At 65.7% G+C, this 41582-nt stretch carries 40 protein-coding genes; 23 read left to right on the top strand and 17 right to left on the bottom strand.

Annotation, left to right across the window (positions count from 1 at the left end; all coding sequences use genetic code 11):
* Positions 1 to 43 precede the first annotated feature (43 nt).
* The gene (locus VNW74_RS20480) at positions 44 to 226 is read left to right on the top strand and encodes a ferredoxin (RefSeq protein ID WP_325680151.1); all 183 of its coding nucleotides are present in this window, start codon (positions 44 to 46) and stop codon (positions 224 to 226) included.
* A 17-nt stretch (positions 227 to 243) separates the two neighbouring features.
* On the opposite strand, the gene VNW74_RS20475 is transcribed toward VNW74_RS20480, so the two are convergent.
* On the bottom strand, positions 244 to 1413 hold the full coding sequence (locus tag VNW74_RS20475) for a CaiB/BaiF CoA-transferase family protein (RefSeq protein ID WP_325680149.1): 1170 nt from the start codon (positions 1411 to 1413) through the stop codon (positions 244 to 246).
* Positions 1414 to 1570: 157 nt separating this feature from the next.
* On the opposite strand from VNW74_RS20475, the gene VNW74_RS20470 reads away from it, so the two are divergent.
* The 7 genes from VNW74_RS20470 to VNW74_RS20440 all read left to right on the top strand — a co-directional run bounded on the left by VNW74_RS20470 (position 1571) and on the right by VNW74_RS20440 (position 9307).
* Complete coding sequence (locus tag VNW74_RS20470) at positions 1571 to 2671, top strand: homogentisate 1,2-dioxygenase (RefSeq protein WP_325680147.1); 1101 nt, start codon at positions 1571 to 1573, stop codon at positions 2669 to 2671.
* Between the two features lie 129 nt (positions 2672 to 2800).
* Entirely contained in the window at positions 2801 to 3994 is a 1194-nt protein-coding gene (locus tag VNW74_RS20465) for a cytochrome P450 (RefSeq protein WP_325680145.1), read from the top strand.
* A gap of 37 nt (positions 3995 to 4031) precedes the next feature.
* The gene (locus VNW74_RS20460) at positions 4032 to 4865 is read left to right on the top strand and encodes a mycofactocin-coupled SDR family oxidoreductase (RefSeq protein ID WP_325680143.1); all 834 of its coding nucleotides are present in this window, start codon (positions 4032 to 4034) and stop codon (positions 4863 to 4865) included.
* A 111-nt stretch (positions 4866 to 4976) separates the two neighbouring features.
* Entirely contained in the window at positions 4977 to 6326 is a 1350-nt protein-coding gene (locus tag VNW74_RS20455; RefSeq protein ID WP_325680141.1) for an FAD-dependent oxidoreductase, read from the top strand.
* Positions 6327 to 6358: 32 nt separating this feature from the next.
* Positions 6359 to 7489, top strand: coding sequence for an NAD-dependent epimerase/dehydratase family protein (locus VNW74_RS20450; RefSeq protein WP_325680139.1), 1131 nt, complete (start codon positions 6359 to 6361; stop codon positions 7487 to 7489).
* Positions 7490 to 7520: 31 nt separating this feature from the next.
* Positions 7521 to 8546: a nitronate monooxygenase family protein gene (locus VNW74_RS20445; RefSeq protein WP_325680154.1), complete on the top strand. Its 1026-nt coding sequence runs from the start codon at positions 7521 to 7523 to the stop codon at positions 8544 to 8546.
* Positions 8537 to 9307 (top strand): enoyl-CoA hydratase-related protein, encoded by a 771-nt coding sequence (locus VNW74_RS20440; RefSeq protein WP_325680137.1) that lies wholly within the window; start codon positions 8537 to 8539, stop codon positions 9305 to 9307. The genes VNW74_RS20445 and VNW74_RS20440 overlap by 10 nt, the downstream gene beginning before the upstream one ends.
* Before the next feature lie 11 nt (positions 9308 to 9318).
* On the opposite strand, the gene VNW74_RS20435 is transcribed toward VNW74_RS20440, so the two are convergent.
* On the bottom strand, positions 9319 to 10572 hold the full coding sequence (locus tag VNW74_RS20435) for a cytochrome P450 (RefSeq protein ID WP_325680135.1): 1254 nt from the start codon (positions 10570 to 10572) through the stop codon (positions 9319 to 9321).
* A 245-nt stretch (positions 10573 to 10817) separates the two neighbouring features.
* Between VNW74_RS20435 and VNW74_RS20430 the strand changes: the two genes are divergently transcribed.
* Positions 10818 to 12374, top strand: a complete 1557-nt coding sequence (locus tag VNW74_RS20430; protein WP_325680131.1) for an AMP-binding protein — start codon at positions 10818 to 10820, stop codon at positions 12372 to 12374.
* A 67-nt stretch (positions 12375 to 12441) separates the two neighbouring features.
* Positions 12442 to 13113: a TetR/AcrR family transcriptional regulator gene (locus tag VNW74_RS20425; protein WP_325680129.1), complete on the top strand. Its 672-nt coding sequence runs from the start codon at positions 12442 to 12444 to the stop codon at positions 13111 to 13113.
* Here the strand turns inward: VNW74_RS20425 and VNW74_RS20420 are convergent.
* The 7 genes from VNW74_RS20420 to VNW74_RS20390 all read right to left on the bottom strand — a co-directional run bounded on the left by VNW74_RS20420 (position 13110) and on the right by VNW74_RS20390 (position 19395).
* Complete coding sequence (locus VNW74_RS20420; RefSeq protein WP_325680127.1) at positions 13110 to 13895, bottom strand: enoyl-CoA hydratase/isomerase family protein; 786 nt, start codon at positions 13893 to 13895, stop codon at positions 13110 to 13112. The genes VNW74_RS20425 and VNW74_RS20420 overlap by 4 nt on opposite strands.
* 284 nt (positions 13896 to 14179) lie before the next feature.
* Complete coding sequence (locus tag VNW74_RS20415) at positions 14180 to 15079, bottom strand: LLM class F420-dependent oxidoreductase (protein ID WP_325680125.1); 900 nt, start codon at positions 15077 to 15079, stop codon at positions 14180 to 14182.
* Positions 15076 to 15480: a nuclear transport factor 2 family protein gene (locus tag VNW74_RS20410; protein WP_325680123.1), complete on the bottom strand. Its 405-nt coding sequence runs from the start codon at positions 15478 to 15480 to the stop codon at positions 15076 to 15078. Before VNW74_RS20410 ends, VNW74_RS20415 begins: the two co-directional genes overlap by 4 nt.
* Positions 15477 to 15887 carry a nuclear transport factor 2 family protein gene (locus tag VNW74_RS20405; protein WP_325680121.1) on the bottom strand — a complete coding sequence of 137 codons (411 nt, stop codon included), beginning with the start codon at positions 15885 to 15887 and terminating at the stop codon, positions 15477 to 15479. The genes VNW74_RS20410 and VNW74_RS20405 overlap by 4 nt, the downstream gene beginning before the upstream one ends.
* Positions 15884 to 16903, bottom strand: coding sequence for a hypothetical protein (locus tag VNW74_RS20400; RefSeq protein WP_325680119.1), 1020 nt, complete (start codon positions 16901 to 16903; stop codon positions 15884 to 15886). The genes VNW74_RS20405 and VNW74_RS20400 overlap by 4 nt, the downstream gene beginning before the upstream one ends.
* Complete coding sequence (locus tag VNW74_RS20395; RefSeq protein WP_325680117.1) at positions 16900 to 18531, bottom strand: PEP-utilizing enzyme; 1632 nt, start codon at positions 18529 to 18531, stop codon at positions 16900 to 16902. The genes VNW74_RS20400 and VNW74_RS20395 overlap by 4 nt, the downstream gene beginning before the upstream one ends.
* 9 nt (positions 18532 to 18540) lie before the next feature.
* On the bottom strand, positions 18541 to 19395 hold the full coding sequence (locus tag VNW74_RS20390) for an SDR family oxidoreductase (RefSeq protein WP_325680115.1): 855 nt from the start codon (positions 19393 to 19395) through the stop codon (positions 18541 to 18543).
* An 87-nt stretch (positions 19396 to 19482) separates the two neighbouring features.
* On the opposite strand from VNW74_RS20390, the gene VNW74_RS20385 reads away from it, so the two are divergent.
* Positions 19483 to 20163, top strand: coding sequence for a helix-turn-helix domain-containing protein (locus VNW74_RS20385; RefSeq protein ID WP_325680113.1), 681 nt, complete (start codon positions 19483 to 19485; stop codon positions 20161 to 20163).
* Between the two features lie 238 nt (positions 20164 to 20401).
* Here VNW74_RS20385 and VNW74_RS20380 read toward each other — a convergent pair whose 3' ends face one another.
* A complete protein-coding gene (locus tag VNW74_RS20380) occupies positions 20402 to 21187 on the bottom strand; it encodes an SDR family NAD(P)-dependent oxidoreductase (RefSeq protein WP_325680111.1) in 786 nt (261 codons plus the stop codon).
* 231 nt (positions 21188 to 21418) lie between these two features.
* Between VNW74_RS20380 and VNW74_RS20375 the strand changes: the two genes are divergently transcribed.
* From VNW74_RS20375 to VNW74_RS20365, 3 genes are all read left to right on the top strand, one after another.
* On the top strand, positions 21419 to 22525 hold the full coding sequence (locus VNW74_RS20375) for an acyl-CoA dehydrogenase family protein (protein ID WP_325680109.1): 1107 nt from the start codon (positions 21419 to 21421) through the stop codon (positions 22523 to 22525).
* On the top strand, positions 22522 to 23511 hold the full coding sequence (locus VNW74_RS20370; protein WP_325680107.1) for an acyl-CoA dehydrogenase family protein: 990 nt from the start codon (positions 22522 to 22524) through the stop codon (positions 23509 to 23511). The genes VNW74_RS20375 and VNW74_RS20370 overlap by 4 nt, the downstream gene beginning before the upstream one ends.
* A 75-nt stretch (positions 23512 to 23586) precedes the next feature.
* Positions 23587 to 24312: a crotonase/enoyl-CoA hydratase family protein gene (locus VNW74_RS20365; protein WP_414686732.1), complete on the top strand. Its 726-nt coding sequence runs from the start codon at positions 23587 to 23589 to the stop codon at positions 24310 to 24312.
* A gap of 68 nt (positions 24313 to 24380) precedes the next feature.
* Here the strand turns inward: VNW74_RS20365 and VNW74_RS20360 are convergent, their stop codons facing one another.
* From VNW74_RS20360 to VNW74_RS20340, 5 genes are all read right to left on the bottom strand, one after another.
* The gene (locus tag VNW74_RS20360) at positions 24381 to 24668 is read right to left on the bottom strand and encodes a hypothetical protein (RefSeq protein WP_325680103.1); all 288 of its coding nucleotides are present in this window, start codon (positions 24666 to 24668) and stop codon (positions 24381 to 24383) included.
* Positions 24669 to 24793: 125 nt separating this feature from the next.
* Positions 24794 to 25546, bottom strand: coding sequence for a hypothetical protein (locus VNW74_RS20355; RefSeq protein ID WP_325680101.1), 753 nt, complete (start codon positions 25544 to 25546; stop codon positions 24794 to 24796).
* 1 nt (position 25547) lies between these two features.
* Positions 25548 to 26666, bottom strand: a complete 1119-nt coding sequence (locus VNW74_RS20350) for a phosphotransferase family protein (protein ID WP_325680099.1) — start codon at positions 26664 to 26666, stop codon at positions 25548 to 25550.
* 53 nt (positions 26667 to 26719) lie between these two features.
* Positions 26720 to 27766: a tyrosine protein kinase gene (locus tag VNW74_RS20345; RefSeq protein ID WP_325680097.1), complete on the bottom strand. Its 1047-nt coding sequence runs from the start codon at positions 27764 to 27766 to the stop codon at positions 26720 to 26722.
* Positions 27767 to 27774: 8 nt separating this feature from the next.
* Positions 27775 to 28644 (bottom strand): hypothetical protein, encoded by an 870-nt coding sequence (locus VNW74_RS20340; RefSeq protein WP_325680096.1) that lies wholly within the window; start codon positions 28642 to 28644, stop codon positions 27775 to 27777.
* A 76-nt stretch (positions 28645 to 28720) separates the two neighbouring features.
* On the opposite strand from VNW74_RS20340, the gene VNW74_RS20335 reads away from it, so the two are divergent.
* Positions 28721 to 29401 (top strand): TetR/AcrR family transcriptional regulator, encoded by a 681-nt coding sequence (locus VNW74_RS20335; protein WP_325680094.1) that lies wholly within the window; start codon positions 28721 to 28723, stop codon positions 29399 to 29401.
* Positions 29402 to 29428: 27 nt separating this feature from the next.
* On the opposite strand, the gene VNW74_RS20330 is transcribed toward VNW74_RS20335, so the two are convergent.
* On the bottom strand, positions 29429 to 31042 hold the full coding sequence (locus tag VNW74_RS20330) for an NAD(P)/FAD-dependent oxidoreductase (RefSeq protein ID WP_325680093.1): 1614 nt from the start codon (positions 31040 to 31042) through the stop codon (positions 29429 to 29431).
* A 76-nt stretch (positions 31043 to 31118) separates the two neighbouring features.
* Between VNW74_RS20330 and VNW74_RS20325 the strand changes: the two genes are divergently transcribed.
* The 8 genes from VNW74_RS20325 (at position 31119) to VNW74_RS20290 (ending at position 40184) form a co-directional block, all read left to right on the top strand.
* Entirely contained in the window at positions 31119 to 31724 is a 606-nt protein-coding gene (locus VNW74_RS20325) for a TetR/AcrR family transcriptional regulator (protein ID WP_325680091.1), read from the top strand.
* Positions 31725 to 31860: 136 nt separating this feature from the next.
* Positions 31861 to 33351, top strand: a complete 1491-nt coding sequence (locus VNW74_RS20320) for a wax ester/triacylglycerol synthase family O-acyltransferase (RefSeq protein ID WP_325680089.1) — start codon at positions 31861 to 31863, stop codon at positions 33349 to 33351.
* Entirely contained in the window at positions 33348 to 34901 is a 1554-nt protein-coding gene (locus VNW74_RS20315; RefSeq protein ID WP_325680087.1) for an AMP-binding protein, read from the top strand. Before VNW74_RS20320 ends, VNW74_RS20315 begins: the two co-directional genes overlap by 4 nt.
* A gap of 29 nt (positions 34902 to 34930) precedes the next feature.
* Positions 34931 to 36220, top strand: coding sequence for an alpha/beta hydrolase (locus VNW74_RS20310; RefSeq protein WP_325680153.1), 1290 nt, complete (start codon positions 34931 to 34933; stop codon positions 36218 to 36220).
* Positions 36217 to 37632, top strand: a complete 1416-nt coding sequence (locus tag VNW74_RS20305) for a wax ester/triacylglycerol synthase family O-acyltransferase (RefSeq protein ID WP_325680085.1) — start codon at positions 36217 to 36219, stop codon at positions 37630 to 37632. The genes VNW74_RS20310 and VNW74_RS20305 overlap by 4 nt, the downstream gene beginning before the upstream one ends.
* A gap of 23 nt (positions 37633 to 37655) precedes the next feature.
* Entirely contained in the window at positions 37656 to 37841 is a 186-nt protein-coding gene (locus VNW74_RS20300) for an acyl-CoA dehydrogenase family protein (RefSeq protein ID WP_325680083.1), read from the top strand.
* A gap of 131 nt (positions 37842 to 37972) precedes the next feature.
* A complete protein-coding gene (locus VNW74_RS20295; RefSeq protein WP_325680081.1) occupies positions 37973 to 39025 on the top strand; it encodes a saccharopine dehydrogenase family protein in 1053 nt (350 codons plus the stop codon).
* Between the two features lie 244 nt (positions 39026 to 39269).
* Entirely contained in the window at positions 39270 to 40184 is a 915-nt protein-coding gene (locus tag VNW74_RS20290; RefSeq protein ID WP_325680079.1) for an LLM class F420-dependent oxidoreductase, read from the top strand.
* Positions 40185 to 40197: 13 nt separating this feature from the next.
* Here VNW74_RS20290 and VNW74_RS20285 read toward each other — a convergent pair.
* The coding region (locus tag VNW74_RS20285; RefSeq protein ID WP_325680077.1) for a phosphotransferase at positions 40198 to 41582 on the bottom strand (1385 nt) is incomplete at its 5' end.

The following is a 41582-nucleotide window of genomic DNA, read 5'->3' as shown; positions in this document are numbered from 1 at the left end:
CCGCAAAGGCGAGAATTGCGAGGGGTGAAATACGTTGCCTCGTGTGGCCATCGACTCAGCTAAGTGCCAGGGGCACGGCCGGTGCGTGCTCATCGCGCCGACGTACTTCGACATGGACGACACCGGTTTCGGAGTGGTGCTGCGTGATCGTGTCGATGACGCGGATAGGGCCGATATCGACGAGGCAGTGCTGAGCTGCCCGGAGCACGCCATCGCCGTCGAGTGAAGGCGACGGTCGCGGTGTCACTCGGCCGACGCGACTGTCGCGTCGGCGATCAAGGAACTGACTTCGTCGTCGGCGAAACCCCACTCGCGCAGTACAACCCGGGTATCGGCACCGATCGCGCTCGGCACCGGGCCGATACGGCCCGGGGTGCGGGATAGCCGCGGCGCAGGGCTGGCGGTCACCGAGCCGTCCGGTTCGGTGACGAGCGTGGAGCGTGCCCGCAAATGCGGGTCGTCCGCGAGTTCATCGAGTTCGAGAACCGGTGCACCGCAACCGTCGACATCGGCGAACGCCGCGGTCCAGTGCGCGCGCGGTTTGGTTGCGAAAACGGCCGCGATCCTCTCGCGCAATTCGGGCCAGTGCGCCGGGTTGAGCTGCTCGGAGATGTCGACGTCTTCGATGCCGAGAGCGCCGAGGAAGTCGGCGTAGAACTTCGGTTCGATGGCGCCGACGGCGAAGAACCGACCGTCGGCGCACGCGTAGGGACCGTAGAACGGCGCGTTGCCAGACAGGATGTGCCGGCCGCGGCCGGCCCAGATCCCTGCGTTGAACTCGGCGAGGTTGGTGAGGTTGAGCAGCGCCGAGCCGTCGGCGATCGCCGCATCGATCACTTGGCCCCGGCCCGTGACGGTGCGTTCGTAGAGCGCCATCACTATGCCCAGCGCCGCGAAGAGCGAGCCACCCGCCAGGTCGCCCAGCATTGCCAATGGGGGTACTGGCCGTTCGTCGCCGATCACGCCGAGTGTGCCCGCGATCGCGGCGTAGTTGATGTCGTGTCCGGCTCTGTCGCGGTAAGGCCCGTCTTGCCCCCAGCCGGTCAGCCGCGTGTAGATCAGCTTCGGATTGCGCACGCACAACACGTCCGGGCCCAGCCCACGGCGTTCCATCGTGCCGGGACGATTGCTCTCCAGCAGGACATCGGCGGTGTCGGCGAGCCGGGCGATAACCTCGGGACCGCGCGGCGCGCGCATGTCCACTACGGCCGAGCGTTTACCCCGTGCCAGGGACCCGGCCGGATCGAAGGGGTGCGCGGCGCCGGGCCGCACGACCGCCAGCACCTCGGCGCCGAAATCGGCAAGCAGCATCGAACAGAACGGGCCGGGACCCAATGCGCTCAGGTCCAGCACGCGCACCCCGGTCAATGGCGGCAGACCGGTCCGTGGGGTGCCTGCTGGAAGCTCGACCACCCGGTCAAGATACCAAACAAAGTTTGTTTGCGGGCACGCCGCCATCGCAGCATCGGAAGGTATCGGCGCCCCGACGAGGAGACTCGCGTGGCTTGACCCGCCAAGATTAAACCAAATGACGATCGTCAAATGCTTGACGATGTCATATGCTGACGCCATGACTATGCGTACCTTGATCCAGTTCAACAAGGGCACGACGAGCAGGCAGGCCCATCGCGATCTGCCCAGCGCCGGCACCAACGGCGAGCTCCTCAAGGACGACGAACTCACCCGGCGGGGCTTCGACGGCCGCGAGGCCGTGTTGTACCGCTCTCATGACCCGACGATTTTCCGCACCGAGGGCCGGTTCAGGTCGACCAGCGTGATGCTTGATGACATCAAACCGGGGGACCTGACCGATCCGCGCGGAGACGCGCAACGGCTTTACTACAACGCCGACGTCACCATCTGGTTGTCACGGCGTGCCGAGCCGATGCCGTTCTACCGCCGCAACGTCGACGGCGACGAATGTTGGTTCGTCCATGACGGATCCGGCACAGTCGAGACGGAATTCGGCCCGATCAGCTACGGGAGAGGCGACTACGTCGTCATCCCCAAGGCAATCACGCACCGCTTCGTGGTCGACAGCGGTGTGACCACGCTGTTCGGTATCGAGACGGTCGGTGAACTGCGGGCACCTACCTATGTGGGGCTGGGCCGCCAGGCCCCCTTCGACCCCGACGTCATCCGCGTGCCCGAGCCTGCCGCCATGCCTTCTCCTCAAGACGAATACGAGATCAGGGTCAAGTACGACAACGAGTACTCATCGATCTACGTCGACCATCACCCCTGCGACGTCCAGGGCTGGAAAGGTGATTACTTTCCTTTTGCGTTCAACATCCGCGACTGGAACGTGATCATGTCCGACAGCCTGCACCTGCCGCCGTCGATGCATTGCTTCCTGGTCGCCGAGGGCATCAACATCATCAATCTGCTCCCGCGTCCGTTCGAGTCAATCAAAGGCGTCGAGCGCATCCCGTGGTTCCACCGCAACGCCGACTACGACGAGATCGCGCTGATCCACGGCGGAAAATCGCTGGGTCGCTCGCTGAAAGCCGGCCTGGTCAGCCACGATCCGCAGGGCATCCACCATGGCTTTCCGGATCGCGCTCGCATCAAGTCTCGCCGCGAATGGGAAGAACACCCGCGACTCGAGTGGGAGATCATCATGGTCGAGGCCGCTCGACCGCTCAAGTTGGACCCCGTCATGCAGGGCTGACGACGACGGCGCTAACCCTCGGGGCAGGTCGCGTCCCTAGTTGAACGTGATGCGCTTCATATGGCATGCTGGCCAATTAAATATCGAACGCCGTTTGAATTCGGTTGCTCAAGGTACGGAGCCGTATCGATGACCTCTTCCGCCATTGATCGCCATCTCGCCGCGCTGCTTCCCACGTTCGACCTGTTCGACGCCGAACACGAGAACTGGAAGTACGACGCTTTCGCCTACGCCCGCGAGCACTGCCCGGTGGTGCGCACCGAGGCCGAACTGACCGGTCCGATGTGGATGGTCACCCGCTACGCCGACGCTCGAAGAGTGCTCGAGGATCCGGAAACGTTCTCGTCGCAGGGAGGCTCACCCGCACCCACCCCAGTCGGCCTCGGTCCGCTGGACTCCGATCCGCCGCTGCACACCGGGTTTCGCCAGCTGCTCAACCCGTTTCTGTCGCGCAAATACTCGCTGACGTTCGAAGACGAGATGCGCGGCATCGCGCGCGAACTCATCGACGGGTTCGTCGACAACGGGAAGGTTGAACTCCTCGGTGAGTTCGCCGGACCGTTCGTGTCCCGGGTGCTGGCCTCTGTGGTGTTCAAGGAAACCGACATGGCCAAGATGGAGCGGGCCAAAGAGGTCGTCTTCGCCGTCACCGAAGACGGCACCGAAGAAAACTTCATGAAGCTCGGGATGCTGGCCGCCGAATACCTGGCCGCGGCCACCGCGAATCCGCCGGAGGAAGAGGGCATCCTGCGGTCCCTGGTCACCGGCACCGTTGACGGCAAGCCGCTCGATCCGCAGCAAGCGCTCGGCGCCATCTGTGTGCTGTTTCTCGGCGGGCTCGACACCACTCGCTCGGCGATCGGCACCATCGCCATGAACATTGCCTTGCGGCCCGAGCTCGAAGCCCGCGTGCGAGATCCGCGCTGGGTGCGCAACGACATGGACGAGTTCATCCGGCACGTATCCCCGGTAGCCACATTCGGCCGCACGGTTACCCGCGACACCGAGGTCGGCGGGTGCCCAATGCGCAAGGGCGACCGGGTAATGGTGCGTTTCGACTCGGCTAACCGCGACGAAGAGAAGTTTCCCAACGCCGACCAGCTGCAGTTCGACCCACCACGCGGCGGCAACGCCGGCTTCGGTCTGGGCATCCACCGCTGCGTGGGCATGCACCTGGCCCGCGTGGAGATCACCATCGCGTTCGAAGAGCTGCTGGCCCGGATTACCAATCTGAAATTCGACGGAGATCCGACCGAACTCAAGTGGGCGCCGGGGCTTGCCAACTGCCCCGACCGCGTCCCGCTGACTTTCGAAAAAGCCTAAATACCAACTGCTTTCGTTCCATCGATGGGAGACGCGCATGACCGGACGGGTAGCAGGCAAGGTCGCGTTGATCACTGGTGCCGCGCGCGGCCAGGGTCGCAGCCATGCGCTGCGGCTTGCCGAGGAGGGCGCCGACATCATTGCGCTCGACATCTGCCGTCAGATCGAGTCGGTGCCTTATCCGCTGTCGACTCCCGAGGATCTCGAGGAAACCGCCCGCCAGGTCAAGGAGCTCGGTCAGAGCGTCATGACTCGCGAGGTCGACGTCCGCGACGGTGAGGCACTCGTTTCCGCGGTTAACGACGGGGTGGCTCAGCTTGGACGACTCGACATCGTGATAGCCAACGCCGGAATCCTTTCGGTGGGTGCATCCTTCGAGCTCTCCGAGCAAGCCTGGTCGCAGATTATCGACGTCAATCTGTCCGGGGTGTGGCGCACCACGAAAGCCGCGGTACCGCACCTGATCGCCGGGGGCAATGGCGGATCGATCGTACTCACCAGCAGCGTCGCGGGGCTCATCGGTCAGCCGGGGATTGGGCACTACGTCGCCGCCAAGCACGGGGTAGTCGGGTTGATGAAGACGCTGGCCCTCGAGTTGGCACCGCTGAACATCCGAGTCAACAGCATCCACCCGACGAACGTCGACACACCGATGATCATGAATGAGGCGACCTATCGCGTGTTCCTGCCGGACGATCCGCATCCGACCAGAGAGATGTTCGCGGTGCCCGCCGGGGAGATGAACGCGCTGCCGGTGTCATGGATCGAACCCGGCGATGTGAGCAATGCGGTGTTGTTCCTGGCCAGCGACGAGGCCCGCTACGTCACCGGGATCTCGCTGCCGATCGACGCGGGCGCGGCGATCAAGTGACGGTAAATTCCACTCCCGAAGCCCTTGGTGCCCAACACATCACATGCCTTATGCCGAATTCGACGGCGCTGGACGTTGATCGATCCGATTTCAAAGTATTTGGGGGTCAGGGTGTCTCAAACCGGTGACGAGATGTTCGACGTATTGGTGATCGGTGCGGGTGCCGGTGGCATGGCCGCGGCAGCGCGCCTGAACCACCTCGGATACCGGACGTTGCTCGCGGAAAGCCGCGATCGCGTCGGCGGACGCGCCTCGACGGTCGAGATCGACGGATTCCGGGTCAACACCGGTGCGTTGATCATCGAGACCGGTGGCGAGAACGGCAGGCTCTTCGACGATCTGGGCATATCGATGGGGACCAGGTTGCCCGCGCGACCGCTGGTGCTGCGCTTGGGCAAGCGCGACGTGCCGGTGATGAACGGGGTGATCGGCGCGGTATTGAAAACATCGGTAGCGCTGCTGGGGATCACCGCTCGGCGGTTTCCCGGGCTGCGGCCTTCGCCGGAACGAACGCTCGCCGACGTGACCATGCACCGCGGACCCTTCGTGCGTGGCCTGCTGCGCAACCTGACCAGCGCCCTCTTCGCGGCGGAGCCCGCTGACGTGGAAGCCGCATTGCTGTTCGACTACCTCACCAAACCGAAGGCGCTGGACACCTATGCCATGCATCCCGAGGGCAGCATTGGGCCGTGGCGGGCGCTGGCCGACCAGTTCGAGCGCACCGGTGGCGTGCTGTGGCTGAATAGCGAGGTCGTCCGGCTGACATTCGACGACGGCGGTCGCGTCGAGGGCGCGATCGTGCGCCGAGACGGCCGGGATGTGTCCGTTCGGGTAGGCGTCGTGGTCAGCAACGCCGGACCGGTATCGACCGTGCGAATGTGCGGCGAGGAGCACCTGCCCGCAGGCTATGCCGAACGGATCCGGGCACAATCGGCACCGAGCACACTGATCACGGTGAACTTTGCCAGCAGGTGGCCGCTGACCACGGTGCCGGGAGTGGTGTTCTTCGGTCCGACCCGCCGACTGGCCTACGCAGCCAATCTGACCGAGACGTGCCCCGAGATGGCACCAGCGGGATGGCATCTGTACGCCGGCGCCAGTACGCCGCACCCGGCTACTGGCCCATTCGATGAGGTCACCGAGATCGAGATGCTGAAAGCCGATCTGGCCGAGCACTTTCCAGGTTTCGAGACGGCAAAGATCTTGTCGGTGCAAGTCTGTGCCGGTGAGGACTGGCCGGCCCAGCGGGCAATCGCGGGCCGCGACCTTCCGCAGACCACACCGATTCCGAACCTCTTCAACGTCGGCGACGGAGTGCGCGAATGGGCAACGGCTGGGCAGAGCGGTTGCGTGGAATCGGCCCGGTTGGTCGTCGAACGCATTGGGACGCGGTTCCCCGCGGTGACGGCCACGCGGCGGCCGATCGGTCCGCTGGCTGAGCGGGCCCATGATGTGGTTTGATAGCGAGAACCAATTACTGTTTGGTTAATTGGATGGCGAGTGGTGAGGCGATGAAGACGCTGGTCATCGGTGGCAGCGGATCGACGGGTGTGCCGGTGCTGGAGGGCCTGCTGCTCCGGGGGCACGACGTGACGATGCTGCATCGCGGCGTGCACGAGCCAGACGGCTTGCCCGACGTCCCACACATCCACGCCGACCCGCACTTCCCGGACCCCCTGACCGAGGCGATCGGGGACAACCAGTACGACCTGGTGCTGGCGATGTACGGTCGGGTCGCCACCATAGCCGAGGTGTTCGCGGGGCGGTGCGGGCACCTGATCAGCATCGGTGGCGTGCCCGCCTACCGCGGTTGCCTGCAGGCGGCCACGGTCCACCCCTTCGGGATGGCGATCAACGCCCGCGAAGACGGGCCGCTGTCCGACGGCACTGAGCCGGTGCCCAAGTTCGCCAGGCTGATTCGAGCCGCGGAGCGCGCGGTGCTCGACCGGGCCGCAGCCGGTGCTTACCGGGGGACGGTGATCCGTTACCCGGCGATCTACGGCCCACGTAACCTGGTGCCCTGGGAGTGGTCGGTAATGCGTCGGGTGCGCGACGGCAGACGCCGAATGATCCTGCCGGACAACGGATTGTGGATCATCTCGCGGTGTGCGTGCCGTAATGCCGCTGAGGTGGTGCTCGGCGCGGTCGACCATCCCGACGTGGCTAACGGGCAGGCCTACAATGCCGCCGACGACGACCAGTTCACCGTGCGGCAGTGGGCCGAGGCCGTCGTCGACATCATGGGCGCCGAACTGGAATTCGTCGGGATCCCACGGGAGATGGCGCCATCGGCGCTCATCGAGCTGCTGCCGCCGGGGGGTGATCCGCACGTTCTGCTGAACAACAACAAGGCCAAGCGCGAGCTCGGTTATGAACAGGTGGTTCCCGCACACGTCGCAATGGTCGAGGCGGTCGAATGGCTTACCGTCAACCCGGTGACACCCGCAGATTATCCGCTGTATCCGGCACGATTTGAGTATGACGCCGAGGACCGGCTCATCGATACCTATCGCCGGGTGGTGGAGTGGGTGCGTGAGCAGGCTCCCGACCAGGCGCCCGATGTGCGGCATCCGATGCCGCATCCCAAGACCGTGTCGGTCGGTCGCGATGAAGGCGGCCGTTGATTCTCGTGACCGGGAGGCATTTGTGAGCCGAATGTGGCATCGATTCCAGGACCTGGTTGGTGTCGACTACCCGGTCATGCAGGATGGCATGGGCCCGTCGCCCACGACGCATCTGGCCGCCGCGGTGTCGGCCGCCGGCGGGCTGGGTACGGTCAGCTGCCCGAGCATCACCAATACCTCAGAAGAATTTCTGCGCAAGGGCTTTCGCAGCGCGATCGAGTACGTCGCATCGAGCACCGACCGGCCGTTTGCTGTCAATGTGCCGGTCGGTCGCACCCCTGACGGGGAGTTGTTGTTGGTGAGCCGGACCTGCATCGACGAGGCGATATCGGTCAAGCGCGACGGTGGTAAGGCGGGCGCGCAGCTGCGCGCGATCGTGACCTCAGCGGGCTTCGCCGGCGAGTTCGGTGCTGCCATCCGCGAATCCGGCCTGGTGCACATGGCCAAGGTGGGTTCGATGCGACACGCTTTGAAGGCCGCCGAGTACGGCGCGAACGTCATCATCGCCTCCGGCTACGAGATGGGCGGGCATACGCACGCCAAAGGTGTGCACACGATGGTGTTGGCGCCGCAGGTGATTGCCGCCCTCGATATCCCGGTGGTGGTCTCCGGTGGCATTTGTGACGGGCGCGGGCTGGCCGCGGTACTGGCGATGGGGGGTGCCGCCGCGGCGATGGGAACCCGCTTCATCGCCACCCGGGAGCATCAATGGCACCACGCCTACAAACAGCGCATCGTCGACGCCAAGGAGTGGGAGGACGTCGTCTACGGCGGCATCTACGCCCCGATCCGCGGGCTGCGCAACGACGCCATCGCCGCCCTGGACAAGGCGCGCGAGACATTGGCGCCCGAGGAATTCCAGGCTTGGGAAGAGGAGCAGATCCGTGTCGCCCAGCGCGATGGCGACGTCGAGCGCGGCCTGCTGGTCGCCGGGCAGGTGTCCGCGGCGATCCACGACATTCCCACCGTCGCCGAGCTGGTTACGCGCATCGTCAACCAGGCACGTGAGCTGCTGGCCGCTTCGGCCGCTGTGTTGAAGGAGCCGGCGTGTCCGTAACGGAGACGGTGCACGCCAACGGGGTCGCCGAACTGGTGGTGCACCACCCGCCCGCCAACGCCTACACCATCGCCGACCTGGCTCGGCTGAGCGCGCTGTTGCGCAGCTATGAGAACCGCGACGAGGTACGGGTCGCGGTGCTGCGTGCCGACGGCAACGGGTTCTGCGCCGGGGGTGATCTCAAGGAGGTTCAGGCCCTGCCCGGGTTCGAGGGGATCCTGGGACAGGCCAGGGGGTCTCAGGACTCCAGCTTGGCGATTGCCGAGTGCGCCGTTCCGGTGATCGGTTGTCTGCACGGCTACTGCGTGGGCGTAGGGGTGCTGCTAGCGGGCACCTGCGACGTGTTAGTCGGTTGTGCCGCAACGAAATTCGTCCTCGCCGAGGTCGACAACGGAGCCACGACCGGTGGGGTTCAGGCGCTCGGCCTGCTGCCGGAGAAGCGGATGCGGACCGCGATGTTCACCTGCGAACCGTTCGACATTGCCGAGCTGCACGGCTACGGCAGCGTCTACCACGTGGAGCCGAGCGTGCAAGCAACGGTCGACCGGGCAATGCAGATCGCTGCGACGATCGCGGCCAAGACACCGCGGGTGGTGCGAGCGATGAAACAGTCGCTGAACAACACCGCCGCCCGCGACCTACGCACGCTCTATCGACAGGAGCTCAGCTACACCTTCGAGCTCAACATGCTCGGAGACGCCGCCGCGGCCAGGCAGACCTTCCTCGATCAGGCTCGCGCGGGCTACTTGGATGGCGGTTGATCGACGCGGCGTCAGCCCGCGGTCGCCGGTTCCAGCCGGACCGGTAGCGCGCTGGCGAATCCGGTCAGCACGCGCGGGCCTGGGGTGAACGTGGCCGGCATCGCGAGATAGCCGTTGACCAGCGGGATCGTCGGATATTGCCGGACCCCCCCGCGGTCGATGACGTAGTCGGGCATCCGACGAAGTACCTCGCCGAGCAGCACCGTCAACTCCATCGGCGCCAAGAACGACCCGAGGCAGCGATGCACACCGAACCCGAATGACAGGTGCTTGCCGCTGTTCTCACGGGCCAAGCGCACCTCGTCGGGGTCGGCAAAGACCGCGGGGTCGAGGTTGGCCCCACCGATCGCGCAATACACCCGGTCACCCGGCGCAAATCGGTGCCCCTCGATCTCGACGGGTTTGGCGATGGTGCGGGCAACCCCGGTGCCGGGCGCAAAATACCGCAGCATCTCGTCGATGGCGGAAGGGATCAGGGTCGGGTCGGCGATCAGCGTCTCGCGGTCGGCCGGATGCTCGCCCAGGTAACCGCACATGTGGGCGATCAGCGCGGTCGAGGTGTCGATACCGCCGTTGAGCAACATGAACAACAGCTCGGTGACCATGTCGTCGTTGAGCGGTTCGCCATCGACCTCGCCGGTCAGCAGCGCGTCGACAAGATCACCGCGCTGGCCGGCCGTCGCTCGCCGCTCGACAACGGTGCACCGCACGTCGTCGACGAGCGCCACCAGATCGCGCACCGAACCCTTCTCCCGGTACACGGCCTTGTGCAGCGTCGTCGCGTACTGTTCCCACTTGTCCAGCGACAGGCCAAAGTAGTCGAGCGACACCATCGCGGGCAGCGGGTTTGCGATCTCGTCGACGAAATCGATGCTGCCGGACTCGATTACGCGGTCGATTGTCCAGGACACGATCTCCTGCATCCGAGGCCGGTAGGCATCGATCGCCTTGCGCGACAGCAACGGTGCCAGCAGCTTGCGGTAGGCCTGGGATACCGGCGGGTCCATCTCCATCATGCCCATGCGGACCGGGTTGGTCGGCACCGTCGCACCGCCACTCACGACGCTGCCACCGAGCGACAGTTCGCGGCCGCTCACGAACGTGTCCGGGTCGGCCAGCACCTTCTTGATGTCGTCGTAACGGGTCAGTATTGAGAAGCCTCCGTGCCGATCACTGTGCGCCACGGGGCACTGCTTCCGCATACCGGCATAGACGTCCCGCCAGTGCTGGGCGAAGTCCTGCGAATGATGGTCGAACTGATCCACAGCGGCTCTCCCGATCCGGACGGCGACGGCCGTCACGGTACCAAACATCGTTTGGTATAGCAAGGTCGCGTGGCCTGGCTGAAAAATCGCCGGGCGAGCCCGAGGTTGGATTTTGGCTGCTGGAAACGCGTTGACAGTGCAACCAAACATCATATGGTTATGATGGACGCACCAACTGCGCCGATCTGATCGGCCGACCCGGCTGATCACCGTCGCCACAGGTGAAACGTTGAAGGGGATCGGCGATGAGCAGTGCGCATTATGCGACCGACGTCGTGAACTATCACGCGCACCGTCGGCCGGATCGGCCCGCAATCGAGGATGTCCGTACCGGTGAGGTGAATACGTGGCGTGAGCTCGAGGACCGGGTCGCCGGCCTCGCGGGGGCACTCGCCGTCGACCTCGGCGTCCGCCGCGGGGACAGGGTCGCGGTGCTGGCCGCCAACCACCCGTGGGTATTGATTCTGCAGTTCGCATGCATGCGGATCGGGGCGATGTTGGTTCCGCTGAACTTCCGTCTCACGCAGCCTGAGCTGGAGTTTTGCTGTGCCGACTGCGAACCCGTCGTGCTGGTCCACGACGCGGTCTGGGCTGACATGGCGGCCCGCGTCGGCGCCGGCGCGCGGGTGCGTCGGCTGGCGTCTTTTGATGTCGAGAATGCCGCCGATGACATCGTTGCCGCGGCCGGCCGTGCGGCTCCCCGCGGCGCGCTGCCGATCGTCGAGGTCACCGATCCGGTTCAGTTGATCTATACCTCAGGGACCACCGGACGTCCCAAGGCGGCGATCTGCACCCACCGGATGCTGCACTACCAGATGCTGAACTCGCTCGACCCGTACGAACTGACCTCACGCAGCCGCTATCTGGCCGTCCTGCCGTTTTTTCATGCTGCGGGGCTCAACAGCATGACGAACCCGATCCTGGCGCTGGGCGGCACGGTGGCGGTCGTGCCGGCGTTCGACCCCGCCGAGGTCGTCGGGCTGCTCTCCGACCCCGCACAGGGATTCACCCACTTCTCCGGAGCGCCCGTCATGTACCAGGTGATGGCGCGGCTTCCGGCGTTCGCCCAAGCCGACTTCAGCCACATGCGTCACGGCCAGGTCGGTGGTGGCTTCTTGAACTACGAGGTGACCAAGGCGTTTTACGACCGCGGTTGGCCGTTGAGCCCCGGATACGGCGCCACCGAGATGGGCCCGATCGTCAGCGTGGTAAGGCCGTCGGACACGCTTCGGAAATTCGGTTCGTGCGGTGATCCTGTGCAGTACACCAACATTCGCATCGTTGGGCCGGCCGGCCAGGACGTCGAGGTCGGCGAGGCGGGGGAGCTGTGGGCCAATGGACCGGCGGTGACGGTCGGCTACTGGCGCCGGGAGAGGGCTGACGACCCGTCATTCGCCGGGGACTGGTTCCGCACCGGTGACGCGGTCAGGCGCGATGAAGACGGTTTCTTGACGATGGTCGACCGCTTCAAGGACATGTATAAGTCCGGTGGCGAAAACGTCTATCCGGCCGAGGTCGAGCGGGTGCTGCACGCCCATCCCGATGTTGCCGACGCCGCCGTCGTCCCCATCGCCGACGAGCGTTGGGGTGAAGTCGGCCGCGCGCTGATCGTGCTGAATCCGGGAAGCGAGCTGGACCGTGAAGCGCTCGCGGAGTACTGCCGCGAACACCTGGCCAGGTATAAGGTGCCGGCGGACTTCTTGGCGGTGGACCCCTTCGAGCGCAACGTGACCGGCAAGCTGCCCAAGGCCGAGTTGAAGAGGCGCTACGGTTCGGCGGCCCCAACGGTCTCTGCGCAATGAGTGTCGGCCCGCTTTCAGCGCGGTGTTTGGTTAACCTGGGACGACATATTCCTGGGAGGCGAACGGCATGGTACGGCCCAAGGTTGCGTTGATCTCGCGGCGCAAGGTACTCGAGACGGCGCTCACCATCATCGACCAGGACGGCCTGGCGGCCCTTAGCATCCGCCGACTGGCCGACGCGCTCGGCGTCAACGGTGCGTCGCTGTACCATCACTTCGAAAACAAGGACGAAATCCTTGTGGGTGCAGCGGAATTGGCGCTCAGCAAAGTCCGCACACCCGACGAGTCGGGAGACAACTGGCGGCACTGGATGTCCCAGAACGCGCGCAACCTGCGCAACGCACTGCTCGAGCACCCGGGACTGGTACCCCTGATCGTGTCCAAGCGTTCGCTCGGAATGGGCGTTCGCATGCTGGACACATCGGCGGAACGGTTGATGGCCGAGGGCGTGCCGAGTGCGGCCGTCATGCCCCTGCTCGACGCGCTCGAGTTGTTCGCCATCGGCAGCGCCTTGCATGACACACAGGGCTATTCACCCGAGGATCAGCACGATATCGACACCGACAAGTACCCGGCGCTGGCCAAGGCGATGTCGGAGAGCGGATTGTCCTCCGAGGAGATCTTCGACCTCGTCACGTCGAGCATCCTGGATGCGATCGAAGCGGAGGTGAAGGTGCGCCAGGCAAGGTGGTTGCCGGGCGCCCAGGTCGACGGTGGACCCGGCGCTAACGGCCTTTAACGGCCCCTGAACGCGGGCTTAGCGCCCGGTCCGTGTGTCAGCAGCGCCTCGACGCCGATCGCCGCATCCTCGCTGCTGAGTACCGGTCCGGCCAGTTCGGGGGTCGCCGCGTCGGCGGCCGCGACGCCACGATCGCGGGTGAGCGTGATGATTTGCTTGGCGATTCCGGTCGCCGCGGTAGGTCCGGCCGCGAGTTCGGCGGCGAATTCGCGGGCCCTCGCCAGCAACTCCGGCCCCGGTAGAACCCTGTCGACGACACCCCAGTCATGCAGCAAAGACGACTCGTAGGTTCGCCCGGTGATAACCATTTCGGTGGCGTGTGCCACCCCTGCACGCGCAACCAGACGCTGGGTGCCGCCGGCAGCGGGCGTGATGCCCACCCGGGCCTCGATGAGCCCCATGCTCGCCTCCCTTGCCGCCCAAATGAAGTCGCATGCCAAAGTCAGTTCGAGGCCGATGGTCAGGTTCAACGCGTGGACCACGGCAAGCGTCGGCAGTGGGAGTCGCTCGATCCGGTGAACAAGTTCCAGCAGGCGACGACTGAACGCGGTGCCGGCCGCGGCGTCCATGATGGTGAACTGCTGCGCCTGGACCCCGGCGCAGAAAACCTTGCCTTCAGCCCGAACGATCAGCGCACGCACGTCATTTGGAAGATCATCCAACACAGCGTCGTACGCGTCGGCGACCTCAGGGGTGAACAGGTTGAGCTTGGGCGCCGCCCATACGATCTCGGCTACGTCGCCGTCGCGCTCCAGCCGAAGATCGCCGTGCCGGATGGTCATGTGCGGAGCGTACTGACGCCGGACATGGTTAATCAAGCACTGTTTGTATAACCGGCCATCATCGATCGAACCGCCATACCCAGGCATGCGAACAGAAGCTCAGCGACTGCTGCGCTGTGCGTGCCAGGCGAGCGACGCTGGTAGCATCCGTCGAATTTGTCGAACTACATTGCTGTTAAGCGTATTCCGCTGCCGTGAGAGCCGTCTGGCTGGTCCCGGGCCGAGTGCCTGGGCGAGCGCACGAACGGGTGCGACCCCAATTTCCAAGTGCCAGAACCTGATGCTCACACATAGGCACCGAGCAACTGGTCCGCGAGGCGCTCCAACGAGTCGAGGGCCTGCCGCAGGTCAGCGTCGAGCAGCCGGGGGACCACGATGCGCCCGACGCCGAGGTCCTCCATCCGGCGGAAGGTGTCGAGCAGCCCTGAGGTGACGGGGTCGTGTCCGACGAGCGCGAACGACATCGTGCTGATCTCGACGTCCGCAGGGTCCCGCCCGGCCTCACGAGCGGCCCTGCGCATGACGCCTATCAGCTCGCCGAGGTCCTCGACGGTGCCCGCGATCGGGTAGTACCCGTCGCCGAGCCGACCGGCCCGCTTGGCTGCCACGATCCCGCTGCCCCCGACGACGATGGGTACCGCCCGGTCCTGCACCGGCTTCGGATACGAGCGGGCGCCGGCAAAGCTCACATGCTCGCCATGGAAGGTGGCCACGTCGTCGCGCCACAATGCGCGCAACGCGCCGACAAACTCCTCCATGCGTTGTCCGCGAGCGTCGAACGGGACCCCCACCGCGTCTGACTCTTCGCGCATCCACCCCGCTCCGATACCGAGCACGGCGCGACCGCGGGACAGCAGGTCAAGGGAGGCGACCTGCTTGGCCAGGACCACCGGGTTGCGCAGCGGCAGCACGACGACGCCGGTGGCCAGCCGGATCCGAGTGGTGATGCCGGCGACATAGGACAACCAGACGATCGGGTCAGGAACGTCGGTTTGCGCCGACTGGGGTAGCCTGCCGTCCGGCGAGTACGGGTAGCGCGACCGGTAGTCGGGCATCACCACGTGCTCGCCGGCCCACACGGACTCATACCCCAGCTCCTCGGCGCGTACCACGGCCTCGGCGGCGTAGTCGGGGTGCGCGAGCCCGCCGCGTTCACCGAGGCCGAGCATGACCCCGAACTTCATTCCGCCGACCCGTCGAACAGCGGAGCTAGCGACTTGGGGTCCTTGTAGTAGGCGTCGATTCTGTGGATCTGCCCGTCGGTGACCCAGAAGTGCTCCACGACCGGTGTCGTCAGCGTCTGCCCGGTCGCGCGCGACGTGAACGTCCCTGTGCTGGTGGCGACGACGATCTCTCCCGCGTCGTCGATGACCCAATCCACCGGCTCGGCCCGCGACAGCAGGCTGAGCATCGTCGTGGCCGTCGCGCTGAAGCCAGCGTGCCCGACCGCGGTGCCGCTGTAGGGAAGGCTGCCCGCCGGTTCGAGGACGACGTCGTCGGCCAGCAGAGCAAGGCAGGCCGGCAAGTCGGCCCTGGCAAACGCCCGGTAGAAGTCGGAGACCGTCCGCACACCGTCAGAGCTCATGCGGACACCTCCGCGTCGGCGGTGAGCGCGTCGAAGGCGGACGGGTCCTTGTAATAGACGTCGGCGCGAGTGACCTTGCCGCCGGTGAGCCAGTAGTGCTCGGTGATGGGCTGCGACACCGTTAGTCCGTTGGACCGTGAGGTGAACGTGCCGATCATCCGCGCCACGACGTACTCGCCGGCGTCGTAGACCACAACCTCCGAGAGCATCGCGCCAGAGTAGATCTGACCGATCTTGGTGACGAGCTGCAGGAAGCCCTCGCCGCCGACAAACGTGCCGCTATGCGGCAGACCTTCGCCCTCGACCAGCACGCAATCGTCGTGCATGCGCGCCATGCAGCCGGGGATGTCCCCGGTGGCGAAGCATTCGAAGAATTCCTTCATTACTTCACAGTCGCTCGCGCTCACTGCTCATCCTCCTCGCGGACATAGATCCGTTCGATCCAGCCGTCGCCCTGCTCGCCGTCCCACGTGTACCTGGCCGGACCTTCGACGGGGATCGCTCCCGTCGCCCGCGGACCCAGCGGCATCCGGCACGGGGATTCCAGCGTGAACGCCATCGAGTGCGTCAACTGACCCTGCACCTGCGCCGCGCCCGCGGGGCTGGTGAAGCGCACGGTGTACAAGCTCGGTTCGCCGAGCGCGCTCGTCAGCGGCGGCCCCTCGAACGAGCTCATGCTCTGCAGCTGACCGCCGTCGTAGACGAAGCCGTGGGTGAACGGTGGTGCGCCCTCCATCTCGACCCACAGCCCACAGAACGCGCGACCGCTCGGGAAGACGGCGTTGGCCCACGCCTCGCGCCGCATTGCGCTGTAGTCCCGCGGTCCGGTTGAGTGGTCGCGCATGCCCATGCCCTCGATGAGGGTCGTGCGGCCGCCCAGGCGCAGCTCGCCAGCGACGTGGCAGGCCTGCTCGAGATGCATGCGCGCCCAGCTCTGCCCGTGCATCGCCTCGGCGGTCTCGCCACCTGGATGCCGCGAGCCGACTCCCCACGGGGGCGTCGTGCCGGTGACGTCGAGCACGACCTGCAGCGGCTCGACCGGGCCCTGGGTGACCGGACCGGCCGCGCCTTCCGCACGGCTCAGGATGCGGGCCATACCGTCGAACCGCAGCTCCCAGTGGCGCAGCGGCTCGACCGGTCGGAACGTGAGCTGCCCGTCGGAGGCGGACCCGGTGCCGGCGTCGCGCGCGAACGAGCGGCTCACCCGCAGCTGCCCGTCGGGCAGGTAACAGATGAGGATGCCCTCCCAGATGCCCGGGTCGTCGACCATCCGGCTGAAGTGCACGTAGAACGCCACACCCGCGCTGCTGTCGTTGACGACCAGCTGCAGGTTCTCGCTCCAGCCGGGCACATTGGGCAGATCGTGCAGCAGATCGTCCGCCGGCACGATGCCGTAGCAGTCGGGGGTCGTTGCTGTCGTCATGCCAGTGCCACATCCTCGGACTCGGAAAGTCCAGCGGCGCCGACCAATTCGACCGCCCCGGTCGAGCCGTCGACGACGACCGTGTCGCCGGTGCGCAGCCGCCGACTGCCGTCACGCGTGTTGATGACGCAAGGGATGCCCAGCTCGCGTGCCGCGATCGCACCGTGGCTCAGCGCACCGCCGATGTCGATGACGAGCGCCCCCGCCACCACGAAGAGCGTCACCCAGCTCGGGTTGGTGGTTTCGCAGACGAGGATCTCGCCGTCTTCGAGCAACGTGTCGGCCAGCGGGTCGGTCACCACCCGCACCCGGCCGGTGACGACGCCCGGCGCGACGCCGATGCCCTGAACCTTGCCCGGCTCCGGCTCGAATCCGTCCTTCGCGTCCTGGGGCTCGGGCGCAGGCATTCCGCGCCAGGTGTCGGGCAGCCGCAGGCGCCGGCACGCATCGTAGAAGACCCGGCGCTCGGCGATCACCTCGCGCACATTCGGCGGCAGCTCTCCCATCAGCTCGGCCGAGGTCAGGAAGAAGACGTCGTCGCCCGACGCCAGTTTCCCCTCGCGGGCGAGCGCGCTCCCGGCGGCGCGGGCACCGGCACGTGCGACATCCAGCAGCTGCACGTAGGAGGTCTTGCCGATCTCGCGCTGCAGGACGAACTTCGCGGTGAGCTTCAGCACCAGTCGGGCGGCTGCCCGCTTGTGCCACGGCAACGCGGCCAGGAGTTGGCTCTCGACGTCAGTGCGCCGTGCGACCTGGCGGGCCTGCCGCTCCAGCGGGCCGTCGCTGGCGCGCATGGCCGCATACGAGTCCAGTAGCTGCACGACAGCGGAGGGATCCTCCCGCCACGACGGACTGGACAGGTCGCCGGAGGCGGGCCCGTGGCACCCGTAGTTCGCCACGAACCGCTCGAGCGACGCTCCCTCGCGGGCGACCGCCCACAGGTCGCCGAGCAGGCGGGTCTCCTCGAGGCCGCCGTAGCCGGTGACCAGCTCGGACTGGGCGCCCGGCATGCCGGCGTCCGTCGCCAGCGATGTCACCCGCTCGAAGCAGGCCTGCGCCAGCATCGTGACGAGCCCGTGCACATACATCATCCGCGCGAACCGGTGGTAGGCCTCGCGATAGGTCGCCACCGCGGTGGCGACGTCGTCACCGGGCGCGGCGACCGACGCGCGCCACCAGACCTCGTTGTCACTGCGCGCACGCAGCAGCTCCGCCGACACCCGCCAGGCGGCGTAGGGCATCTTCACCGCGGTCACCGGGTAGCGGCGGCGCATCGGGTTGTTGCGCTGCCCTGACTGCACGACGCCCAGTACCTGCTCCTCGAACGCGTCGCCGGACGTGCCGGGCATGCGGTCGGCGAGCTCACGGAACCGGTTGACGTTGCCGGCCATTCGTGCGTGGAAGCCCGCCATGTGCCGGCGATCGGTGACCTGGCTGACGCGCGCCTCGCGCCGCGAGTATGCGCCGAGGGCGTGCCCTATCTCCACCAGCGATGCCTCCGAGGCCTCGATCCAGAACGTCAGGCCCAGCGGCGTCTGCACACCGGGATTGGCCTCGCCGAAGTTCACCGTCGTCCACGTCGTACCCGGGCCGCATTCGGCGTGCAGCGGGTTGGGCTGTGGGTTCATCGCGTGGGGTCAGCCGGCGTTCTGGGCGGCCGCCGCGGCGGCGGCCATCGGCGCGAAGACCATCTCGGCGAGGTTGGGGATGCGCGCCGTCGCCGACCAGCCGCCGTCCATCCGCAGCTCGGCGCCGTTGATGAACTCCGACTCGTCGCTGGCGAGGAAGGTCGCGAAGCCCGACACGTCCTCGAGCGTCCCCCAGCGAGTCAGCTGGCCCTCCCGCATCAGCGGCCCGGCGACGGGGTGCGCGTCCACCGCGGCTGCCAGCTCGGAGGAGAAGACGAACCCGCTGACGAGGGTGTTGATCCGGATGCCCTGCGGACCGTAGTCGGTGGCCATCTGGCGGGTGAGTGCCTGCACCGCCCCCTTGCTGGCCGTGTAGCCCGGCATGTGCGGCACGCCGCCGACAGCGGCGATCGAGGACACGTTGATGATCGACCCCCGGCCGGACTTGACCATCTCGCGCAGTGCGTACTTGCAGGCGAAGACCACACCGTAGATGCCGACCCGGATCATCCTTTCGAAGCCCGCGGTGTCGAGGTCGGCAACTGGGCCCTCGCTGTCGCCGATGTGGTCCATCGCCATCGCGTTGTTGACCAGGACGTCGACGCCGCCGAACTCTGCCACGGTTCGCGCGACGAGCGCCTCGACGGCGTCCTCATCGCCGATGTCAGCGGCCACGAAGATCGCCGCGCCGCCGCCGGCGGCGATGTCCGCTTCCACGGCCTTGCCATCGGCCTCGCTACGGCCGGTGATGACGACATTGGCGCCCTCTTGGGCGAAGCGGCGCACGATCGCGCTGCCGAAGCCCCTGGTCGAGCCCGTGACGATCGCAGTCTTGCCTTGGAGGCGGCCTGTGGCGGATATCATATCGCCAACATTGCTGAAACAAGTGGCACTTGTCAAGTGCCACTTGTTGCAGGTCCGCCGGGGTCGTCGAGAGGTAGGATGAGCTGCGTGGCGACCTTCCCCCAGCGGAAACGTCGCGCACCGAGGCGAACGTCCGGGGAGATCCACCAGCAGCTCCTCGATGCGGCGGGCACGCTGTTCGAGGCGCAGGGCTACCGGGCGACTACGACCCAGCAGATAGTCGACAAGGCGGGCGTCGACGCGGCGACCCTCTACCGACACTTCGAGTCCAAGGCCGACCTCTTCGAGTCCACAATGCTGGGGCCGCTCAAGCAGTTCCTCGACGATCACGCGGCGTACTGGTCCTCGCAGCCGCTGGGGGAGGTCGACCCCGCCGAACTGATGCGGCGTTATGCGACCGGCTTCTTCACGATGCTGCACGAGCACCGCGACACGATGCGGCTACTGGTCACGGCCTCAGCTGACGACGGCGTGCTGGGGGTGATCGCCGATCGGGTCAGTCGGCAGTTCACGGAGGGCCTCGTGGTGATGAGGAACATCGTCGTGGCCGAAAGCGAGATCCACGGCTACCCAGGTCTGCAGGCATCGGATGCCACGATCGCGGGCGCGACGGGGATGATCCTGGCGATCGTGTTGTTCGACGACTGGATCTTCCCGGCGGGCCGCCGGCCGGATACGGCGACGATCATCGAGGAGATTATCGCCTTGGTGCTCTACGGGGTCACCCAGCGGCCCGACGAGCCCGGCGGTGGTTTGACGGCGCCCTGACGGCGCTGCCCAGCGCTGACCTGGTCGCAGCCCTGAGCGCCCACGCCTGCACGGGCGACTGGCTCTTGGTTCCGCCCTTCATGATTTTGAGTTTTGCAATATCAATGTATGGTCAGGACTTGTCGGACGTCAGCTGGCCCAGTAACTTTCGGCGCGTTCCCTACCTCCCAGCGCCGAAAGGGCTGACTGTGGCACGGTTCTGGTGCCCCTGCTCAAATCGGACCGAGACGGAATCGGCTCAGCGGGGGAATTGCCCGTCGTCGACTTTGACGATGGTGCCGGTGACGAACTCCGATGCGGGTGCGGCGAGGTAGAGCAGTGTGCTGTCGAGTTGGGCCGCGTCTCCGATTCGCTTGCGAGGCAGGTCGTCTGTGAAGTCGCCAACGCGCGCGATCCGACCTTCCATCATCTCGGTCATAAACGCACCTGGCGCGATCGCATTGACGTTGATGCCATAGCGGACCCACTCGACCGCGAGGGCTTCGGTCATCCGGTTGATGGCCGCTTTTGTCACCGAGTACAGCGCAGCTCCGTCGCCTTGGTAGTGGTATGCGCCCATCGACGAGAGGTTGATGATACGGCCGGGCAGCCTTGCGGCGATCAGCCGCCGGGCCACCTCGCACGTCAGCACGAACGGCCCTCGCAGGTTTGTGTCGATGACCGCGTCGATCAGCTCCAGCGACATCCGATGCGCCCGTTGAGCATCCGGGATCGCGGCATTGTTGACGAGAATCGTTATGGTCCCGAATGCCCCCTCGGCGCGGTCCAACGCGTCGCTCAGCCCAGCGGTTCGTGACACGTCCATTGCGACCGGTGCGCAACGATCTCCGCGCTCGCTGATCTCATCAGCGACCTGCTGCAACCGCTCGAGCCGTCGGCCGGCCACCACCACAGCCGCTCCGGCAGCAGCGAGTACTGCCGCGAAGCGGCGGCCGAGTCCGGCTGTGGCGCCTGTTACCAACGCGACTTGACCGGTGAGCTCTGTCGAGGCGTTCGGAAGCGGAAACCTGTTGGGCGGGCTCACGATCGGCACCACAACCATTTCTGTCGTAGTGATCCGCGTGTCGTCTGCGATGACGGTCCCACCGTCGACGGTTCTTCGCTGCCGGTACTGCACACGGCGAACAGCCTAATAGCATTAGGCTGCAACCGTGCTCCGGACTGGACGCAAGTCCCAGGCATCGACTGATTTGAGACGTTAAAACTCAAAATGTTATCGTTGCGTCGTGTGCCACTCCGGGACGGGCCTGCAGGTATGACGGAGACGGCTCAGCGGCTCGGTGCGCTGCGTGAACAAGTCCGGGAGCTGACCGCCTCGTGGCTGGCCGCGGGCCGCTACACCCCGCGGAGCGACTGCTGGTTGCGCTCCTTCGATCTTGCGTTCTCCCGCGAGCTGGCGGCTCGGGGACTGATCGGTATCACGTGGCCGGTGGAATTCGGCGGCGGCGGCCTGGACGCACGGTCGCGTTTGGTTGTCACCGAAGAGCTGCTGCGCGCCGGAGCGCCGGTCGCGGCCCACTGGATCGCTGACCGTCAGATCGGTCCGGCCATTTTGCGCCACGGCAGCCATGAGCTCCAGAAGGAGTTGCTGCCCGGCATCATCAGCGCCGAGTACATCTTCTGCCTGGGGATGAGCGAGCCGGAGGCGGGATCGGACCTGGCCGCCGTGCGTACGGCGGCGAAGAAGGTTGAGGGGGGCTGGTCGGTCAGCGGCCGCAAGATATGGACCAGTGGTGCGCATCGCGCGACGCACGCCTATCTATTGGCGCGCACGGATTCAACCGGGAAAAAGCACGAAGGCCTGTCGGAGTTTGTCGTGGACATGTCCGCGCCCGGGATCGAGGTTTCGCCGATAGTTGACATGTCGGGGGAGCACCATTTCAACGAGGTCACCTTCACCGATGTCTTCATTCCGGAGCATCGATTGCTCGGGACGGAGGGAAACGGCTGGCGGCAGGTGATCGAGCAGCTGTCGTTCGAACGCGGCGGTCCGGAGCGGGTGCTGAGCACGTACCCGCTCTTGGTCGAGACGCTCGAACACCTGCGCCGCACTTCTGATGACTGTCACGATGTGGAACTTGGCGCGCTGGTCGCCCGCCTGGCCACGCTACGGCGGCAATGCTGGGAGATCGCCAACGCCCTCGACGCCGGTCGCGCGCCGGTCGTGGAGGCGGCGAGTCTCAAGTACTTGGGTACGGAGTTTGAGAACGACGTCATCGAATTCGCCCGCCGAGTAGGGCTGCCGACCTCGCGCACCGACGCACTGGCGGAAGCGCTTTTGGCCTCACCCGGGTTCACCCTCCGGGGAGGCGCATCGGATGTTCTGCTTTCGATCGTCACGAAAAGCGAGACCAGGCCATGAGTGAATTCGCCCGCGAATTGACGGACCTCATCAGGAACCTCGCAGCCGACGCCGGCGATACGGGGTCAGTGTGGGGTCAGGTCTGCGAACTGGGCCTCGCCGGAATCGGCATGCCCGAAGACAAAGGCGGTTCCGGCGGGAGCCTGGCCGACCTGGTGGTGGTCGTTCGGGAGTTGGCGCGCGCCGGGCTGAGTACTCCGATTGTCGAGGCGTCGACGAGTTCGTACGCCGTAGATGCCGCCGCCGGTGAAAGTTTCGAAACCATCGTGGTAGCCCCCGACCTGGATGTCTCGTCAAATGCCGTTACCGCCAACCTGACTCAAGTGCCCTTCGCCGACCGGGCCACCGGGCTGGTGATCGTGACCGCATCCTCGGTGGTGACCGTCCCGCTGGCGGGGGAGTCGGTCACCGTCGAGCCCAGCCACGACATCGCTGACCTGCCCGATGCACGGGTAAACCTTGCCGGCGCCTCCGTCGCGCACATATCGGGCGGACCAGGCGCTGCTCAGGTCTTCGACCGACTGGCGCTCACCCGGTCGGCGGCATTGCTCGGCACTGCGTGGGGGGCCTACGAGCTCACCCGTAAGTACGTGATGGAGCGCGAGCAGTTCGGTGCGCCGTTGGTAAAGATTCCCGCGGTGTCGACCACACTGGCTCAGATGGCGGTGCGTACCAGGTTCGCCCAATCCGCGCTGGACCGGGCGGCGGCGGCATGCGCGGACGCCCACACGCCCGAGCTGCACCGGTTCGGCGCGGTGTCGGCGGCCCGCATCAGCGCGGCCACCGCGGCGACTCTGGTGGCACGGACCTCGCACCAACTGCACGGCGCGGTGGGCATCACCGCCGAATACGACTTGCATCGCTACACCAGCAAGTTGTGGGCACTGCGAGACGCTGATCAGTCGGAATTCGCCTACTGCGGCCGGCTCGGTGCGCGGGTGCGAGAAGAAGGCGAAATTGAGCTCTGGGACAGCATCTCGGCTTAGCCGCAGGCGACACTGGCAAAACTCAGGAGGCAGACAGTGACCGACACCGTCATCGTCGACACAGCGGATCGGATCATGGTGATCACGATCAACCGCCCGGAAGTCAAGAACGCGGTCGACATCTCGGTCGCCACCCGTATCGCCGCGGCGATCGATGACCTGGAGGCCCGCGACGACCTCACTGCGGCGATCCTGACGGGTGCTGGCGGAACATTCTGTGCCGGTATGGATCTCAAGGCGTTCCTGCGGGGCGAGTCACCATCCATCCCGGGCCGCGGCTTTGCCGGGCTCACCGAAAGTCCCCCGACAAAGCCCTTGATCGCGGCGGTCGAGGGCTGGGCGCTCGCCGGTGGCTGCGAACTGGTCTTGAGCGCGGACATCGTCGTGGCGAGCACGGCCGCCAAATTCGGTCTGCCCGAAGTCAAACGAGGGCTGGTTGCCGCCGCCGGCGGGCTGCTGAGGCTTCCGAAGGCCCTGCCGTACTCGCTGGCGATGTTAACCGCGTTGACGGGCGAACCGATCACCGCCCAAGATGCCGAGCGTCACGGACTTGTCTCCATGCTCGCAGAACCGGGCCAGGCGTTGGCAACCGCGCGTGAGATCGCGACCAAGATCGCCGCGAACGGGCCGCTTGCCGTCAAGGCCACGAAGAAGATTCTGTCGCATCAGAGCAACTGGACCGACCTTGCGGCGTTTGAATGGCAGCGTGAGATTACGGCTCGGGTAAGGGAATCGGCCGACGCCAAGGAAGGCGCGTTAGCGTTTGCAGAGAAACGCCCACCACGTTGGCAGGCCAGGTAGGCAGCCGAAAGAGATACCGCAGCCAGAGTGATGTGCCACCGGTGGTGGCTGGTCGTGGTCAGGGGATGCTAGCCGCCGCTGTGGACGGGAGCGGGCTGACCGGCGGCGGTCTGCCCGCTGTGGACGGCACCGGGCTGATCGGCTGCGCTCTGCCCGTCCCGCCCATCTGTCAGTCCGCTGGGATCTTGTGTGAGATCAACATCGTGGTCGAGGTCAGGCGCTATCGGGACCATGCGGCAGATGAATATGGGAAGAGTGCCACACGGATCGGGGTCGGCGGCGGCGGGAATTGCGAGATAAAGAACGCTCGTCACGGCGCCCAACGTGACGATCGCGGCCTTCTTCAAGACGGACATCAAGACTCCCTCCCCTGCCGCTAGCGCCCTAGTGTGCCGTTAGCGCCCTAGTGGCCGTCCCTGTGAGACCCCGCTAGTTTATTGAGACGCACAATGTCACACAAGCCCGAGGTAGACCTTGACCCCTAGGTGGAGCTGGTTTCGCGACTTAGTAGCGCGTGGCCGTCGGTCGCGCCGGCAGCAAGCGTTTCCTCGGCTTCGGAGTTGATGGCCTTGAGAAGCCATATCGTGTTGACGATGAACACCGCGCCGAACACCGCGGCCGGTATCCAGAAGACGAACACCCCATTCCAGGCAAACGGACCGGATTTGAAGAACGGCAGGATGAGCGCGGGCGTGAACATCAACTCGGCCCAGACGTTGAAATAGGCCAGCCAGCGCGGAAACAACGGCTGCGGTCTCGGGTCGGACAGGATCGCGAAGGCGAACGCGAAGAACTGCGCCATGAACGGTATAAAGGGCATTACCAAAATGATCCAGCTCATGTCGTTGAGGAGCAGGGTCGCATCGGGTGAACGGTCGGGACGGAACGCGGTGACGACGAACAGCAGCGCCGGCACCAAAAACGTCAGGCACCCGAACGCCCCACCGGCCAGCGTTGCGTTGATGACGGTCGGGTGCACGCCGGGGATGCGCCGCGCCTGCCCCGAGATGACCGCGGTGAACCACACATAGAACCCTGAGCTGAGGAAGATCAGCCCGGCGCCCAACCGGATTCCCGCGGTGTGGGCCTGGTAATGCGCCGCGATTTGTGCCGCTGACATGGACGGGGACAGTGGCGGCAGAAAGCCGGCCGCGACGAAACCGCCGAAGAACAGCAGCACGCAAACGATGCCGCTGTACGCGCAAATTCGCTGAAAAGTCAATTGAGCGTTCATGTCACTGGCCTCGATTGCCGATAAAGCTGGTAGTGGTCCCGGTGGGTGCCGGTAGGTCAAGGAGCTTTGCGACGAGCTGGCTTGCCGGATTGCTTTGCGCCATCGGGGACTCGGGCGGCATCATTCCGGCGGCGATCATCATGTGCGCGGCGCGAACCATCAGGATGGCCAGCCGGGTGCCGGCCAGGATCTCGTAATAGTCAAGGTTACGAACCTTGTGGCCGGTGATCCGTTCGTAGTAGTCGATGGTTTCGGCGTGGTCGGGGATACCCGCCGGCAAGGGAAGGCCGACGCCCTCGGTGTGGTGTCGCATCAAGAACAGCCACCAGCCGAGGTCTTGTTCGCGGCTGGCCAGCACCACCATCTCCCAGTCGAGCACACCCGCCGCGGCGAGGTCGTCGGAGAAGATGATGTTGCCCACCCGCGCATCGCCCCAATTGAGGACCTTGGGTTCATCTTGCTCGGGACGGTGCTCGTCCAACCAGCGCAGCGCCGCCTCGATCGTCGGGTTCGGTTCGCCCTCGGCCGCCCACTCGAAGGTGCGTCGCCATTTGGCCAGACCCGCGTCGAGACCGCTGTGGTTCTCGGGTGTATCGAGGAACTCCAGCCCGAGTGCGCGCCAGTCGACGCCGTGGATCTGCGCGAGTACGTCAATGGTGTTGTGCCACATTTGGCGTCGCTCATCCGGCGTCAGGTCCAGCACCCACCCGGCCGCGGTGAACGGCGGATCGTCGGCCGGAATTCGACCGTCGATCCGCTGCATTGCCAGAAACGGCGCACCGAAGACGGATCGATCTTCTTCGAAGAAATACACCCGGGGCACCGGGACCGGCGAGTGCTCGCCGAGCGCACTGATGACGGCGGCTTCCTTAGCCAGGTCGTAGTCGGGAAACACACCGGGGCTGTCGGGTTGCACGCGGGCGGCCATGCCCTGGGTCTGCTCACCGTCAGCATCACGCCAGCTCGCCGTGAAGAGAACCGTTTCGTTGGAGAGTCCACCCGCGCCGGGCACTTGCACGTCGGTCACGGTTATGTCCTGCGCGTCAGGCCATTTTGACGCCAGCCAGTCAGCGAGCCGCTTGGCGGCCAGCTCTGTGTCGATAGTGTTCTTCAAGGCCATCGTTTGCTCCTTTTACATCAATATGCCGACGAGACAAGGCTTTCCACTATTTGTTATAAGTGCGAAGATGCCAACGTTCGGCGTTTCATCATCTGCTGGTATTCGTCGAACCACAGCTCTTGATACGTCGCGTGAGTGGTCCGACCCTGTTCGTCGGTCCAGCGGTACACGCTGTCGTGAAACGAGGTGTTGGGCCACGCCGGCAGCGACGCGCAGGCGATTGCCTCACCCTGGAACCGGTAAAGCTCCCCGTTTTCGTCCTCAGCGGTGATCTCCTGGCGGATCGGCAGATGAATGCGCGGGTGGTACTCGAGGACGTTGCGGCGCACCCACTTGATCGACCGGGTCTCGTCGCCGCGCTGAATCCAGGCGAAATGATGTGATGGACGGTCACCGACGTTGTACAGCCCGGCCCAGGCTGGGTTGGTGTCCAGCGGCTCGAAACTGATTTGGTTGAAGATGAGATCGGGGCCGAAATACATCGGTGACCAGCCGACCGGCGGAACCGGGACCGCACCGCGCCGTTCCACCCGGATCTGGCGCCAGGAGCGGTCCCGCGGGGCGTAACAGTCGACCGGATAGGTTGTGCCGTCCAGCAGCAACTCGCCGGTCATGCGCATGAACTGCTCGGTGCCCCCCGGTTCGCGGGCCACGTCGTGGTGGTCTTCCTCGCCCGGCATGACATGCCCGCGGGCCAGTAGCGGGGTCACGGCCTCGGCGAGGACGTCGATGGCGGTGTTCCCGTCACTGCTGCGGTAGGTGATGCGCGCGGTCTGGCCGGGCTCGAGGAACTCGATCTTCAGGCCGTTGTCGGTGGTGATCGTGCTGCCTTCGACCCGCGGCCAGGGCATCGTGATCTCGTAATCGAGGAATGCCATGTCGGTGTACTCGACATTGTCGGTGCCCTGGAAGATGCACACACCGCCCTGCGACAGCGGGAAGGCCGGCTGGTAGCGCACGTACAGGAATGCGCCGATCGCCGCTTCGGGAACGCAGAAGCCGAAGTAGTGGGTGTGGATCAGGTGCGGATCCCACTGCTCCCCGGCCGCCGGCAACGGCAGCAGCAGATCGGTGTCACCGGAATGCGTCGCAATTGCCATGCCCGCTCCTAAGCCCTGACCGGGTCGGGAACCGCCGACTGCGAGGGTGGCGCTGCGATCGCTTTCACCTTCTGCCACAACGTCTCCGACTCCGGGTGGGCCACCTCGCCGCGACCGACAACGGACAGCCCGATGATCCACACCGAGAACAGCGCCAGTCCGAGGGTGACGAAGGATGCCAGGTAAGTCCAGACGTAGGACACATTCGCTTGGTTGAGCGACGCCCACATCGGCCAGGCCGTGGCGCCGTTGGCGATGCCGTCGGCCATCGGGACGCACGCGATCACCGCGGGCAGCTTCCACGCGGTGTTCAGATGCGGGCGGATGTGGAAGATCAACGCGCCGGCCACCATTGGCATCACCGGGTTGACGAATCCCCACCACAGCGGAAGTCCCCAGAAGTTGAACGGTTGATGGCCGTAATACAGATAGGTGCCCGCCAGGATGCCTGGGCTTTCCAGCACCACGTCGACCAGAAAGTCGCACGCCCACAACAGGAACATATCGCGCATCGTGACGCCGCGTTTGAACAGCTTGTAGGCGAAGTAGCCCAGCCCGCCGACATACCAGGGGTAGACGAAACAGATATAGAGCGGCATCGTGCGATCCAGGATCGTGAACGTGCCCAGCGCACCCCGCTCCTTCAAAAACACCAAACCGAGCACGTCGACGATCGGCTCGAAGGAGGCCGCCAACGCCCCGCCGAGGATGCAGTACAACAGCAGCGGTCCCTGTCCCTTGAGTAGCTTGCGCAGCGCCAGCGCCAACGCGATGCCCAGTGGAATGAAGATGAAGACGTTGAAGATCATCTCCGCCGTTTTGGGCATTACCGCATCGACCGGCGGTTGCGGAATCGTCGCCAAGACCATCGTCATCATCGCCGCGCCCTCCCTATTTGTGAGCCAGTTCACCCCGGCATGGCCAAACTAGCATCCGATGAATATAGTTTCAAGAGTGAAAACCTATTCATCGGGGAAGAATCCGGGTGTGACGTCCGAAACCGATGGCAAGGCGACGCGCACCGAACGTCAGCGGCTGCGCACCCGGCGGTTGCTGCTGGACGCCGGCCGAACGCTGATCGCTGCCAAAGGGGTGGCCGGCCTGCGCATCCAGGACATCACCGAAGAGGCCGATGTGGCGCTGGGCTCCTTTTACAACTATTTCCAGTCCAAGGAGGAGCTGCTGGAGGCGGTGATCACCGAAAGTCTTTCCGACTTGACGTCCGCGATCATCACCAATGTCGACGACGAGACCGACCCGGCCGAGGTCGTGGCGCTGGCCAACCTTCGAGTCATTCGGCTCGCTTACGACGAACCCGACTTCGCCCGTCTGATCGTCAACATCGGCCACTCTGAGGCGCTGTTCGGCGACGCCGTCCACCCGTATGCGCGAATCGCCGTGGAGCGCGGAATCGAAAGTGGGCGCTTCGTTGTCGGCGATATCGAGGTCCTGCTCACCGCGGTGATCGGCGGCGCGTTCGCGCTGATCCGAGAAATCCTTGACGGTCGTCACGGCGCGCGTGCCCATCACGCTTTCGCCCGCCACGTGCTCGCCTCACTCGGGCTTCCGCCGGACGAGGCTGAAACGATCGTTCGCACGGCAGTCGGTCGAGAGCGAGGAGGAGGGACCAACTAGGCCGTCGTCAATCGCGCCTCGCTGCTGTCATCGCTTCTTCTGGTCGCGAATGGCCGTCTGGGCAGCGAGCTTGCCCGGCAGCGCGCACACACCGCCGACGGGGTGGGTGCCAGCGCCACTGAGGTAGAGCCCCTTGACTGGCGTCCGATACCCGGCCAGCCCGGCTGCCGGCTTCAGTGGCCCGAACCGTGAGATCAGCGGGTCGACATGGTAGACGTTGCCCGCCGGGGCATTGAACCTCGTCTCGAGATCGGGTCCACCGAGTACGGCTCGGTCGATCTCAAGTCTGTCCAGCCCCTCGTAATACTGTGCGGAATCACGCAATACGGCGTCGCCGACCTTGTCCCGCACGTCCTCCCACGGCTCCTCCGGTGTCACCGGGATGACACCTGACCAGAGCCACAGATTGTCGCGGCCCTCGGGGGCTTGGGTGGGATCGACCGCGGTGGGGATGATGGCGCAGCTCACCGGAACCGGGTCGGGCCATTGGCCGCGTACCACGGCGTTCCATGCGGCGTCCTGTTCTTCCAGGGTATGCCAGGCGATGAGGTACTTGCGCAGGTCCAGGCCGTCGCCGCGCCAGTCCTCGTGCTTCTTCATCGTCACGCGGCCCTCGAGAGCGACATTGATCTTAAGCGACGTGGCGTGTGTCTTGCGGATCGGAATGTCCTTGGCGCGCACCGATAATTTCGTATCCAGCGTGCCTGCCGGCAGCAGCTCGTTGAGCGTCACGACGGGGTTACAGGTGGTCAGGACACCATTGCGGGCAGTGACGAGTTGGCCGGATTCGAGTCGTACCCCCGTCACGCGGTCGTTGGATACCACGAGCTCCTGCACCCGGCTGTTGGTGTGCACCGTGCCGCCGAGCGCGGTCAGACAGCGATGCAGTGCGGCGGGTAGCGCGCCGGTGCCGCCGACCGGCATCGCGTTTGAAACCTTCTGAACCACACCGAGATAGATCATTGCCCAGGCGGTCGCGTCCAAGCGCATTTGCGAAAACGCTGCCATGGCCGCCAGCGCGCCCTTGGGTAACTCGGTCTCGAAGGTCTCTTCGAGGAACTCGGTGTGCGACGCGGTCACCATATTCCGCAGGCTCCACGCACCCTTGAGGTGACGGGCGGCGCCCAGCAGCGAGCTGGCCATCTCGCGGTTGAACGGCCGCAGCGGGTGCGACTTCATGTAGGCCACCACCACGTCCATGAGCGGATCAAGCGCATTGGCCAGGTCCAGCCAGGCCCGGGCGTCCTTGGGCGAGAACCGTCGCAGCTCATCGGCGGTGCGACTGGCATCCTTCCAGACCGCCAAGGAGCTTCCGTCCGGAGCCAACTGGATGTGTGCGGGGTCCACCGAGATCTGCTGCAGCCCGTACTTGTGCAGCTCCAGGTCCTCGGCGACCCCAGAGAGCCGGAAGATTCCGGTCAGTTGGATCGCGCCCTCGTTGAAGTAGTGGCCCGGCGCCTTCGACAGGGTGGCGTTGGTGGAGGTCATGCCGCCCACGGTGGGCGATGCCTCCAGGACGGCTACGCGGTGTCCGGCGCGGGCCAGATAACACGCGGCGGTCAATCCATTGTGTCCGGCTCCGATGACCAGGTAGTCGGCTTCGGCAGGGGGCGTGGTTTCCGTCATATCTGCAATCTTCATCGAACTCGATTGTAAAATCAAGATTGAGATGTAGATCGAATGCGATACTGCTGTCGTGAGTGTGTCTCCTGCCCCGATGGGACGTCGAGATCGCCGTAAGGCCGAGGCGCGGCAACGGCTGCTGGCCGCCGCCCACCGGCTGATCGCCGAGAACGGGGTGTCAGACCTTCGAATTGGCGATGTCACCGATCTCGCCGACCTCGGCTTCGGCACCTTCTACACGTATTTCCAGTCCAAGGACGCGCTCATCGAGGCGGTGGTGGCCGACGTGCTTGCCGGACTCGCGGCAAGGATCGGCGCGGATGCCCTCGAATTCACCGATCCGGCCGAGGCGGCCTCGGCGTCTTACCGGCGTTTCCTCCGCTTCAGCCGCGACGAACCCGAAGTTGCGCGGGTTCTCGTCGAACTCGACCGCGTCAATGCGATTTTCGAGGATGCGGTGACGCCCTGGGCTATGGAGACGCTGTCCCGTGGCCGGAAATCTGGTCGATTCGCTCTTGACGATCTAGACCTGGCGCTGACGTCGATCACGGGTGCCGCGCTGGCCGCCATTCGGGCGATTTTGGCCGGCCGCCTCCCGCCCGGTCCAAAGACCGAGTCGCGGGGCGCGGAGATGATGCTGCGCGGCCTGGGCCTCGATGCGGCTTCAGCGCGAGAGATTGCCCGCCGCCGACTGCCGTAGCTGCACCCAGACCGAGCCCGCGCCGCCACCCGTGGTGCCAATCCACTATATGCGATATCATATCGTGTGTGCTGTCGCCGCTCTCTCCGCTCGCGGGCATCCGCGTTGCCGACCTGACCAATGGTCTGGCAGGTTCATGGAGCAACTGAGAAGCCTGGACGCCGCGTTGGTCTATCTGGAGAGCAAGGCTCTGTCGATGCACATGGGGGCCGTGTTCGTTTACGATCCTTCGTCGGCGCCGGGCGGGAAGGTGACCTTCAGCCAGATTCTGGCGAATCTCGAGCGTCGGATGGCCACGGTTGACGTGTTTCGACGTCGGGTGGAGCGCGTTCCACTGGATCTGGACCACCCATGGTGGGTCGATGATGGTCCGGCCGATCTCGGGTATCACGTCAGTCGGCTGGCTCTGCCCGCGCCCGCGGACTGGCGCGAATTTTGTGGGCAGGTCGCCCACTACCTCGAACGACCGCTGGACATGTCGCGGCCGCCATGGGAGATGCTGTTCATCGAAGGGCTCGACACGATCGAGGGCATGCCGAAGGGCGCATTCGCCTTGGTGCACAAGATGCACCATTCCGCCATGGATGGCGTATCGGGCATGGAGTTCATTGGTTGCCTGCACGACCAGGAGCCGACGCCGACGTCGACGCCGCGGTCCGATCTGCCGAGCCGTCAACCGGAGTCGCCGTCAGCGGTCGAGCTATTGCTCAGGGCGCTACCCAACGCCGTGCAGAATCCGCTGCGGATCCTCGAGGCTGTGGTCGGGTTGGGGCCGGCGCTGTCTCGGCGTGTGTTGGCAACACAGACGGACATCGAACTGGAACCCGCCGCGTCGGCGAAGGTGCCACGCACGCGATTCGACGGGTCGGTCGGACCGCATCGGACGGTCGGTGGGGTCCGCTTCGACCTTGCCGACATCAAGCAGGTCAAAAACGCGGTGCCTGGTGCGACGGTGAACGACGCTGTCATGGCTCTCGTCGGCGGCGGCCTCCGTCACTACCTCAACGATGCGCACGAACTTCCGACGGACTCTCTGGTCGCCTTGATGCCGATTTCGTTGCGAGAAGGGGACTCCGATGGTCTCGGCAACAAATTGGCCTACACAACGATCCCATTGGGCACGGACATCGACGACCCGATCGAGCGCGTCCGTCGCCTGCACGAGATGGCGGCGAAGAAGAAGGCCGTACAGAACGGCGAGAATGCTCGCAGGCTCATCCAGATCGCCGACGCCGTTCCCGCGGGTCTGTTGGGTTTGGCCGGACGTTTGGCGGCTCAGCTGGACCTGTCCAACAAGGTGTCGGCAATGAACATCACGGTCACCAACGTGCCGGGTCCCGGCACGCCGATTTACCTGACAGGCGCCAAGCTCGTGGACATCTACGGCTTCGCCCTCGCGGCGAATGGCCTTGGGCTAGTGAACATGGTGTCCAGCTACGCCGGGTCGTTGACGATCGGCTTTCAGTGCGGCGCGGTCATGATGCCGGACCCCGAGCGTTATGAAGCATGCCTGCGGCGCTCGATGGCCGAACTGGTCAACGCGGCGGCACCTACCAACCGGAACGGATTTGCGCAGGATGCGGCTCCCAAGAGACGCGGGCATCGCGTGCAAGGGGCGCACAAGTGAGTGATATCGGTTTCTGGACGGCGGCGGCGCAATCGCACCCTGCACGCATCGCGGTGGTGGATGACCGGGGCAGAGAAACGAGCTTCGGTGAGCTGTTCGCCAACCAGAACAGGCTGGCCAACGGACTGCGGGCGCTGGGCCTGGGTGCCGGTGATTGCGTCGCGGCGCTGCTGTGGAATCAGCGTGAGTTCCTAGAACTGGCCCTCGCCGCGGCGCAGACCGGGCTGTATTTCCTGCCGATCAATTGGCATCTGACCGCGCCGGAGGTCGCCTACATCTTGGCCGATTCCGGGGCCGCGATGTTGCTCGCTGACGAGCGGTTGGAATCGGTCGCCGTCGCGGCCGCTGACGAGGCGAAGTTGCAACCGGCCCGACGGTTGGCGGTCGGTGCGATCGCGGGCTTCGGAGCGTACGAGGAGTTCATCTCCCAACAGCCGCCGTCTCGCCCCCCTTCGCCGACGGGGGGCGAGACGATGCTGTACACGTCCGGGACCACGGGGCGGCCCAAGGGCATTCGGCGGCCGCTATCGGGCGCCGACCCCGAAGCCGCGGTGGCCCCGATGGTCACGGTCGTGTCGCAGATCATGGGTGTCCCGACCGGCGAGGGCGTGCAGTTGGTGACCGGTCCGATGTATCACGCCACGCCGGGCAGTCTGGCGACACTGGGTCTGCACATGGGCCACACGCTTGTCTTGATGGATAAGTGGGAGCCGCAGCGCGCACTGGAACTCGTCGAGCGCTACCGGGTCAGCTATATGCACATGGTGCCCACCATGTTTCAGCGTCTGCTGGCACTCCCCGAAGAGGTGAAGCGCTCCTATGACACGTCGTCGTTGCGCTGTGTGGTGCACGGTGCCGCACCGTGTCCGAAGGACGTCAAGATGCGGATGATCGACTGGTTTGGGCCGATCATCAACGAGTATTACGGCTCGTCGGAAGGCGGCGGCGCCAGTGTCGGTGCCGAGGACTGGCTGAAGCGTCCAGGAACGGTCGGATTGCCCTGGCCCGGCGCGGCCATCCGGATCTACGACGAGAACGGCTGGGAATGCCCGCCGAACCAGGCCGGCGAGGTGTACATCAAGATGCCGGGCTTCGAATTTGAATACCACAACGCACCGGAGAAGACGCGGGACAGCACCCGAGACGGCTTCTTCACGGTGGGCGACGTCGGCTACCTCGACGAGGACGGTTATCTGTTCCTCTCCGGACGGTCTACCGAATTGATTATCTCCGGAGGCGTCAACATCTATCCAGCCGAGATAGAGGGGTATCTGGCCGCGCATCCGGCGGTCGCCGATGTCGGCGTGATCGGGGTGCCCAACCAGGAGTGGGGGGAAGAGGTCAAGGCGGTGGTTCAGTTACGCGAGGGTGGCGAGCCCAGTGCCGAGCTGGCCGACGAGCTGATCGCGCACTGCCGCGACGGTCTGGCCGGCTACAAGGTGCCCCGCTCGGTGGACTTCCGCGAGGCGCTGCCCAGGACTGAGACCGGCAAGTTGTACAAGCGACTGCTCCGGGAAGAGTATTGGGCGTCGGCGGGCCGGCAGTTGTGAGCCGACCGCGGACCCGCGCGGCCGCCACGATTCGATCCGAGCAGGCCGCAAAGCCGACGGCGCCCGTGGTGGCGAGCGCCTTGGAATTGGCGAACACGCTCAACGCGTGGCGGCCGTTCTCCCGAAGCGCTGTGCCTGCGGCATTTACGTTCGTGTGCGGGTGGCCCACCTCTGAGCTACCCCTGCACGCGCTGGGACTGTCGGCTCTGCGACTGGCCCGCGCCGCTCGACGCGGAGACATCCAGGGAAGCGCGGGGCGCGCCGCGTTCGGTCTCGCCTGTTTGTCCTGGCTCGGTCTGGCGGGCGTCTACCAACGCCAACTGAGATCGAAAACGGTGTTGGACAAGGCGGTCCGCGACGCGGTCGGCGAGAGACCCGACATCATCTGGACACCGAGCGCAGTCAGGCTGACCACCGGTCGACCACTGGTGCGGCGGCGACGGCGTTACGTGGGTCCGGAGGCGACCTTTGCCTACGGGGATGCCGGGCGGTTCAACAAGCTCGACATCTGGCGCCACCGGGATCTTCCCGACGACGCGCGCGCGCCAGTGGTTCTCCAGGTGCCCGGGGGCGGCTGGGTCACCGGCGGCCGGCGAGGCCAGGCGTACCCATTGCTCACCCGGTTGTCGGCGGCAGGCTGGGTATGTGTGTCGATGAGCTACCGGCTCAGTCCGCGCCACCCTTGGCCCGCCCATATCCTCGACGTCAAACGGGCTCTGTCGTGGATCAAGGCGAATATTGCTGAGCATGGCGGTGATCCGGACTTCGTCGCCATTACCGGCGGGTCCGCCGGCGGACACCTCGCGGCTTTGGCGGCACTGACGCCGGACGATAAGTCACTGCAGCCGGGATTCGAGGACGTGGACCTCAGTGTGTCGGCAGCTGTCCCACTGTACGGTCGCTACGACTGGCTGACCAGCGAAGGACCAGGGCGCCGGGAACTCATCGCGCTCATAGAGCGCTACATCGTTCAGCGCCGCATCGGCGAGGCGCTCGAGGTCTTTCGCGCCGCGTCGCCGCTGTTGCGGGTTGGTCCCGACGCCCCGCCATTCTTTGTCCTGCACGGCGAGTGCGACTCGGTGATCCCGGTCGAGGAGGCACGCGCGTTTGTCGATGCGCTGCGCGCGGTCTCGCGGGCGCCCGTCGCTTACGCTGAGCTTCCCGGTGCGCAGCATGGCTTCGATTTCTTCGAGTCCGCCCGCGCGAGGAACTCCGCGCATGCGGTACACGATTTTTTTGAGACCGTATACGCCGCCAACCGGCGGCCGAAGCGGCTCGGTACCAACACCATTATGTCGACGGCCAGGGGTGACCGGTGAAACGCCTGAGCGGCACGGATGCCCTCTTGTTGTATGTGGAGACGCCCAACGTTCACACCCACTCGCTGAAGGTGTCGGTGTTCGACACCTCGAATTACGACGGTGAGTTTGGCGTTGACGCCATTCGCCGGGTTTTTGGGGGCCGCCTGCACCTGCTGGACCCCTTGCGCTATCAGCTTGTCGATATTCCGTACAAGCTGCATCACCCGATGTGGTTGGAACACGTCGACGTCGACCTGAACTACCACATCCGGCGGTGTCAGGTGCCGGCTCCTGGCGGAAGGCGGGAGCTCGACCAGGTGATCGGCGAGGCCGCCAGCACACCGCTGGATCGCGGTCGGCCGCTGTGGGAGGCTCACGTCGTCGAAGGAATGACCGGCCACCGGGTGGCGGTGATCGGCAAAATCCACCACGCCCTGGCCGACGGTCTCGCGTCAGCGAACCTCTTGGCGCGCGCAGTGGACTCCGGTGGTCCGCATTCGGAGCGCGATTCTTACCTCACCGATCCGCCCGTCAGCAGCGGGCAGCTGCTGCGCGCCGCCGGCCGGGATCACCTAAAACAACTGCGACGGCTTCCCGGGCTGGTCAAGGACACCGCGACGGGCGTCCGGCAGGTCCGGCGCAACAAGCCGCGACTGCCGGGCGGGTACGGCGAGGGCAATCTGCGTCCACCAGCGACGTTCATGAATCACGCACTCTCACCGCAGCGCGAGTTCGCTAGCACCACTGTTGCGTTGGCTGAGGTGAAGCAAACGAGCAAGAAGCTGGGCGTCTCCCTCAACGACCTGATCCTGGCGATGTCGACGGGCGCGCTGCGTGAGCTGTTGCTGCGTTACGACGGGCGCGCAAACGAACCGATCATCACGCAGGTTCCGGTCGGCTTGGACAAGTCGCCGGACCGAATATCGGGCAACGTGCTGGGTGCACTGCTTGTGGCGCTGCCGGTGCATGTCACCGCTCCGCTGGACTGGGTTCGGCTTGTCCACCTCGGTGTCACGGTCGCCAAGGAGACGGACCGCCTGCGCGGGCCGGAGCTATTCGACCGGTGGACGAACTACCTGCCGCCGGCAATGGCCGAATCGCTGTTCCACTGGCTGGCGAGCCGCGATGAGCAGAAGCTTCTCTACAACGTGGTGGTCTCCAATGTGCCCGGTCCTCGCCAGCGGGTCAGCCTGGGAGGTGTTCCGGTCACGGAGTTCTACTCGGTGGGGCCAGTGCTGGCTGGTTGTGGCCTGAACATCACGGTGTGGAGCTATGTGGACCAGGTCAACATCTCGGTGCTCGCGGACCGCCAGACCGTCGGTGATCCCCACGAGGTCACCGACGCCATGGTCACCGCGTTCGGCCAGATTCGCAGCGCCGCCGGGCTTTCCCCCGTCCCGAACGAAGTCGGCACCGCGATGCCACGGTAGTGGCACCCTGAAGGAGAATTGTCGTGTCACGGTTTCTGTCCGACGAGCAGCGCCAGATCCAGCAGACCAGCCGGGCGTTCGCCCAGAAGGAGATCCGGCCGCGCCGGCTCGAGGCGTATCAGGGGCATGAGTTCATCACCGAGATGGCCCGCCGTTGCGGCCAACTCGGGATGTGGCGCACCCTGGTCCCGGAGAGCCGGGGTGGCTGATCATCGAGGGCACCACCGACATGCACCACTCGACCGTCGCCCATCTCCTCGGGCTACCAGACGCCGCGATCGGAATCTTCTGACATGGTCAACATCGGAATCTGCTCCATCCAGACGCACTACACGGTCAAATGACAGCGCATGACACGAACGGCCTCTTGATCTATGGCGCCAACGGCTACACCGGGAGGTTGACGGCGCACCGAGCCGTCGAGTGGGGAATGCGGCCGGTACTCGCAGGGCGGGACGAGCAGGCCGTGGGCGAACTGGCCGCAGAGCTTGGACTGCAGAGCCGCATCGCCTCGCTCACCGATCCAGGTGCAGTCGACGCGATGCTCGAGGGGATGGCGGTCCTGCTCAACTGCGTCGGCCCGCCCACCGTGGTACCGCCGCTGGTGGAGGCGGCGCTGCGCACCAGGACCCACTACCTCGATATCGCCGGGGACTGCGAATATGTCTACAGCCTCGACCGGCGAGCCGAAGAGGCGCAGGTGGTTCTCTGCCCGATGGCCGGTTACGACCTCGTCCCGAATGACGTTCTGGCGGCTCGGCTTCAGGAACTGCTCCCCGATGCCACCCACATCGAGGTGGGCGTGGTGGCGGGCGGCGCTTCGCAGGGTTCCTCCGAAACCCTGCTCGTCCTGCTGCGAGACAAGGGAACCCAGGTCCGGGAGAACGGGCTGCTACGAAAAGTTCCATTCGGTTCGCGCCGGCTGAGTTTCCACGGTCCCGGGGGACGGCATGAGGCCCGGCTCTTTCCGTTTCCGGACCCCTACACGCTCTGGCGCAGCACCGGCATTCCGAACATCGCCGCCTACATCAGCAGCCCGGACCTCTCGGCGACCACCATAGGGGTCACGCGCTGGATGGAGCCACGGCTCTCCAACAAGCACTTCTTCCGCTTCGCTCGGTGGGCGGCCCGCCGGCGGCCGGCGGTCAACCAAACCGGCGAGCCTCCCGGTCAGCGGTCGGTGGTCTGGGCCCGGGCCCGCAACCGACGGGGCGAAGAGGTTGAGGGCTGGATCGAGACGCCGCCCGGATATTCGTCCACCGCAGCACTATCGCTGCTCTGCGCCCGCCGGCTACTGAACGGGAGCCCTCCCATCGGTGCGAGCACGCCCGCTCGGCTGATCGACCTCGACGATGTGCTCGATCTCCCCGGCTTCCGGTCCAGCTTGCGATAAGGAGCGTTTCGAGTCATCGACGCAGCGCGGGGTGGTGGCTGCGACGAATGTGGGGCCGGTGCGGACGTTGCGCATGAGCACCGATCGGACGCTTTCCGCAGAAGTCGGTCTATGATAGATTGATTTGCGGGGTGCGTGGCTACCTAGCAGGGCGCTGCCGAGATGAGTTCGGCGACAACGGATATGACCGCCCACGAGCGCGACCGGGTCGACGGGCACTAACGGCGCAACAGAACGGATCCAGATGCGGTTCACACTCGAGTACCCGGTCGCCCATCCTTCGTACAACGCGGAATTCCTCGACCCCGACGTGGTGAGCGCCGTCGCGGAAAGCGCTGAGAAGGCAGGGTTCACCGCCATCGGCGTCACGGACCATCCCGCTCCGTCCGACAAGTGGATGCGCGCTGGTGGACACGACGCGCTGGACCCGTTCTCGGCACTGGCATTCTGCGCCGCGGTCACCACCAGCCTGCGCCTGATGACGATGTTGCTTGTCGCCCCGTATCGCAACCCGTTGCTGACCGCGAAGTGCGCGGCGACGGTCGACGTGCTGTCCAAGGGCAGGCTCGTCCTCGCGCTCGGGGCGGGCTACCTGCGATCGGAGTTCGCGGCGCTCGGGGTGGAGTTCTCCGAACGCAACGACCTGCTCGACGAGGCCGTCGCGGCGATGACCGGCATCTGGTCGAACGACGCGTTTGGCTTCGCAGGCAAACACTTCACGGCGATCGGGCAGACTGCGCGGCCCCGGCCGGTTCAGCAGCCGGTGCCGGTCTGGTTCGGCGGCAACAGCGTGGGCGCGCGCAGGCGGGTGGCCCGCGCCGGGCAGGGCTGGGCGCCGCTGATGAACGACCCGACGTCGGCCAAAACCAACCGCACCGCGCTGCTGGACACTCCCGAGAAGCTCGGCGTCGCAATCGAGCAGCTACGTGATTTCCTGGCCGCCGAGGGCCGCGACCCCGCCGGGGTCGACGTCCAGGTCGCGACACCGCAGGCCGGCGCGTGGGCGTGCGAGCCCAGTCTCGAACAGCACCGCGACCACCTCGGCGAACTGGGCGCCGTCGGCGTCACGTCGTTCGTGGTCAAGATTCCCGGCGAGGACTCGCGGCTCGCGATCGATCAACTGAACCGCTACGGAAGCGAGATCATCGCCGGCTGCTGAGCGCACCGCGGCATCAGCGGATGGCCACAGCGTCGAACCGCTGCGTCGGGTAGTGCGCGACCATCTTGGACCCGAGCGGGCCCAGCTGCGCGTGACGGCGAAGGTTGCGCCGATGGAACAGCCACACCAGCTCCTCATCGTGCGCGCCCGCGCCGGCGTCGGCCAGCACGAAACGTTCCAGCGCCGCATCGCTGTCCCACCAGGTGTCCGGCCGGTAACCCAGCACCCGCGCGACATCGTCAAGCTCCGCCTCCGCGCAGTCGTCGCCGATCTCGTTGAGCCGCTGCAGATGTCGCGCCATCCGGAAGCACAGCCTCAACTCGTGACCGACCAGATCGTCGTCGGCGCCCACCGAGAGCGCCCGCAGGTTGTGCACCAGATGCCCGTAGGTGTGGTCGTGGCGGGTGCGCCGCGGTTCGGCGGGCTCGACGGTGGGCAGCTCGATGCCGAGCAGCTCCCCGAGGGCCTCGGTGGCATGCAGATTGGTCTCGCTGGTCCACTGCATGTTGTTCATCAGGTCCGTCTCGTCCACCGGGTCGGACACCGCGGGGCCGAAGATGAGCTGGTTGTCCAGCGTCGCGGCGAAGTGGTGGCGTTTGATGGCCTCCAGGTCGACCTCACGGCCGGTCAGCTCGGCATACCGCGCGTACAGCGACCGAAAGTCGCCGTAAGGGATGAGGGTGTCGCGCATGCGCCACTCGGCCAGGTCCAGCATCGGGTCTGCGACACAACCGAACTCGAGGTCGAGCAGCGCAACCAGATGTCCGTCGCTGTGGTGAAACTGCCCGGTGTCCCACAGGATCGGCGTCAGCCTGCCGTCGCTGCGCGGCGGGTTGCGGTGCATCCATCCCAGACAGAACTCGAGGAACGGGTCCGGGTGCTGCTTGCGTGAGCGCCACCGCTGCTCCAGATGCGCATGGGGCCAGATCCCGGACTGCTCGGGCGCTGGTGGCCGGGCGATTCCGGCCTCCAGAAACGGTGCCGTGTCCAGGGCGTGCAGACGCGCGAGGACGTGCAGGTACTCGTCGACCACGGCATCACGCTGGCCTGTGGGTACGCCTTCGAAATCGGGCTTGCCTCCCACCAGCTCCATCACCACGGCGCCGAGGTCCTCGATCCAGCCGTGATGACGGGCGACCGGGATTCCCTGTTCTTCGAGCATCCGGTGAAACGTCATCTCGTGCCGCAGCGGGAACACCTCGGTGTCGACCCTGGCGCCGCGGACCACCACGTCGAAAGGCGCACCGTCTCGCTCGCCACGCACGAACCACGTTGGGCGCCAGCGTGTTTGCCTGCGCACCTCGGTGATTGTCATACCTAGATGGCTGGCGGTGGCGCCAGCGACCTCGGCGACCGACGGGATCGACATGGGCTTCCCTTCGAAACGCGCACAGTAAT

It is taken from the genome of Mycobacterium sp. (genome assembly GCF_035570115.1).
Classification (GTDB): Bacteria; Actinomycetota; Actinomycetes; order Mycobacteriales; family Mycobacteriaceae; genus Mycobacterium.
Note: the sequence above shows the minus strand (reverse complement) of the source record. Positions and strands in the feature narration are given on the sequence as shown.

What these genes read in the sequence shown, in the direction of transcription:
- VNW74_RS20465 (WP_325680145.1), top strand. Translation starts at nt 2,801, where the DNA reads ATGACCTCTTCCGCCATTGATCGCCATCTCGCCGCGCTGCTTCCCACG.
- VNW74_RS20410 (WP_325680123.1), bottom strand. Translation starts at nt 15,480, where the DNA reads ATGAGCTCTGACGGTGTGCGGACGGTCTCCGACTTCTACCGGGCGTTT.
- VNW74_RS20365 (WP_414686732.1), top strand. Translation starts at nt 23,587, where the DNA reads ATGGTGATCACGATCAACCGCCCGGAAGTCAAGAACGCGGTCGACATC.
- VNW74_RS20345 (WP_325680097.1), bottom strand. Translation starts at nt 27,766, where the DNA reads ATGGCAATTGCGACGCATTCCGGTGACACCGATCTGCTGCTGCCGTTG.
- VNW74_RS20445 (WP_325680154.1), top strand. Translation starts at nt 7,521, where the DNA reads ATGTGGCATCGATTCCAGGACCTGGTTGGTGTCGACTACCCGGTCATG.
- VNW74_RS20460 (WP_325680143.1), top strand. Translation starts at nt 4,032, where the DNA reads ATGACCGGACGGGTAGCAGGCAAGGTCGCGTTGATCACTGGTGCCGCG.
- VNW74_RS20400 (WP_325680119.1), bottom strand. Translation starts at nt 16,903, where the DNA reads ATGACGACAGCAACGACCCCCGACTGCTACGGCATCGTGCCGGCGGAC.
- VNW74_RS20430 (WP_325680131.1), top strand. Translation starts at nt 10,818, where the DNA reads ATGAGCAGTGCGCATTATGCGACCGACGTCGTGAACTATCACGCGCAC.
- VNW74_RS20370 (WP_325680107.1), top strand. Translation starts at nt 22,522, where the DNA reads ATGAGTGAATTCGCCCGCGAATTGACGGACCTCATCAGGAACCTCGCA.
- VNW74_RS20325 (WP_325680091.1), top strand. Translation starts at nt 31,119, where the DNA reads ATGGGACGTCGAGATCGCCGTAAGGCCGAGGCGCGGCAACGGCTGCTG.
- VNW74_RS20355 (WP_325680101.1), bottom strand. Translation starts at nt 25,546, where the DNA reads ATGAACGCTCAATTGACTTTTCAGCGAATTTGCGCGTACAGCGGCATC.
- VNW74_RS20395 (WP_325680117.1), bottom strand. Translation starts at nt 18,531, where the DNA reads ATGAACCCACAGCCCAACCCGCTGCACGCCGAATGCGGCCCGGGTACG.
- VNW74_RS20375 (WP_325680109.1), top strand. Translation starts at nt 21,419, where the DNA reads ATGACGGAGACGGCTCAGCGGCTCGGTGCGCTGCGTGAACAAGTCCGG.
- VNW74_RS20470 (WP_325680147.1), top strand. Translation starts at nt 1,571, where the DNA reads ATGACTATGCGTACCTTGATCCAGTTCAACAAGGGCACGACGAGCAGG.
- VNW74_RS20390 (WP_325680115.1), bottom strand. Translation starts at nt 19,395, where the DNA reads ATGATATCCGCCACAGGCCGCCTCCAAGGCAAGACTGCGATCGTCACG.
- VNW74_RS20320 (WP_325680089.1), top strand. Translation starts at nt 31,861, where the DNA reads ATGGAGCAACTGAGAAGCCTGGACGCCGCGTTGGTCTATCTGGAGAGC.
- VNW74_RS20415 (WP_325680125.1), bottom strand. Translation starts at nt 15,079, where the DNA reads ATGAAGTTCGGGGTCATGCTCGGCCTCGGTGAACGCGGCGGGCTCGCG.
- VNW74_RS20340 (WP_325680096.1), bottom strand. Translation starts at nt 28,644, where the DNA reads ATGATGACGATGGTCTTGGCGACGATTCCGCAACCGCCGGTCGATGCG.
- VNW74_RS20290 (WP_325680079.1), top strand. Translation starts at nt 39,270, where the DNA reads ATGCGGTTCACACTCGAGTACCCGGTCGCCCATCCTTCGTACAACGCG.
- VNW74_RS20350 (WP_325680099.1), bottom strand. Translation starts at nt 26,666, where the DNA reads ATGGCCTTGAAGAACACTATCGACACAGAGCTGGCCGCCAAGCGGCTC.
- VNW74_RS20360 (WP_325680103.1), bottom strand. Translation starts at nt 24,668, where the DNA reads ATGTCCGTCTTGAAGAAGGCCGCGATCGTCACGTTGGGCGCCGTGACG.
- VNW74_RS20330 (WP_325680093.1), bottom strand. Translation starts at nt 31,042, where the DNA reads ATGAAGATTGCAGATATGACGGAAACCACGCCCCCTGCCGAAGCCGAC.
- VNW74_RS20295 (WP_325680081.1), top strand. Translation starts at nt 37,973, where the DNA reads ATGACAGCGCATGACACGAACGGCCTCTTGATCTATGGCGCCAACGGC.
- VNW74_RS20425 (WP_325680129.1), top strand. Translation starts at nt 12,442, where the DNA reads ATGGTACGGCCCAAGGTTGCGTTGATCTCGCGGCGCAAGGTACTCGAG.
- VNW74_RS20450 (WP_325680139.1), top strand. Translation starts at nt 6,359, where the DNA reads ATGGCGAGTGGTGAGGCGATGAAGACGCTGGTCATCGGTGGCAGCGGA.
- VNW74_RS20420 (WP_325680127.1), bottom strand. Translation starts at nt 13,895, where the DNA reads ATGACCATCCGGCACGGCGATCTTCGGCTGGAGCGCGACGGCGACGTA.